The 56894-nt window shown below is 72.5% G+C and carries 50 protein-coding genes, 2 pseudogenes and 1 riboswitch (1 of these 53 only partly in view); of the genes and pseudogenes, 28 read left to right on the top strand and 24 right to left on the bottom strand.

Annotated features, from left to right (window positions below):
• Positions 1 to 714, bottom strand: the 5' portion of a protein-coding gene (locus ABD126_RS16895) for a MerR family transcriptional regulator (RefSeq protein WP_343934802.1). Its footprint begins 63 nt before the window's first position; the window shows 714 of its 777 coding nt (coding positions 1-714); the start codon lies at positions 712 to 714; its stop codon lies beyond the left edge, outside the window.
• Positions 707 to 1111 (bottom strand): VOC family protein, encoded by a 405-nt coding sequence (locus tag ABD126_RS16890; RefSeq protein WP_343934801.1) that lies wholly within the window; start codon positions 1109 to 1111, stop codon positions 707 to 709. Before ABD126_RS16890 ends, ABD126_RS16895 begins: the two co-directional genes overlap by 8 nt.
• A gap of 78 nt (positions 1112 to 1189) precedes the next feature.
• On the opposite strand from ABD126_RS16890, the gene ABD126_RS16885 reads away from it, so the two are divergent.
• Positions 1190 to 1714, top strand: a complete 525-nt coding sequence (locus ABD126_RS16885; protein WP_343934800.1) for a hypothetical protein — start codon at positions 1190 to 1192, stop codon at positions 1712 to 1714.
• On the opposite strand, the gene ABD126_RS16880 is transcribed toward ABD126_RS16885, so the two are convergent.
• Complete coding sequence (locus ABD126_RS16880) at positions 1706 to 2161, bottom strand: Lrp/AsnC family transcriptional regulator (protein WP_343934799.1); 456 nt, start codon at positions 2159 to 2161, stop codon at positions 1706 to 1708. The two genes, ABD126_RS16885 and ABD126_RS16880, sit on opposite strands and share 9 nt — an antisense overlap.
• A 120-nt stretch (positions 2162 to 2281) precedes the next feature.
• On the opposite strand from ABD126_RS16880, the gene pdhA reads away from it, so the two are divergent.
• From pdhA to ABD126_RS16860, 4 genes are read left to right on the top strand one after another with little or no spacing between them, the layout of a single operon-like run.
• Positions 2282 to 3343, top strand: a complete 1062-nt coding sequence (gene pdhA, locus ABD126_RS16875) for a pyruvate dehydrogenase (acetyl-transferring) E1 component subunit alpha (protein WP_343934798.1) — start codon at positions 2282 to 2284, stop codon at positions 3341 to 3343.
• Positions 3340 to 4338 carry an alpha-ketoacid dehydrogenase subunit beta gene (locus ABD126_RS16870; RefSeq protein WP_343934797.1) on the top strand — a complete coding sequence of 333 codons (999 nt, stop codon included), beginning with the start codon at positions 3340 to 3342 and terminating at the stop codon, positions 4336 to 4338. Before pdhA ends, ABD126_RS16870 begins: the two co-directional genes overlap by 4 nt.
• Positions 4331 to 5692, top strand: a complete 1362-nt coding sequence (locus ABD126_RS16865; RefSeq protein ID WP_343934796.1) for a dihydrolipoamide acetyltransferase family protein — start codon at positions 4331 to 4333, stop codon at positions 5690 to 5692. Before ABD126_RS16870 ends, ABD126_RS16865 begins: the two co-directional genes overlap by 8 nt.
• 56 nt (positions 5693 to 5748) lie before the next feature.
• Positions 5749 to 6309 carry a GNAT family N-acetyltransferase gene (locus tag ABD126_RS16860; protein WP_343934795.1) on the top strand — a complete coding sequence of 187 codons (561 nt, stop codon included), beginning with the start codon at positions 5749 to 5751 and terminating at the stop codon, positions 6307 to 6309.
• Positions 6310 to 6387: 78 nt separating this feature from the next.
• Here ABD126_RS16860 and ABD126_RS16855 read toward each other — a convergent pair whose 3' ends face one another.
• Genes ABD126_RS16855 through ABD126_RS16840 form a run of 4 tightly spaced genes read right to left on the bottom strand, consistent with a single transcriptional unit; the run spans position 6388 to position 11313 of the window.
• Entirely contained in the window at positions 6388 to 7434 is a 1047-nt protein-coding gene (locus ABD126_RS16855; RefSeq protein WP_343934794.1) for a GDSL-type esterase/lipase family protein, read from the bottom strand.
• Between the two features lie 6 nt (positions 7435 to 7440).
• Positions 7441 to 8100 carry an ABC transporter ATP-binding protein gene (locus ABD126_RS16850; protein WP_343934793.1) on the bottom strand — a complete coding sequence of 220 codons (660 nt, stop codon included), beginning with the start codon at positions 8098 to 8100 and terminating at the stop codon, positions 7441 to 7443.
• Positions 8097 to 8867 (bottom strand): ABC transporter ATP-binding protein, encoded by a 771-nt coding sequence (locus tag ABD126_RS16845; RefSeq protein ID WP_343934792.1) that lies wholly within the window; start codon positions 8865 to 8867, stop codon positions 8097 to 8099. Before ABD126_RS16845 ends, ABD126_RS16850 begins: the two co-directional genes overlap by 4 nt.
• The gene (locus ABD126_RS16840) at positions 8860 to 11313 is read right to left on the bottom strand and encodes an ABC transporter permease (RefSeq protein ID WP_343934791.1); all 2454 of its coding nucleotides are present in this window, start codon (positions 11311 to 11313) and stop codon (positions 8860 to 8862) included. Before ABD126_RS16840 ends, ABD126_RS16845 begins: the two co-directional genes overlap by 8 nt.
• A 140-nt stretch (positions 11314 to 11453) precedes the next feature.
• Between ABD126_RS16840 and ABD126_RS16835 the strand changes: the two genes are divergently transcribed.
• From ABD126_RS16835 to ABD126_RS16825, 3 genes are all read left to right on the top strand, one after another.
• Positions 11454 to 13004: a chitinase gene (locus ABD126_RS16835; protein ID WP_343934790.1), complete on the top strand. Its 1551-nt coding sequence runs from the start codon at positions 11454 to 11456 to the stop codon at positions 13002 to 13004.
• Positions 13005 to 13361: 357 nt separating this feature from the next.
• Entirely contained in the window at positions 13362 to 14330 is a 969-nt protein-coding gene (locus ABD126_RS16830; protein ID WP_343934789.1) for a permease, read from the top strand.
• Positions 14327 to 14974: a TIGR03943 family putative permease subunit gene (locus tag ABD126_RS16825; protein WP_343934788.1), complete on the top strand. Its 648-nt coding sequence runs from the start codon at positions 14327 to 14329 to the stop codon at positions 14972 to 14974. Before ABD126_RS16830 ends, ABD126_RS16825 begins: the two co-directional genes overlap by 4 nt.
• Position 14975: 1 nt before the next feature.
• Here the strand turns inward: ABD126_RS16825 and ABD126_RS16820 are convergent, their stop codons facing one another.
• Positions 14976 to 15884 carry a helix-turn-helix domain-containing protein gene (locus ABD126_RS16820; RefSeq protein ID WP_343934787.1) on the bottom strand — a complete coding sequence of 303 codons (909 nt, stop codon included), beginning with the start codon at positions 15882 to 15884 and terminating at the stop codon, positions 14976 to 14978.
• 235 nt (positions 15885 to 16119) lie between these two features.
• Here ABD126_RS16820 and ABD126_RS16815 point away from each other — a divergent pair, with 235 nt between their 5' ends.
• From ABD126_RS16815 to ABD126_RS16795, 5 genes are all read left to right on the top strand, one after another.
• Positions 16120 to 17817, top strand: a complete 1698-nt coding sequence (locus ABD126_RS16815; protein ID WP_343934786.1) for a S8 family serine peptidase — start codon at positions 16120 to 16122, stop codon at positions 17815 to 17817.
• Positions 17818 to 18188: 371 nt separating this feature from the next.
• On the top strand, positions 18189 to 20327 hold the full coding sequence (locus ABD126_RS16810; protein ID WP_343934785.1) for a metallophosphoesterase: 2139 nt from the start codon (positions 18189 to 18191) through the stop codon (positions 20325 to 20327).
• A 68-nt stretch (positions 20328 to 20395) separates the two neighbouring features.
• Entirely contained in the window at positions 20396 to 21613 is a 1218-nt protein-coding gene (locus ABD126_RS16805; RefSeq protein ID WP_343934784.1) for an MFS transporter, read from the top strand.
• Positions 21610 to 22515, top strand: a complete 906-nt coding sequence (locus ABD126_RS16800; protein ID WP_343934783.1) for a TolB-like translocation protein — start codon at positions 21610 to 21612, stop codon at positions 22513 to 22515. The genes ABD126_RS16805 and ABD126_RS16800 overlap by 4 nt, the downstream gene beginning before the upstream one ends.
• On the top strand, positions 22512 to 23666 hold the full coding sequence (locus tag ABD126_RS16795; protein WP_343934782.1) for a hypothetical protein: 1155 nt from the start codon (positions 22512 to 22514) through the stop codon (positions 23664 to 23666). Before ABD126_RS16800 ends, ABD126_RS16795 begins: the two co-directional genes overlap by 4 nt.
• Positions 23667 to 23716: 50 nt before the next feature.
• On the opposite strand, the gene ABD126_RS16790 is transcribed toward ABD126_RS16795, so the two are convergent.
• Together ABD126_RS16790 and ABD126_RS16785 are read right to left on the bottom strand one after the other, a co-directional pair.
• Positions 23717 to 23917, bottom strand: coding sequence for a hypothetical protein (locus ABD126_RS16790; RefSeq protein ID WP_343934781.1), 201 nt, complete (start codon positions 23915 to 23917; stop codon positions 23717 to 23719).
• A 522-nt stretch (positions 23918 to 24439) separates the two neighbouring features.
• Positions 24440 to 25315 carry an SIS domain-containing protein gene (locus tag ABD126_RS16785; protein ID WP_343934780.1) on the bottom strand — a complete coding sequence of 292 codons (876 nt, stop codon included), beginning with the start codon at positions 25313 to 25315 and terminating at the stop codon, positions 24440 to 24442.
• A 211-nt stretch (positions 25316 to 25526) separates the two neighbouring features.
• On the opposite strand from ABD126_RS16785, the gene ABD126_RS16780 reads away from it, so the two are divergent.
• The 4 genes and pseudogenes from ABD126_RS16780 to ABD126_RS16765 all read left to right on the top strand — a co-directional run.
• Positions 25527 to 26798, top strand: coding sequence for an ABC transporter substrate-binding protein (locus ABD126_RS16780; RefSeq protein ID WP_343934779.1), 1272 nt, complete (start codon positions 25527 to 25529; stop codon positions 26796 to 26798).
• The gene (locus ABD126_RS16775; RefSeq protein WP_343934778.1) at positions 26798 to 27757 is read left to right on the top strand and encodes a carbohydrate ABC transporter permease; all 960 of its coding nucleotides are present in this window, start codon (positions 26798 to 26800) and stop codon (positions 27755 to 27757) included. The genes ABD126_RS16780 and ABD126_RS16775 overlap by 1 nt, the downstream gene beginning before the upstream one ends.
• On the top strand, positions 27738 to 28589 hold the full coding sequence (locus ABD126_RS16770; protein WP_343934777.1) for a carbohydrate ABC transporter permease: 852 nt from the start codon (positions 27738 to 27740) through the stop codon (positions 28587 to 28589). Before ABD126_RS16775 ends, ABD126_RS16770 begins: the two co-directional genes overlap by 20 nt.
• 24 nt (positions 28590 to 28613) lie before the next feature.
• Positions 28614 to 29978 (top strand): annotated as a pseudogene (locus ABD126_RS16765) (Gfo/Idh/MocA family protein); the annotation flags it as partial.
• 666 nt (positions 29979 to 30644) lie between these two features.
• On the opposite strand, the gene ABD126_RS16760 reads toward ABD126_RS16765, so the two are convergent.
• Positions 30645 to 31265 (bottom strand): L-threonylcarbamoyladenylate synthase, encoded by a 621-nt coding sequence (locus ABD126_RS16760; RefSeq protein WP_343934776.1) that lies wholly within the window; start codon positions 31263 to 31265, stop codon positions 30645 to 30647.
• A 288-nt stretch (positions 31266 to 31553) separates the two neighbouring features.
• Here ABD126_RS16760 and ABD126_RS16755 point away from each other — a divergent pair, with 288 nt between their 5' ends.
• Positions 31554 to 33386, top strand: a complete 1833-nt coding sequence (locus tag ABD126_RS16755) for a S8 family peptidase (RefSeq protein ID WP_343934775.1) — start codon at positions 31554 to 31556, stop codon at positions 33384 to 33386.
• Between the two features lie 374 nt (positions 33387 to 33760).
• Here the strand turns inward: ABD126_RS16755 and ABD126_RS16750 are convergent, their stop codons facing one another.
• Together ABD126_RS16750 and ABD126_RS16745 are read right to left on the bottom strand one after the other, a co-directional pair.
• On the bottom strand, positions 33761 to 36034 hold the full coding sequence (locus ABD126_RS16750; protein WP_343934773.1) for a PQQ-dependent sugar dehydrogenase: 2274 nt from the start codon (positions 36032 to 36034) through the stop codon (positions 33761 to 33763).
• A gap of 157 nt (positions 36035 to 36191) precedes the next feature.
• A complete protein-coding gene (locus ABD126_RS16745) occupies positions 36192 to 37322 on the bottom strand; it encodes a glycosyltransferase (RefSeq protein ID WP_343934772.1) in 1131 nt (376 codons plus the stop codon).
• A gap of 89 nt (positions 37323 to 37411) precedes the next feature.
• Here ABD126_RS16745 and ABD126_RS16740 point away from each other — a divergent pair.
• Positions 37412 to 37762, top strand: a pseudogene (locus ABD126_RS16740) (gluconokinase); the annotation flags it as partial.
• A gap of 76 nt (positions 37763 to 37838) precedes the next feature.
• Complete coding sequence (locus ABD126_RS16735; RefSeq protein ID WP_343934962.1) at positions 37839 to 38096, top strand: GntT/GntP/DsdX family permease; 258 nt, start codon at positions 37839 to 37841, stop codon at positions 38094 to 38096.
• A 193-nt stretch (positions 38097 to 38289) separates the two neighbouring features.
• Here the strand turns inward: ABD126_RS16735 and ABD126_RS16730 are convergent, their stop codons facing one another.
• The 3 genes from ABD126_RS16730 to ABD126_RS16720 all read right to left on the bottom strand — a co-directional run bounded on the left by ABD126_RS16730 (position 38290) and on the right by ABD126_RS16720 (position 41100).
• Complete coding sequence (locus tag ABD126_RS16730; RefSeq protein WP_343934771.1) at positions 38290 to 39201, bottom strand: S1C family serine protease; 912 nt, start codon at positions 39199 to 39201, stop codon at positions 38290 to 38292.
• A 200-nt stretch (positions 39202 to 39401) separates the two neighbouring features.
• Positions 39402 to 40550, bottom strand: coding sequence for a glycosyltransferase (locus tag ABD126_RS16725; protein WP_343934770.1), 1149 nt, complete (start codon positions 40548 to 40550; stop codon positions 39402 to 39404).
• A 79-nt stretch (positions 40551 to 40629) separates the two neighbouring features.
• Positions 40630 to 41100 carry a MarR family winged helix-turn-helix transcriptional regulator gene (locus ABD126_RS16720; RefSeq protein WP_343934769.1) on the bottom strand — a complete coding sequence of 157 codons (471 nt, stop codon included), beginning with the start codon at positions 41098 to 41100 and terminating at the stop codon, positions 40630 to 40632.
• 76 nt (positions 41101 to 41176) lie between these two features.
• Between ABD126_RS16720 and ABD126_RS16715 the strand changes: the two genes are divergently transcribed.
• Entirely contained in the window at positions 41177 to 43177 is a 2001-nt protein-coding gene (locus ABD126_RS16715) for an MMPL family transporter (protein ID WP_343934768.1), read from the top strand.
• 273 nt (positions 43178 to 43450) lie between these two features.
• Complete coding sequence (locus tag ABD126_RS16710; protein ID WP_343934767.1) at positions 43451 to 44101, top strand: LysM peptidoglycan-binding domain-containing protein; 651 nt, start codon at positions 43451 to 43453, stop codon at positions 44099 to 44101.
• Between the two features lie 43 nt (positions 44102 to 44144).
• Here the strand turns inward: ABD126_RS16710 and ABD126_RS16705 are convergent, their stop codons facing one another.
• Positions 44145 to 44927, bottom strand: coding sequence for an AraC family transcriptional regulator (locus tag ABD126_RS16705; RefSeq protein WP_343934766.1), 783 nt, complete (start codon positions 44925 to 44927; stop codon positions 44145 to 44147).
• Positions 44928 to 44994: 67 nt separating this feature from the next.
• Here ABD126_RS16705 and ABD126_RS16700 point away from each other — a divergent pair, with 67 nt between their 5' ends.
• On the top strand, positions 44995 to 45414 hold the full coding sequence (locus tag ABD126_RS16700; protein ID WP_343934765.1) for a DUF2000 family protein: 420 nt from the start codon (positions 44995 to 44997) through the stop codon (positions 45412 to 45414).
• On the opposite strand, the gene ABD126_RS16695 is transcribed toward ABD126_RS16700, so the two are convergent.
• Positions 45411 to 46052: a hypothetical protein gene (locus tag ABD126_RS16695; protein ID WP_343934764.1), complete on the bottom strand. Its 642-nt coding sequence runs from the start codon at positions 46050 to 46052 to the stop codon at positions 45411 to 45413. The genes ABD126_RS16700 and ABD126_RS16695 overlap by 4 nt on opposite strands.
• A gap of 171 nt (positions 46053 to 46223) precedes the next feature.
• Here ABD126_RS16695 and ABD126_RS16690 point away from each other — a divergent pair, with 171 nt between their 5' ends.
• Positions 46224 to 47264 carry a VanZ family protein gene (locus ABD126_RS16690; RefSeq protein ID WP_343934763.1) on the top strand — a complete coding sequence of 347 codons (1041 nt, stop codon included), beginning with the start codon at positions 46224 to 46226 and terminating at the stop codon, positions 47262 to 47264.
• A 57-nt stretch (positions 47265 to 47321) separates the two neighbouring features.
• Here ABD126_RS16690 and ABD126_RS16685 read toward each other — a convergent pair whose 3' ends face one another.
• Together ABD126_RS16685 and ABD126_RS16680 are read right to left on the bottom strand one after the other, a co-directional pair.
• On the bottom strand, positions 47322 to 48497 hold the full coding sequence (locus ABD126_RS16685; protein WP_343934762.1) for an FAD-dependent oxidoreductase: 1176 nt from the start codon (positions 48495 to 48497) through the stop codon (positions 47322 to 47324).
• The gene (locus tag ABD126_RS16680) at positions 48494 to 49096 is read right to left on the bottom strand and encodes a PadR family transcriptional regulator (protein ID WP_343934761.1); all 603 of its coding nucleotides are present in this window, start codon (positions 49094 to 49096) and stop codon (positions 48494 to 48496) included. Before ABD126_RS16680 ends, ABD126_RS16685 begins: the two co-directional genes overlap by 4 nt.
• Before the next feature lie 178 nt (positions 49097 to 49274).
• Here ABD126_RS16680 and ABD126_RS16675 point away from each other — a divergent pair, with 178 nt between their 5' ends.
• Both ABD126_RS16675 and ABD126_RS16670 read left to right on the top strand, forming a co-directional pair.
• Positions 49275 to 49898, top strand: coding sequence for an O-methyltransferase (locus ABD126_RS16675; RefSeq protein WP_343934760.1), 624 nt, complete (start codon positions 49275 to 49277; stop codon positions 49896 to 49898).
• Between the two features lie 110 nt (positions 49899 to 50008).
• Entirely contained in the window at positions 50009 to 51583 is a 1575-nt protein-coding gene (locus tag ABD126_RS16670; RefSeq protein ID WP_425542834.1) for an acyl-CoA carboxylase subunit beta, read from the top strand.
• A gap of 10 nt (positions 51584 to 51593) precedes the next feature.
• Here ABD126_RS16670 and ABD126_RS16665 read toward each other — a convergent pair whose 3' ends face one another.
• Positions 51594 to 52730 carry an MFS transporter gene (locus tag ABD126_RS16665; RefSeq protein WP_343934759.1) on the bottom strand — a complete coding sequence of 379 codons (1137 nt, stop codon included), beginning with the start codon at positions 52728 to 52730 and terminating at the stop codon, positions 51594 to 51596.
• Here ABD126_RS16665 and ABD126_RS16660 point away from each other — a divergent pair.
• Positions 52729 to 52881 (top strand): hypothetical protein, encoded by a 153-nt coding sequence (locus ABD126_RS16660; RefSeq protein WP_343934758.1) that lies wholly within the window; start codon positions 52729 to 52731, stop codon positions 52879 to 52881. The genes ABD126_RS16665 and ABD126_RS16660 overlap by 2 nt on opposite strands.
• On the opposite strand, the gene ABD126_RS16655 is transcribed toward ABD126_RS16660, so the two are convergent.
• Together ABD126_RS16655 and ABD126_RS16650 are read right to left on the bottom strand one after the other, a co-directional pair.
• Complete coding sequence (locus tag ABD126_RS16655; RefSeq protein WP_343934757.1) at positions 52878 to 53537, bottom strand: hypothetical protein; 660 nt, start codon at positions 53535 to 53537, stop codon at positions 52878 to 52880. The genes ABD126_RS16660 and ABD126_RS16655 overlap by 4 nt on opposite strands.
• A gap of 12 nt (positions 53538 to 53549) precedes the next feature.
• Entirely contained in the window at positions 53550 to 54362 is an 813-nt protein-coding gene (locus tag ABD126_RS16650) for a hypothetical protein (RefSeq protein WP_343934756.1), read from the bottom strand.
• 126 nt (positions 54363 to 54488) lie between these two features.
• Positions 54489 to 54576, top strand: a riboswitch (ZMP/ZTP riboswitch).
• 17 nt (positions 54577 to 54593) lie between these two features.
• On the opposite strand from ABD126_RS16650, the gene ABD126_RS16645 reads away from it, so the two are divergent.
• Entirely contained in the window at positions 54594 to 55859 is a 1266-nt protein-coding gene (locus ABD126_RS16645) for a serine hydroxymethyltransferase (protein ID WP_343934755.1), read from the top strand.
• Positions 55860 to 55969: 110 nt separating this feature from the next.
• Here ABD126_RS16645 and pip read toward each other — a convergent pair whose 3' ends face one another.
• Positions 55970 to 56887 carry a prolyl aminopeptidase gene (gene pip / locus ABD126_RS16640; RefSeq protein ID WP_343934754.1) on the bottom strand — a complete coding sequence of 306 codons (918 nt, stop codon included), beginning with the start codon at positions 56885 to 56887 and terminating at the stop codon, positions 55970 to 55972.
• Positions 56888 to 56894 lie beyond the last annotated feature (7 nt).

The raw sequence follows: 56894 nt of genomic DNA, 5'->3' as shown, positions 1-56894 counted from the left end.
CAAGTAGCGCTCGAAGACGGGGCCGGCCGGGCGGTGGCGGTGTTCGTGCAGCCAGCGGACCAGGCCGTGGTAGGCGATGGGCAGCGCGTCGAGCGGCCCGACGTGGACGACCCGGGCGAACCGGCCGCCCGGCCACGGCTCGACGCGCAGCCCGTCCACCGGCCCCGCCACCTCCAGCCGGACCCGGATGGTGAAGCTGTGCGCGAGCTTCAACGGGTACTCGCCGATCACCGGCGCGCCGGCGTCCACGCCCGGGGTCGCGAGGAGCCTGCCGATCAGCTCCGCCGCGTCCTGCCCGATCGTGTCGGCGTGCGCGGGCCCGGTGAGCGCGATCGTGTCCCGGTCGGGCAGCTCGACCACGTCGGGCCGCACCTCCGGCAGGCGCGGGGCGTCCCGCAGGGCGTCCACCAGGGCCAGGGCGCGCTCGGCCCGCGCCACCTGCCGGCGCAGGCGGACGCGTTCGGCGGCCAGCACGTCGTGCAGCGGGCTGCCGCCGACGAGGTGCTCCTTGATGCGGTCCAACGGTGTGCCCAGGTCGCGCAGGGTCGTCACGCACAGCACGTCGCCGAGCTGGTCCCACCGGTAGTAGCGGTAGTTCGTGGCGGGATCGACCCGGGCGGGCACCACCACGCCGAGGGCGTGGTAGTGCCGCAGCGCCTTGACCGTGACCCGCGCGGCCTCGGCGAACACCCCGATCGGGACGAGGTCAGACATAGGACGGGGCGTGCTCGGCGTCCGGCGGGATGGGCTTGATCACGTCCACCATCGTGCCGCTCGGGTCGCGCGTGATGAAGTGCCGCTGGCCCCAGGGTTCGTCCCGCAGGTCGAGCAGCATGGTCAGGCCCGCGTCGAGGGCCTTCGCGTGCACGCCGTCCACGTCGTCGACTTCGATGGCCACCAGGGTGCCGGCGGGCAGCTCGCGGTGCCCCTCGGGCACGCTGCCGTGGTCGCGCCGCACGACGCCGATCTGGAGGTGCGTCGAGCCGGCCTGCAACTGCACGTACCAGTCGTTCTCGAACACGGGGGACATGCCGAACAGCGACGCGTAGAAGTCGCGGGTGGCCGCGATGTCGTCGCTGCAGATCGTGGGGAAGATGCCGGTGATCGTCATGCGGCGGAGCGTGGGGTCTCCCGTCGGGGGAGGGTCAACCCCGGCGCGCGTTCTCCGGCAGCCGGCAGGATGTCCCGCGTGACCCGGGGCCTCCAGTACCTCGCGGCGTGGACGGCGTCCACGGCCGTGGCGGTCGCCCTGTCGTGGCTGGGCATCCGGTTCGTGCTGGACGCGGGCGTCCCCGAACGCCCCCGCCTGGTGGCGGGCCCGACGCAGCAGTCCAGCGCGGTCCCCACGACCACCACCACGACCACGCCCGTGCCCACCACCACGGTCGTCGTCACCACCACACCGCCGACGACGACCACCACGACCACCACGACGACGGTCCCGCCCCTGCCGCCGGAGAACGGCACGTGGAGCGAGCAGAACGGCGAACCGGTCTACCTGCGCAGCTTCCGCCTCCAGGGCGGCGTCACGGCGATCCGCTTCTCGGCGAGCGAGATCGAACCCATCTCCGCCACCCCGCGCCAGGGCTTCGCCGCCAGCGTCGAACAACCCGCCGACGCCGTCGTGGTGGAGTTCGTCGGCGCGGGCCACCGCTCCCGACTGGAAGCCACCTGGGTCAACGGCCCGCAGTGGCGCATCGTCGAGTCAGGTTGACAGCTCGTCGAGGATGAGCACGGTGTGGCTGGACGTCACGTCCGGCATCGTCTGGAGCCGGGACAGCACCAGGTCGCGCAGGCTGTGCGCGTCCGGGGCCCGGACCAGCAGCACCAGGTCGTAGTCCCCGGACACCAGCGCCCCGTGCCAGACCTCCGGGATCTCCAGGACCCGCTGCCGCACCGCCTTCCACGAGTGCTGGCTGATCTTCAGGTACACGTACGCCGAGATCCCGAACCCGTACCGCTCCGGGTCCACCACCGCCGCGTACCCGGTGATCACCCCGTCCCGGTGCAGCCGCTCCACCCGCGAGTACGCGCTCGCGCGCGAGATGTGCAGCTTCTCCGCCAGCGCCCGCATCGACAGCCGGCCGTCCTCGCGCAGCGCCTCCACGATGCGGCGGTCGGTCGCGTCGAGCGGTGCCGAATGTCCAGGTCTGGGCGTCATGTGGCGCACTGTAACCCGCTTGCGCGGCCATTCGTCCAGATTTCGGGTTCGGATCTGGAACTTTGGTCGGTGTGACGCGGACCATGCCCCCACTCGCCACATGAGGGGTCGGAGGAGCTGATGGTCCCCACAAGGGAACTGCTGCCCACAGCGGAACCGCTGTCGCTGCTGCGCAAGGACGGCTCGCCGGTCGAGGACTCGCCGCTGGCGATGCCCGACGACGACGTGCTGCTGGAGCTGCACCGCCGCATGGTCGTCGGCCGCCGCTTCGACACGCAGGCCACCGCGCTGACCAAGCAGGGCCGGCTGGCCGTGTACCCGTCGTCGCGCGGGCAGGAGGCGTGCGAGGTCGGGTCGGTGCTGGCGCTGCGCGAGCAGGACTGGCTGTTCCCCACCTACCGCGACTGCGTCGCCCTGGTGACCCGGGGGGTGGACCCGGCCGAGACCCTGACGCTGCTCCAGGGCGGCTGGCACCTGGGCTACGACCCGTACGAGCACCGCGTCGGCCCGCAGTGCACCCCGCTGGCCACCAACACCCTGCACGCCGTCGGCTTCGCGCACGCCGCCCGCGTCAAGGGCGAGGACACCGCCGCGCTGGTGCTCGTCGGCGACGGCGCGACCAGCGAGGGCGACACGCACGAGGCGCTGAACTTCGCCGGCGTGTGGAAGGCCCCGGTCGTCTTCCTGGTGCAGAACAACGGCTACGCCATCAGCGTGCCCATGTCCAAGCAGAACGCCGCGCCGTCGTTGGCGCACAAGGGCATCGGCTACGGCGTGCCGTCCGTGCTGGTCGACGGCAACGACGCCGCCGCCGTGTACGCCGTGGTCAGGGAAGCCATCGAGGCCGGCGGCCCCACCCTGATCGAGGCGATCACCTACCGCATCGAGGCCCACACCAACGCCGACGACGCCACCCGCTACCGCACCTCCGACGAGGTCGCCGCGTGGCTGGACCGCGACCCGGTGGACCGCCTGGAGACCTACCTGACCGCGCGCGGCCTGCTGACCCCCGAGCGGCGCGCCGCCGTCGCGGCCGAGGCCGAGGAGTTCGCCGCCGGCGTCCGCGCCGCGCTCAACACCGACCACGAGCACGACCCCATGTCGTTGTTCGAGCACGTCTACGCGACCCCCACCCGACACCTGCGCGAGCAGGCCGCGATGCTGGCGGAGGAACTGGCATGACCGCCCTCTCGATGGCCGGCGCGCTCAACCGGGCGATGGCCGACGCCCTGGCCGAGGACCCGACCGTGCTGGTGTTCGGCGAGGACGTCGGCGCGCTGGGCGGGGTGTTCCGGGTGACCGACGGCCTGGAGGCCCGCTTCGGTTCCACCCGCGTGTTCGACACGCCGCTGGCCGAGTCGGGCATCGTCGGCACCGCGATCGGCATGGCCATGAACGGCCTGCGCCCGGTGGTGGAGATGCAGTTCGACGCCTTCGCCTACCCCGCGTTCGAGCAGATCACCAGCCACCTGGCCAAGCTGCGCAACCGGACGCGCGGACGCGTCTCGTTGCCGGTCGTGATCCGGGTGCCCTACGGCGGCGGCATCGGCGGCGTGGAGCACCACTGCGACTCGTCCGAGGCGTACTACACCCACACGCCGGGCCTGACGGTCGTCACGCCGGGCACCCCCGACGACGCGTACCGCCTGCTGCGCGACGCCATCGCGTCACCCGACCCGGTGATCTTCATGGAGCCGAAGCGCCGCTACTGGTCCAAGGGCGAGGTGTCGTTCGACCAGTCGGTGGCCATGGACCGGGCGCTGGTCCGCCGCCCCGGCAAGGACGTCACCCTCATCGCGTACGGCCCGATGGTCGCCACCGCGCTGGAGGCGGCCGAGGCCGCGACGGAGGAGGGCTGGGACGTCGAGGTGGTCGACCTGCGGTCGCTGGCCCCGTTCGACGACGAGACGGTGTGCGCGTCGGTGCGGCGCACCGGTCGCGCGGTGGTCGTCCACGAGGCCTCCGGGTTCGGCGGCTACGGCGCGGAGGTCGCGGCCCGCGTGACCGAGCGCTGCTTCCACCACCTGCACGCGCCGGTCCTGCGCGTGACCGGCTGGGACATCCCGTACCCGCCGCCGAAGCTGGAGGAGCACCACCTGCCGAACGTGGACCGCATCCTGGACGCGATCGCCCGCCTGCAGTGGGACGACGAGGTCGTGGAGGTGCGCGGTGCCTGACTTCCGCCTGCCCGACCTGGGCGAGGGGCTGACCGAGGGCGAGATCGTGAACTGGCTGGTGGCGGTGGGCGACACCGTGACCATCGACCAGCCGGTGGTGGAGGTCGAGACGGCCAAGGCGGTCGTCGAGGTCCCGTGCCCGTACGCCGGCGTCGTGACCGCGCGGCACGGCGAGGAGGGCGAGAAGCTGGCGGTCGGGTCGGTGCTGCTGACGGTGGGGGACGTGTCCTCGGAGTACAGCGGCAACGTCCTGATCGGCTACGGCACCTCGGAACCCACCCGCCGCTCCCGGCGTTCTCGCCGAACCGCCGCCGCCACTCCCGCCGCGCCGACCGCTCCCGCCGCCGCCACTCCCGCCGCCGCCGCGCCGCACAATGTCGTACCCCTGCGGGACAATGGTGACCGGGGGCCGGAGGCCGGCACCGCGACTGCCCTTGCGCCCGCCGTCATCTCGCCGATCGTCCGGCAGTTGGCCCGCGAGCACGGCCTGTCCCTGAGCGCGATCCGAGGCACCGGCCCCGGCGGGGTGATCCGCCGAGCCGACGTCGAGCGCGAACTCGCCGCTCAACCCACCGCCGCCCAAGCCGCTCAACCCACCGCCGCCCAAGCCGCTCAACCCACCGCCGCCCAAGCCGCTCAACCCACCGCCGCCCAAGCCGCGCGAGCCACCGCCGCCCAACCCGTCGTCGCCCGTCGCATCCCGTTGCGCGGCCTGCGCGGGGCCGTGGCCGAGAAGCTCGCCACCTCCCGGCGCGAGATCCCCGAAGCCACCGTCTGGGTGGACGTCGACGCCACCGGCCTGCTCGACGCCCGAGCCGCCCTCCCCGGCGTCTCCCTCCTCGCCCTCCTGGCCCGCTTCACCGTCCTGGGCCTCCGCAAGTTCCCCGAGCTCAACTCCCGCGTCGAACAGGACGAGATCGCGGTCCTCGACGAGATCAACCTCGGCTTCGCCGCCCAGACCGACCGCGGCCTGGTCGTCCCCGTCGTCAAGGACGCCCACACACTCACCACGTCCACCCTCGCCCAGCGCATCACCGAACTCGCCACCCAGGCCCGCGAAGGACGCATCCCCCCGACCGCCCTCACCGGCGGCACCTTCACGGTCAACAACTACGGCGTCTTCGGCGTCGACGGCTCGGCCGCGATCATCAACCACCCCGAAGCCGCGATCCTCGGCATCGGCCGCATCATCGACCGACCGTGGGCCGTGGACGGGCAGCTGGCCGTCCGCAAGGTCGCCCAGCTGACCCTCGCCTTCGACCACCGCGTGTGCGACGGCGGCACGGCCGGCGGGTTCCTGCGGTTCGTCGCCGACTGCGTCGAGAACCCGATCACGGCCCTCGCTGAGCTGTGAGCGAAACCCGTGGAACCCGGCCCACCCCGGGCCGGGTTCCCCATAGATTGATCCACGTGACCAAGCCCGACTACCCGATCCGCACCGAGCGCCTGACCCTGCGCCCCTTCACCCCCGACGACCACGCCGACCTGCACGCCTACCAGTCCCGCCCGGACGTGGTGCGCTTCCTCTACGGCGAAGCCCGCACCCCCGAGGAGACGACGGACAACCTCAAGCTCAAGGTGTCCGTCACCTGGCCCGAGAAGGAGGGCGAGCACGTCGCCCTCGCGGTCGTCCACGAAGGACGGGTCATCGGCGAGACGGTCCTCAAGTACCTCAGCGAGGCCCACCGCCAGGGCGAGATCGGCTACATCTTCCACCCCGACCACCACGGCCGCGGCTTCGCCACCGAGGCGTCGCGGGCCATGCTGGAACTGGGTTTCGTCAACCTCGGCCTGCACCGCATCGTCGCCTCCTGCGACGCGAACAACGACCGCTCGTGGCAGGTCATGGAACGCCTCGGCATGCGCCGCGAAGCCCACTTCCGGCACAACGAGATCTTCAAGGGCGCGTGGGGCGAAGAGCTGGTCTACGCGATCCTCGAAGACGAGTGGCGCGCCGCCAACCACCGCTGAAGCGCATGGCACGGGTTCGGTACGTCAGCTAGGGCTCGAACACCGACCTGCGTGCCTGACCGATCCCGCCGGTCCGCGCTACCGCTGGTCCTGGTCCGCCACGGGGGACAGGTTGCCGTCGCCGTCGACCACGCACGACGCGGACCGGTCGGTCGTGTCGAGGAACTCGCCCAGGCACCGGCCGAACTGCTCGTGCCCCCGGGCGTTGGGGTGGAAGGACTCCTGCAACGCGTGCCGCGCCCGCGCCTCGTCGCGCAGCCCGTCGAAGTCCACGGTCAGCCGCGTGAACCACTCCGTGTCGGGGTTCTTCCCGCCCGCGCACGCCTCGTGCTTCAACCCCGCCTTGGACAGGTCCAGGAACCGCGCCCCCGCGCCGGACGCCGCCCGGCGCAACGCCGCCGACAGCTCACCCACCGCCGTGTCGCGCACCCACCGCAGGTCGGCGGTCCTCAGTGGACACCCGGCGAGGTTCTGCAGCTCGAACGGCAGGTCCGGCGTGACCGGCGCGGCGTAGGACTGGAGGACCAGGGTGTAGGAGCGGGGCGTGTAACCGGCCTCCCGCAGCACCCGGCGGACGTCCAGAAGCGCCTTCCGCACCTTGGGCACCATGCGCTCCACGCGCCCGCGCCAGTCCTCGGTCAACGCCTTGGAGCAGTCGGCGCGCCGCTGGAACCACGCCTGCAGGCAGGTGTTGAGCACCTCGGCGAACCGGGGGTCGTCGTTCGCGCCCACGGCCACCACGACCGTGGTCACGCGGTACTCGCGGGCGAGCTGCCCCAACCGGCGCGCCTGCGACCCCTCGGTGTTGCGGACCTGGTCGGTCAGCCCGACCTGCTCGGCGTTCGCGCCCGAGCACGCCAGGTTGAACACCTTGTCCACGGGCAGCTTCACCCGGTGGATGGACGCCTTCAACGACCGGTGGCACCAGTTGCCGCCCTCGCCGTCGGTGCCGGGCTCGTAGGTGCCCGCGCCCTCGCCGGACATCGTGCTGTCGCCCAGCGCCACGGCGGCGGTCGGCGCGTCGGGACCCGGCCCGACCAGCGGCGGCTGCGCCGTGTCGGACACGATGACCAGCAGGGCCACCAGCGGCAGCACCATGAGCAGAGCGGCGAGTCGGCGGACCATCGCGACCTATCCTACGGACACCCGGCCGCCCGAGAGGACCACCGTGCGGTCGGCGGCGCGGTGGACCTCGTCGTGGTGGGTCGCGATGAGCACGGCCGCCCCGGCGTCGGCGGCGCGGCGCAGCACCCCGACCGCGCGGGGCGCGCTCGCGTCGTCCAGGTGCGCGGTGGGTTCGTCGGCCAGCAGGACCCGCGGCGAGGCGATGACGGCCCGCGCGAGCGCCGCCCGCTGTTGCTGCCCGAACGACACCTCGCCGGGGTAGCGGTCACCCAGTTCAGCGATACCCAGTTCGGTGAGCAGGGCCTCGACGCGGGACACGTCCCCGCCGGACCCGAGCCGCACCGGCAGCGCCACGTTCTCCGCCAGCGTCAGCTCGGTCGCCAGGCCCAGGGCCTGGGGGAGCAGCGCGCACACCGACCAGGCCGGGGGCGCGGTCAGCACCTGCCCGCACAGCTCCACCGTGCCCTCGTCGGGCCGGTCGAACCCGGCCAGCACGGTCAGCAGCGCGCTCTTGCCCGACCCGGACGGGCCCGACAGGGTGACCAGCTCGCCGGCCTCCACGGCCAGGTCCACGCCGCGCAGCACGTGCACCGGTCCGCCGGCGTGCTCGAAGGACCGCTTGACGCCGACCGCCCGCAGCGCGGTCCCGGTTCGCAGGGCCGTCATGCCGCCAACGCTCCGTTCCGCAGGTCGAACCTCGTGTCGGCCAGCGCGATCAGCCGCGGGTCGTGGGAGGCCACGACCACCGGGACGCCGCGGGCGGCCAGGTCGCGCAGGGTGTCCAGGACGAGGTCCGCGGACGCCGCGTCGAGCTGGGAGGTCGGTTCGTCGGCCAGCACCACCGACGCGCCGCGGGCCAGGGCGCAGCCGAACGCCAGCCGTTGCTGTTGACCGCCGGAGAGGGCGGACACCTTCCAGTCGGCCGTGCCGGGGAGGCCGAGCTGGTCGAGCAGCTCGTCGACGCCGGCGATCCGGTCGGTGGCCTGGGGTGGGGGTGGAGTGGTTCGGGGTGGGGTTGTGGTGGCTTGGGGCGTGGTTCGGGTGGCTTGAGGTGGAAGCGGGGTGGTTCGGGGCGTTCGCCGGGCGGCCTGGGTGGCGGCGCGGAGGTTGTCGCCGACGGTCAGGTGGCCGATGAGGTTGTCGCCGGGGTTCTGGAACACCAGGGCGACCTCGGTGCGCCGCAGCGCCCGCCGGGCCCGCGCGGACAGGCCGGTGGTGCCGCGCCCGCGCAGCTCGACCGCGCCCAGCGTGGGCCGCTCGACCAGGCTCAGCACCCGCAGCAGCGTGGACTTGCCCGACCCCGACGGCCCGGCCAGCACCGTGATGCCGGTCGCGGGCACGTCCAGGGACACCTCCGACACGGCCGTCACCGACCCGGCGGGCGTCCGGTACCGCACCCCCACCTCGCGCAGCCGCAACACCGTCTCAGCCACGAATCAGCTCCCCGATCCTCGCCGACCGGACCGCGCGCACCGCGATCCACGCCGCCACCAGCACCACCAGCGCGCTCCCGGCGACCGTGGTCACCAGCAGCGGCACCACGTCGGGCACCTCCGGCGCGGGTGTCATCCGCGGCGCCGGGTCCAGCCTGGGCACGGCGAACCCGCTGCTCACCGCGCTCGCGGTCAACCCGACCGCCACCGCGACCAGGGCCAGCGCGCCCAGCTCCAGCAGGTGGCTGCCCAGCAGCGCCGAGGGCCGCAGCCCCATCCGCGTGCTGAACGCCCCCGAGACCGCGTTCTGCCGCCGCCGCACCTCGATCGCCAGCAGCAGCGCGATGGCCGCCACCACCGCCAGCACCGCGCCGATGGCCGTGACGAACCCGAACGTCCACTGGATGGTCAGGAACGCCAGCCCCGCGACCGCCTTGGACTTCTCGCCCACGTTGCGGTACTTGATCCCGCTGTCCGCCAGCGCGGCGGTCAGCTCGCCCAGCGGCAGCGACGACCACACGTGCCACGAGTTGACGTCGTCGGGGTCTTCGATGCTCGACCGCGGCACCACCCAGCCGGACGTGCCCAGCTTCGGGAACGCCGGCACGTGCGCGGTCGGGTTGATCGTCGGCAGGCCGGGCAGCGTGATCTCGCGGCGCGGCGCGGTGCCGACGCGCAGCGGCCGGGTCAGCAGGGCCGGGTCCACGCCGCTGGGGTACGCGCCGCGCGCGAACGTCTCCGGGTCCACCACCAGGGCGGTGTAGTCGTTGAGGACGCTCACGCCCACGATCGTGGAGTTGGACTTGAGCGCCTCGGGCAGTTGGACGTCCGACGGGACCTGCGCGTGGCTCTCCGCCCCGGCGTACATGCCGGACTTCACGTCGAGCGCCGTCTTCTGCGACCCGGCGATGCTCGTGCCGACCGCGATCGTGCCGATGGCCAGGACGCCCACCAGCAGCACCCCGGTCACCGGTCCCGCGGCGGCGGCCAGGCGGCGGATCGCCAGCTGCGCGGCCGGCTTGGACCACAGCGACGCCCGGTGCGAGGCGCGCAGCGCCCACCGCGCCACCCGGGCCGCCAGCAGCGCCGTCGTCAGGACCACCAGCAGCGGGAACGCCAGCGCCGCCGCGTCGATGCGCGGCAGGCCGCCGATCTTGAGCGGGGTGGCCAGGCCGCTGTGCTGCACCCGGTTCCACGCCCACACGGCCAGCGCGCCGGTCGCCAGTTCCCACGGCAGCGCGGTCAGCACCCGCCGCAGCCGCGTGCCGGAGGAGGTGGCCTGGAACGCCCGGTGCGTCCGGAACGCCGCCGCGGCCCACGTGGCGGCGAGGCTCAGCGCGATCACGGCGACGACCGCGACGACCGCTTGCGGCACGGTGCCGGCGGGGAGGGCGGTCGAGGGCGCGTAGACCGGGAGCAGCAGCCACGCGACGCCCAGGCCCAGCGCCCCGCCGACGACCAGGGGCAGGCCCAGTTCGAGCACGGCCCGCCCGCCCAGCGCCGCCGGGCCCGACCCGCGCACCCACAGCAGGCGCAGTTCGGCGTGCCGGCGCTGGGCCCACTGCGCGGTCACCGTCGCCACCCCGGCCAGGCCGATGAGCAGGCTGATCAGCGTCAGCGGCAGGATGGCCGAGCGGACGTTGCGCGCCGTCTCACGGGCGTTCTCGATCGGGTGGACGAGCGGTGAGAAGACGCGGAAGCCCTCGTGGTCGTAGGGCTTGATGAGAGCGGTGCCCGCGGCCAGGAGCCGGTCGGCCTCGTCCACGGTCGTGGGGACCTCGGCCGGGTAGCGGACCGTCACGTCGACCTGCCGGGTCAACTGGGGCGGCAGCGCCGCGAAGGACTCCTCGCTGGGCATCCAGACCACGGAGGTCAGCAGGTCGTTGCGGCTGTGGATGTTCGGGACGACGAAGGCGCGCTCGGAACACCAGTAGGGCTCCAGCGGGTCGCGGAGATCGGCGTAGATCGCGGTGACCGGGGGCAGGGCGCCGTTCATGCCGCGCTTGCCCAGTTGCAGGTCCGTGGTGCGGGCGATGCTCTGGGGGACCCACAGGCCGTCCTTCGAGCCGCCCTCCAGGACTTGCAGGTGGTCGGTGGCGCCGGGGCGGTAGCCGAACTTGGCGTAGGTCTGGTTGCCGCCGAAGTCCGTGCGGGCCTCGCGGGTGTAGGTCGCGGGGAGGGGCGAGCGGCCCTGGGCGTTGGCGCGCACGTCGGCGAGCAGCGGGGTGACCAGCTCGGCGCGGACGGTGGTCTCCAGCGACGGGTGCAGCGATTCGGCGCACAGCCGGTCCTGCTGGTAGTCCAGCGCGGCGCTGCCCGAAGCGGAGTGGTGCATGACCGCGGCGGCCACCACGAAGCTCAGGAGCAGCGCGGTGATCACGCTGACCAGGAGCGTCAGCGGGCTCGACAACGCGGCGCGCGGGGCGGCCCTCCACGGTAGCTGCACGTTGTGAAAGTAACTTGCCGAAGCGGGTCGGTGTGGCGGATTTCGCATCGTCGCGGACGGTGGCCGCGTGGGTATTGACAGTGATCGCGTGGTCTAGTCCAATTTTCACCACCTCAGGCCGCCACCGAGGAGATGACGAGATGTCCCGCAGAGTGTTGTTCGCCCGGGTGGCGGCGGTGTGCGCGCTGGTCCTGGGTGCGGTCGTGGTGAGCTTCGCGCCCGCCTACGCCGCGTCGGTGACGGCGACGTTCACCAAGACGTCGGCGTGGGAGTCCGGGTACACCGGCCAGTTCACGATCAAGAACGAGACCAGCACGGCGATCACGGGCTGGAAGGTCGAGTTCGACCTGCCGGCGGGGACGGCGGTGGGCGCGTACTGGGACGCGCTCCAGACCAACGCGTCCGGGCACTACACCTTCACCAACCGCGAGTACAACGGGAACGTCGCCCCCGGGGCGACGGTGACGTTCGGCTTCAACGCGTCCGGGACCGCCGCGCCGGCCAACTGCAAGATCAACGGTGCTTCGTGCGCGGGGGCGCCTACTTCCACTACCACCACTACGACTTCCGCCACGACTACGACGACTTCCGCCACTTCTACTACGACGACTTCCACTACGAGTGCGACTACGAGTACGACTTCCACTACGACGACGACCACCACTCCGCCGCAGACCGGGTTGCCGCGGCGGGTGCTGGTGGGGTACCTGCACGCCAGCTTCGCGAACGGGTCCGGCTACATCCGCATGAAGGACGTGTCCCCGGACTGGGACATCATCAACCTGTCCTTCGCCGAGCCCACCTCCGCGACCTCGGGTGACCTCCGGTTCCAGCAGTGCCCGGTGGCCGAGTGCCCGAACGTCGAGAGCGAGGCGGAGTTCATCGCGGCCATCCGCGAGAAGCAGGCGCAGGGGCGGAAGGTCCTGATCTCCATCGGCGGCGCGAACGGCCAGGTCCAGCTGACCACGACGGCGGCGCGGGACGCGTTCGTGCGCAGCGCGAGCGCGATCATCGACAAGTACGGCCTGGACGGCCTGGACATCGACTTCGAGGGCCACTCGCTGTCGTTGAACACGGGCGACACGGACTTCCGCAACCCGACGACCCCGGTGATCGTCAACCTGATCTCCGCCCTGAAGACCCTGAAGGCGAAGTACGGAGCCAGGTTCGTCCTGACGATGGCCCCGGAGACATTCTTCGTCCAGGTCGGCTACCAGCACTACGGCGGCGGCAGCGGCGCCGACCCGCGGGCGGGCGCGTACCTGCCGGTCATCCACGCCATGCGCGACGACCTGACGTTGCTGCACGTCCAGCACTACAACTCGGGCCCGATCATGGGCCTGGACAACCAGTACCACTTCATGGGCGGCCACGACTTCCACGTGTCGATGGCGGACATGGTGCTGGCGGGCTTCCCGGTGCGCGGCGACGCGACGAAGTTCTTCACCGGCCTGCGCCAGGACCAGGTGGCGATCGGCCTGCCGGCGAGCGTCAACGCGGGCAACGGCTTCACGTCGGTGGCCGAGACCCACAAGGCGCTGGACTGCCTGATGAAGGGCACGAACTGCGGCACCTACAAGCCGAAGGCCACGTACCCGAACCTGCGGGGCCTGATGACGTGGTCGGTCAACTGGGACCGCCACAACAACTACGAGTTCTCCAAGCTCCACCGGGCTTATCTGCCTCGCTGACGCCTTCCGGCTGATCGCGCCGGTGCGGGTTCAGGATCAAGAGCAAAAGATCAAAAGCGGCGCTCGCCGCGCGGCAGGCCCCCGGGGGGTGGAAGGGCGTCGGTTCGTTCCCCGCACGGCCTGCCGGAGGCAACCACCCTTCGCTCCTTCTCGCAACCGGAAAAGCTGGTTGCGAGAAGGAGCGAAGCGCGGTTGGGCTGCGCCCAGGCCGTACGGGGAACGAACCGAGGCCCTTCCTGTGGCTTGGCAGCCCTTCGGGGGTGGGCCTGCGGTGTGTTGAGAGTTTCTCCAGATCGGGGTGTTCCGGGTGGCGGTTGGGCGGGCTTAGGGTTCGGGGGACCGAGGGGAGGCCCCGTCATGACCGCCACCGTGCCGGATGTTCGTCGGACGATCGGGTCGGTGGAGGTGCTGGCGGGGCTTCTGCTGCTGGTCCTGGTTGTTCGTGGGGTGTTCGGGGAGGTTTTCCTGACGCCCGTCGTGCAGACCTGGGCCACCGTGTTCGTGTCCATCGTGTTGCAGGCCTTGCCGTTCCTGGCGTTCGGGGTCGCGTTGTCCGCTGCCATCGCGGTCTTCGTGCCCCGGTCGTTCTTCGTCAAGGCGTTGCCGCGCAAACCCGTGTTGGCGGTGCCTGCCGCCGCCGCCACGGGACTGGTGCTCCCGGGCTGCGAATGCGGCTCGGTGCCGGTGGCCGGCGCGTTGGTGCGCAAAGGGATCACGCCTGCTGCGGCGCTGGCGTTCCTGCTCTCCGCGCCGGCCGTCAACCCGGTCGTCCTGGCCGCCACCGCCATCGCCTTCCCGGGGGAACCCGGGATGGTGGCGGCCAGGGCGATCGCTAGCTTCGTCGCGTCCGTGGCGATGGGGTGGCTCTGGTTGCGGTGGGGGCGCACCGATTGGATCCGGTTGCCCGAGCACGTGCACGGGGACACGAAGTGGCGCGCGTTCTTCGGGGCCGCCGGGCATGACCTCGTCCATGCCGGGGGCTTCCTCGTCGTCGGGGGTGTCGCGGCGGCGACCATCAACGTGCTGGTTCCCGGGCGGTGGTTGCAGGCGTTGGCGGACAACGCCTGGCTGAGCGTGTTGGCGTTGGCGCTGCTCGCCGTGCTGCTGTCCATCTGCTCGGAGGCGGACGCGTTCGTCGCCGCCTCCCTCACCCAGTTCTCCACCACGGCCCGGCTGGCGTTCCTGGTCGTCGGGCCGATGGTGGACCTCAAGTTGTTCGCCATGCAGGTCGGCACGTTCGGGCGGCGGTTCGCGCTGCGGTTCGCGCCGGTGACGTTCGTGGTGGCGGTGGCCAGCGCGGTGGCGGTGGGGGCGGTGTTCTGGTGAACCGGACGGCGTCGTGCGTGGTGTTGCTGCTGTTGGGGGCGGCGGTCGTCAAGGTGTGCCTGACGGGCCAGTACCTGCGGTACGTCAAGGCAGGCTTGTGGCCGTTCCTGTTGTTGTCCGGTGTGGTCGTCCTGGTGCTGGCGGTGGCGAACCGGCACCGCCAGCCCCGGGTGGCTTGGCTGCTCGTGGTGCCGGTGTTGGCGTTGGTGGTGGTCGCGCCGCAGCCCCTGGGCAGTTACGCGGCGGGGAACTCCGGGACCGCTCTGGTCGAGTCGGACGAGTACCCGCCGTTGCCGGGGGGTGATCCGGTGCGGGTGACCGTGTTGGACTACGCCTCTCGTGCGGTGTTCGACGAGGGGCGCTCGTTGGGTGGTCGTCGGGTCGTGCTGACCGGGTTCGTCGCCCGGGGCCCCGGTGGCGAGAACCTGTTGGTGCGCATGATCCTGACGTGTTGTGCGGCTGACGGGCGTCCGGTGAAGGTGGTGTTGGACGGGGTGGTGCCGGCCGAGCCCGACACGTGGGTCGAGGTGGTCGGCACCTACCGGGCCGGGTCCGTCGTGGACGGTGTCAACGGCGAGAGCATCCCCTTCCTGGCGGTCGAGTCGGTGAAGGTCGTGCCCGAGCCGCAGCGGCCCTACGAGTAGGTCAGCGCCAGCACCACTGGATGCCGTACTGGCCCGGCTCCGGGTCCAGCGTGATGAACTGGTAGGTGCTCGCCGCCCGGTTGAAGCTCACCTCGCCGCGCTTCTCCAGCGGCAGGCCGCTGCGGGGCTGGAAGTAGCCGCTGCACGTGCGCGGCAGGTGGTCGGGGTCGAAGGCGATCTGCAGGACCAGGTCCCGGGCCGGTCGGTAGATCGCGATCTGCGCGTGCTGGTCGGTCTGGCCGGGCGGGAACCGCAGGCCGAACTCCACGAAGGCCAGCTCGCCCGCCGCCAGCGGCCGGTCCAGGAGGAACTCGAACACGCAGGTCGAGGACGGCACGTCCGCGCGGAACCGGGACGGGCGGCAGCCCTCGGTGTGGATGATCGTCGGCGGGTGGGTCAGCGACGAGCAGCGGGTGACGAAGACGAACTTCGTCGTGCCGTCGCGGTCGGCGCGGATCAGCCGGCGCACCAGCATGGACTCCTCGTGCCCGCGCGCGTCCACCCGGTAGGACAGGTACTGCGACAGCCGGTGCGGCGACTTGAGGTCCTCCGGGGTCGCGTCGACCTTGGCCAGCGCGCGGGCCACCGACTCGGGCCGGTGCCACACCTGGTCGTAGGTGACCACGGGACCGCCGCGGTTGGTCCACCGGCCGCGGGGCCGGCGGGGGCCCAGCAGCGCGGTCAGGGTGCGCGGTGGCTGGCCGAGGATCTCCTCCAGGGCCGTCACCGCGGCCAGCGAACTGGCCCGCTCGGGCCGGTTCTCGCCGTTCTGCCAGTAGCTCAGCGCGCTGATGCTGACCGGCGTGTCCTGTTCCCGCAGCCGTCGGCTGATCTCGTTCAGGCTCAGCCCGCTGCGTTGGATCGCCGCTCTCAGCGCGGCGCTGAAATCCGCGGGCACCGTGGTCGTCATGATGGCTCCTCCGTCAACGCCGCAGGGGTGCGTCCAGGGAATTGCTGCCGCCGGGCAGCGTACCCCGCCGGCCCGTTCGCGCGGAATTTCCAGGATCGTTCTGGACGAATGCGTCCGGAACGTCGGATTCGATTTAGCATCGCGGCGAACCGGGTGGGGTTTCCGGTACCGAGGGGCGGCTCCCAGATCCCGCGCGCCCGCACGGGCCGCGGTTCCCCTTCCCCTGGAGCCACCGGTGAGATCAACCCACACCTGCGCGGCCGTCGTCGTCGCGGGCCTGCTCGCGGCGCTGACCGCCGTCCCCGCCGCCGCGTCCGGACCCGTCGAGGTGCCGGCCGGCGCGATCGCCGACAGCTACCTCGTCCAGGTGCGCGACGCCGACCACGCGCAACCGCTCGCCGCCCGCTACGGCGGGCAGGTCACCCAGGTCTACCGCTCGGCGCTGACCGGGTTCGCGGTTCGGCTGCCCGCGGCGGCGGCGGCCCGGCTGGCCGCCGACCCGCGGGTGGAACGGGTCGTGCAGGACTCGGTCGTGCACGCCACCACGACCCAGACCAACGCGCCCTGGAACCTCGACCGCATCGACCAGCGCACCCTGCCGCTGTCGGGCACCTACACCTACGACAGGACCGGCGCGGGCGTGCGCGTCTACGTGCTGGACACCGGAGTGCGGATCTCCCACCAGGACTTCGGCGGCCGGGCGGTCAACGGGTGGGACGCGGTCGACCGGGACTCCGTCGCCCAGGACTGCAACGGCCACGGCACGCACGTCGCGGGCACCATCGGCGGCCGGACCCACGGCGTGGCCAAGGCCGTGACCCTGCACGCCGTGCGCGTCCTGCCGTGCGGCGGGTCCGGGCCGAACTCGGTGGTCATCGCGGGCGTCGACTGGGTGACCGCCAACGCGGTCAAGCCCGCCGTGGTCAACATGAGCCTGGGCGACGGCGCGGGCGACACCATGCTGGACAACGCGGTCCGCCGGTCCATCGCCTCGGGCCTGACCTACGTGCTGGCCGCCGGCAACGACAACACCGACGCCTGCACCCACTCGCCGGCGCTGGTGCCCGAGGGCATCACGGTCGGCAACACCACCCGCTCCGACGCCCGGCGCGGCACCTCCAACTACGGCCGCTGCCTGGACCTGTTCGCGCCCGGCACGGACGTCGTCTCGGCTTCGCACAGCAGCGACACGGGCACCACGACCATGTCCGGCACGTCGATGGCCGCCCCGGCGGTCGCGGGCGCGGCGGCGCTGTACGTGGAGGCCAACCCCGCCGCCACCCCGAAGCAGGTGCACGACGCGATCGTGGCGTGCGCGGCGACCGGCCTGGTCACCGGCGCGGGCGCGTACTCGCCCAACCGCCTGCTCCAGGTCCCGTGCGGCCCGGTGACCCCGCCGGTGTGGTCGGACGACTTCGAGACCGACAAGGGCTGGCGGGCCAACCCCTCGGGCGCCGACACCGCCACCACCGGCCGCTTCGAGCGCGGCGACCCCGAGCAGACCACGTCGGCCTCCAGCGGCCAGGTCAAGCAGCTCGGCACCGCGGCGAGCGGCGTGAACTGCCTGGTCACCGGCCGCCTTTCGGGCGCGTCGGACGGCGCGAACGACGTGGACGGCGGCGTCACCTCGATGGTGTCGCCGGCGATCACCCTGCCGAGCGCGGCCAAGCTGCGCTTCGCCTTCACCTACGCCCACGGCGACAACTCCGGCACCGCCGACTACCTGCGGATCAAGGTCCTCGACGGCACGAGCGCCACGACCGTGTTCGAGCGGCTCGGCGCGGCCACCGAGGTCGCCGGGGCGTGGCGGACCGCGACCGTGGACCTGGCGGCGTTCGGCGGGCGCGAGGTGCGGCTGCTGGTGGAGACGGCCGACGCGGGCACCGCCTCGCTGTGGGAGGCGGCGGTGGACGACGTGGCGGTCACGACCTAGTCCACCTCCTGTTCAGAGTTATCCAACCTCCCGGACGGATCGTCGTTGACGGCCCTTCACCTGCGATTAGGGTCGAAAGCGTCCCCCTCCGCAGGAGGTGAAACCCCGCGGCGAAAGCCGTGACAACCGAATTGGCGCCAACGCCCGAAGCCTCTCCGCGGCACATCGGGCCGGTACCGCGCACCGTCTTGTGGAGGCCGCCCCTCGGCGAGCCGGCTGCGCGGTTCCGTGCGGCCTTTTCCCGGACAACCGGAAAAAGGTTCGCGAATTTTCGGGAGATCCTCCCTGCTGGTTCTCGAACCGAATGTCGGGGACGGCCGGAATTCCACTCCTGCACCCGGCCGTCCCCGTCCCTGCCCAGAGGAATCCGAATGCGATCAGTGATCCAACGACGCCGATGGCGCCGCTCCGCGGTGGCCGCGACGACGTCCACCCTGCTGGTCGGCGCCTTCCTGGTGGCCGCCCAACCGGCGGCCACCGGGCACGCGGCGCCGGCCGCGCCACCGGAGATCGCCGACCAGGTCCCGCAGCTGCCCGAACCGGGCGTCACCGCGGCCCGCGCCGAGGTCACCGCCTCCGGCGGGGCCACGCGGGTCGCGACCGACCAACACGTCTGCGCGCCGGAGGCCAAGTGGCTGCGGCTGCGCGTCACCCAGTTGTCGTTGCGCGGCAACGACTCGGTGACGCTCACCGGGTCCGCGGCGGGCAGCTTCACCCTCACTGCGGCCAACTGGCCGGGCAAGGCGTTCCACACCCGCGCCTTCGAGGGCGACTGCGTCCGCGTCTCGCCCAACCTGACCGACCCGGGCAGCCGGTTCGCGGTCGACTCCTACCAGGCCGGCACCCAGTCCCTGGCGATGGCCACGGCGACCGTCGCGGCCGTGGGCGACGTGTGCGGCTCGTCGTGCAACCAGACCGCGCCGCTGGTGAAGAACATGAACCCGCAGGCGCTGATCCTGGCCGGCGACAACGCCTACAACTCCGGCACCCTGTCCGAGTACAACAACGCCTACAACCCGTACTACGGCCAGTTCAAGTCGATCACGTACCCGACGCCGGGCAACCACGAGTACAACACCTCCGGCGCCGCGGGCTACTTCGACTACTTCGGCACGCGGGCCGGCGAGCGCGGCAAGGGCTACTACAGCTTCGACGTGGGCGACTGGCACTTCGTCGCGCTCAACTCCAACATCAGCCGCACCAGCACCTCCAGCCAGGTGACGTGGCTGAAGAACGACCTGGCGGCCAACACCAAGCCGTGCACCGCGGCGTTCTGGCACCACCCGCGGTTCAGCCGCGGCAGCCACGGCGACGACACGTCGGTCACGCCGTTCTTCCAGGCCCTCTACGACGCCAAGGCCGACCTGGTCGTCGTCGGCCACGACCACAACTACCAGCGGTTCGCGCCCTCGCGCCCGGACGGCACCAAGGACACCGTCAACGGCGTCCGGCAACTCTTGATCGGCACCGGCGGCCGGGGTTACTACAACTTCGACTCCTCCTCCGCCGCGACGCAGGAAGTGGGCAACACCAACACCTTCGGCGTCGGCAAGCTCACCCTCACCTCCACCGGCTACACCAGCGACTTCGTGCCGGTGTCCGGCCGGACGTTCACCGACACGGTGTCCGGCGCGTGCAAGAAGGCCAAGGGCTTCACCGTCGAGGCGACCCCGGCGTCGGTGAGCCTCAAGCCGGGCGGCACCGCGTCGGTGGCGGTGAAGGTGACCAGCACGGGCACCTTCTCGGAGCAGACCTCGCTGAGCGTGTCCGGCCTGCCTTCGGGCGTCACCGGGACGATCTCGCCGGCTGCGGTCACCCCGACCGCCGGCGGCTCGGCGTCGGCGACGCTGACCCTGACCGCCTCGGCGTCCGCGCCGAACGGCAGCGCCACGGCCACCGTCACGGGCACCGCGACGACGGCCTCGAACACCGCCCGGGTCACGGTGAGCGTGTCGTCCACGGTCGGTGACGCGTTCTTCGACGACTTCGAGACCGACAAGGGTTGGCAGGTCAACCCGCAGGCCAACGACACGGCCACGACCGGCAGGTGGGAGCGCGGCGACCCCGAGCAGACCGCCGAAGCGGGCAACGGCCAGATCAAGCAGCTGGGCGACGCCACCAGCGGCGTCAACTGCCTGGTCACCGGCCGGCTGGCCGGGGCGTCCGACGGGGCCAACGACGTGGACGGCGGCAAGACGTCCATCGCGTCGCCGACGTTCACCGTGCCGTCCGGCGCGAAGCTGAGCTTCAACTACAACTTCGCGCACGGCAACAACTCCTCGACCTCGGACTACCTGCGGGTGCGGGTCCTGGAGGGGTCCACGGCGACCACGGTGTTCGAGCGGCTCGGCCAGTCGTCGGTCGCGGTCCCCGGCCAGTGGCAGGCGGCGACCGTCGACCTGGCGGCCTTCGCGGGCCGCGGCGTGCGCCTGCTCGTCGAGACCGCCGACGCCTCGACCGCGTCCCTCGTGGAGGCCGCGGTGGACGACGTGCGGGTCAGCGTCGCGTAGTCCGGTGTTCGAACGGTGCGCACGGCCGGTCCTGCCCGGCCGTGCGCACCACCACGGAAGGCCTTGGCATGTACGTCTCCACCATCCGCTCCGCGGACACCGGGCGGCCGTCGGGCCGGTCGGGGCACGCCGTGCCGGCGACCGTCGTCGGGTTGGGCGTGGTCAGCCTGATCACCGACATGTCCGCCGAGATGGTCACCGCGGTCCTGCCGCTCTACCTCGTCTACGGCCTCGGCGTCGGGTACCTGCAACTCGGCGCGATCGACGGCCTCTACACCGGCGCGACGGCGTTGTTGCGCCTGGCCGGTGGCTACCTGGCCGATCGGCTGGGCCGGCCGAAGGCCGTGGCGCTGGCCGGCTATGGGCTTTCGGCCGTCACCAAGCTGGGTTTTCCCCTGGCGGGGTCCTCGCTGCCGCTGATCGGCGGCCTGATCGGCGTGGACCGGGCGGGCAAGGGCATCCGCACCGCGCCCCGGGACGCCATGATCACGCTCGCGGCTCCGGGGGACGGCCTGGGCCGGGCGTTCGGGGTGCACCGGGCGCTGGACACCGCCGGGGCGTTGATGGGTCCGCTGGTGGCGTTCGGGCTGCTGCACTTCCTGGTCGGCGACTACACGGCCGTGTTCGCCGTCAGCTTCTGTCTGGCGGTGGTGGCCGTGGTGGTGCTGGCGGTGTTCGTGCGGGCCCCGGTCGGGACCGTGGCGCGGACCCGGGTCCGGCTGCGGTCGGGGTTCGGGTTGCTGCGGGAGCGCGGGGTGCGGCGGACGTGCCTGGTCGCCGCGTTGCTCGGGCTGTGCACGGTGGGGGACATGTTCCTGTTCGTCGGGGTGCAGCAGAGTGCCGGGTTGCCGTCCGGGGTGTTGCCGTTGCTGCCGTTGGCGACGGCGTTGTCGTTCATGGCGTTGGCGACGCCGGTGGGGCGGTTGGCCGACCGGTTCGGGCGCTGGCGGGTGTTCCTGCTCGGGCACGTCGTGCTGGTCGGGGCCTATGTGCTGCTGGCGCTGGCGTTGCGGGGGTGGGCCGTGGCGGCGCTGGTGTTGGTGGCGCACGGGGTTTTCTACGCTTGCACCGATGGGGTTCTGATGGCTCATGCGGCACCGCTGGTGCCGGAGGCGTTGCGTGCCACCGGCTTGGCGATAGTCCAAACAGGACAGGCGTTGGCCCGCGCTTGCGGTGCGGTGGGTTTCGGGGTGGTCGCGACCGGGTTGGCGTTGCAGCCGGCGTTCGCGGTGCTGGCGGCGGCGTTGCTGGTTGCGGTCCTGGTCGGTGGGGCGGTGCGGTCGTGATCGCGCGGCGGACGTGGGTCGGGGTCGGGCTGGTGGCGGCGACGCTGGCGGGTGGGGTGGCGTTCGTCGGGATGCGGTCGGTGGGGGCCGTCGCGCCGCCCGAGTCGTTGGACCTGCGCGGCGGGCTGGTGTACGTGGACGGGTCCGGGCGGGTGCGGCAGGAGGGGCGGGTCGGGCCGGCGTGCCAGCGGGTGGACGTAGCGGCGGGGACGATGGTGTGCCTGCGGACGACCGCGTTGCCGGAGCAGTCGGAGGTCGTCGTGTCCGACGCCGCGGGGGAGAAGGTGCGGCTGACGGAGTGGGGGACGCCGTCGCGGGCGCGGGTGTCCCCGAGCGGGCGCCTGGTGACGTGGACGGTGTTCCGCGCGGGTGACTCGTACCTGGGCGGGGTGGGGACGTTCTCCACGACGGCCGGCATCTACGACCTGGCATCGCGGAGCCACTACGGGTCGCTGGAGGACTTCTCGCTGGTGCTGGAGGGTCAGCCGCACGACGCCGACGACGCCAACTACTGGGGGGTGACGTTCGCGCGCGACGACGTGACGTTCTACGCGACGCTGCGGACGGGCGAGTCGACGTGGCTGGTGAAGGGGGACCTGCGGACGCGGACGCTGGAGTCGTTGCGGCGCAACGTGGAGTGCCCCTCGTTGGCACCGGACGGGACGCGGATCGCGTACAAGCACCGGACCGGCGACCGGTGGCGGCTGCACGTGCTGGACCTGGCGTCGGGCGCGGACGTGCCGCTGGCCGACCCGGCGCACCTCGACGACCAGCCGCAGTGGCTGGACGACCGGACGGTGGCCTACGGGCGGGACAAGGCGGTGTACTCGGTGCCGGCGGACGGCAGCGGCGCGCCCGTCCTGGTGCGTGCGGACGCCTCCTCGCCGGCGGTGCCCCGGTGACGCGCGGGACCGCCGAACCCGCGGCCCACGCCCGCGCCACGGACGGTTCCCGCTCGGCCCGCGCCACGGATGGTTCCCGCTCGGGTGGTTCGGCCGGCTCGGCGCGCTCGGCCCGTGCCGCCGCTCTCCGCTCGCGGCTCCGGTCGCCGGCGGACTGCACGTGGTTCGGTCTCGCCCTGGTCGTTCTGGCAGCGGTCGTCCTGGTCGGCCTGCCGGAACCGGTCCGCGCACCCGCCTCGACCGCCCCGCTCACCCTGGGCGAGGCGTTCCCGGGTGCGCGGACCTCCTCCACCACCGGCGGCGCGCACACCCCGCTGGCCTACCTCGACCTGGACACGCCGGTCAGCGTCACCAACGCGGGCGACGTGGTCCGCCTGGTCGTCGGCGACCGGGTCGTCCGCGAGCTGCCGGCCGCCGGCTCGCCCCGGTTCGCCGTCGCGACCCCGCCGGACGCCCTGGTGTGGCTGGAGCTGTCCGACGTCACCGCCACCGGCTCGCTGTGGCGGTCGGGTCCCCGCGGCGAGGACCCGACGCCGGTCACCGCCGACACCGGCCGGGTGGTGCTGCTCGACTCCCAGTACGACCTGGTCGTCCACGACGGCCTGGCGAGCTGGGCGACGGTCGTCGGCGAGGACACCGAGGTCCGCACGGTCCCCGTGACCGGTGGTCCGGTCGACACCGTCCGGCTGTCCGGCCGGTACACGCTGTCCGCGTGGCCGTGGGCGACGGCGGCCGAGGTGGAGGCGGCGGGGTCGTCGCGGCTGGCGGACCTGCGGACCGGCGCGGTGACCACCGTGCGCGGCGAGGGGGTGGAGCTGGTGGACTGCACGCCCGAGTGGTGCCGCGTGCAGGTGCTGCGGCAGAGCGGGACGGCGAGGCTCGACCTCATGCGGCCCGACGGGTCGTCGCGGCGGCGGGTCGGCGGGCGGGAGGTGCGCCCGGCGGTCGTGGACGTCGTGCTGCTGGACCGGTTCGCGGTGGTCGTGGACGACGCCCGGGGCGCGCTGGCGCTGTACGACACGCGCGGCGACCGGACGGCGGACCTGGCGACCGGCTTCGGCACGGTGCTCGCGCGCGGCCCGTTCGTGTGGTGGTCGACGGGCGAGAACACGGCCCTGACCTGGCACGTGGTGGACCTGCGCACGTTGTAGGGGGGTCACCCGGACGCGGGACGTCGCGTGGCCGGTTTCGCCTGAACGGCCTAGCGTTCGTGGTGTGACTTCAGCGGAGTGCGTGCCATGGCCGGCTTAAGAGCGCGGGGTGCGCCGTCGGCGGTGCGGCGCACCCCGGAACTCTCCTCCAGCCGCCCCACGCCGGTGTCGGCCGCCGGGAAATCGGGCCGACCCCGGCGGTCCCGCGCGGGCAGGTCGCCGCCGTGCGCCTCCGCACCCTCATCCACCACGCCCGCCCGGGCGACCTGACCCCGCCCTGAGCGGCCGGCACTCGGGGAACCCGCGCGTGGTCGATCCCCGCCGCTCGGTCACCGGAATTGTCGGTGGGGCGTGGGATCATGGAAGCGGGGGCCGGAGGCCGGCCACGGCAAGGCTCGCCGCCAACCCGCCCCGCGCCGCCCGCCAGACCCGGCCCGCGCCAACCCGCGCCAACCCGCCAGACCCGGCCCGCGCCAACCCGCCCGGCCCGCGCCAACCCGCCCGGCCCGCGCCAACCCGCCCGGCCCGCCCGATCCGAGCCGGCCCGCCCGATCCGAGCCGACCCGCCCCGCGCCGCCCGCGCCGGCCCGCCCGACCTGCGCCGGCCCGCCCGACCTGCGCCGGCCCGCCCGACCTGCGCCGGCCCGCCCGACCTGCGCCGGCCCGCCCGACCTGCGCCGGCCCGCCCGACCTGCGCCGGCCCGCCCGACCCGCGCCGGCCCGCCCGACCCGCGCCGGCCCGCCCGACTCGAGCCGGCTCGCCGGTCAGCGGGTCAGGACAGGATCACCGAGCGGGTCAGGTGGCGGGGTTGGTCGGGGTTCAGGCCGGCGGCTTCCGCGATGTGCACCGCCAGCCGCTGCGCCACCACCAGCGCCGCCATCGGGTCCAGCGCGCTGGTCACGAACGTCCCCCCGGTCGCCGCCACGTCCTCCGCCAACCCCTCCGGCGCGGTGCCGAACACCCACGCCAGGCGGCCCGGGGCGGTGATGCTGATCGGGCCGTGGCGGTAGTCCATCGCCGGGTACGACTCCGTCCACGCGCCGGCCGCCTCGCGCATCTTCAGCGCCGCCTCGTGGGCCAGGCCCACCGTCCAGCCCCGGCCCAGGAAGGTGATCTGGGTGGCGGCGGTCCACTCCGGGCGCAGTTCCGCGCCCACGGCCACCGTCGCGTCGGCGATCGCGGACGACAGGTCCTCGCCCAGCGACGTCCGCAGCAACGCCAGCGCGCTGGTCGCGAAGCGCGTCTGCACGACCGACACCTCGTCGGCGAAGTCCAGCACGACGACCTCGTCCGACGCGTCGACCACGGGCGTGCCGCCGTCGGCGGTCAGCGCCAGGGTCGGCACGGCCACCGTCTCCAGCAGGTCCAGCACTTCCGACGTCGTGCCCGAGCGGGTGATCGCGACGACCCGGTCGTAGTCGCGCGCCCCCGGGAACTCCGACGCCGCGAACGCGTCGGTGAAGCCCTGGCCCCGCGCCTCGCGCAGCCACGCGTAGGACTGCGCCATGAACCACGACGTGCCGCAGCCGACCACGGCCACCCGCTCACCGGGTCGGGGCAGGACCGGCGCGACCTCCTTGGCCAGCGTGGACGCCCGGTGCCAACAGTCCGGTTGGGTGGCGATCTCGACAGCGACGTGGGTGCTCACGGGCTCTCCTCCAGACAGTGCGCATTTCTGCACTCAAGCCACGAACATACTGCATGATTTTGCATCCCGAACACCCTGTTCTGGCTAGAACCGTGCTCAAACGGTGACAACTGACTGTTGACCGGTGCGCGTTCGAGGGGAAGTATGTGCACAATTGCTCACCAGCCGCTCCGGTGTGCAGTGCACCACACAGCCCCTCAGGGAGTGCCCCGTGACCGCTGCTCCACTCCGCGCCGCCGCCGCCCTCACGGCCGCCGCGCTGGCCCTGACCGCCTGTAGCGGCGGGAACGCCGCAAGCGACGACGGCAAGTCGTTCACCTACTGGTCGATGTGGAAGGAGAACGAGCCGCAGGCGCAGGTCCTCGCGCAGGCGGTCGCCGACTTCGAGAAGGAGACCGGCATCGACGTCACCGTCCAGTGGCAGGGCCGGGACGTCCTGAAGAAGGTCGTGCCCGCGCTGCGCGGCGGCGACGTGCCGGACCTGGTGGACCAGGAGGAGGCGGGTGTGCGCGCGAACCTGGTCGCCTCCGACCAGTTCCGCGACCTGAGCGCGGTCTACGCGGCCGAGGTGCCCGGCTCGGGCAAGAAGGTCTCCGACGTCGTCGCCGACAAGTACACCGGGACCCTGAAGAAGGACGGCAAGTTCTTCCTCGTGCCCTACGAGATCATCGGCAACGGCCTGTGGTTCGACGGCTCCAAGCTGCCCGGCACGGCCCCGAAGTCGTGGGACGAGCTGGCCGCGCTGTTCGCCAAGGCCAAGGGCGAGGGCCGCGCGCCGATCGCGCTGGACGCCGACATCCCGTACTACAACGCCTACTGGACCGTCGGCGTGCTCCAGGGGGCGCTGGGCGCGGGCAAGGTCGACGAGCTGGCCAAGGACAAGACCGGCAAGGCGTGGGACACCCCCGAGGTCCGCGCCGCGCTGGGCAAGGTCAAGGCGCTGGTGGACGACAAGCACTTCATCGACGGCTACGACGGCTCCAAGTGGCCCGCCGTGCAGGAGAAGTGGGCGCAGCGCCAGGCGGACTTCCTGCTGATGGGCTCGTGGGCCCCGTCCGAGACCGGCCCGAAGGCCGCGCAGGGCTTCCAGTTCACCTTCACCCCGCTGCCCGGCGCGAAGACCACCGTCCCGGTGAGCAACCTCGGGTTCGCGATCCCCAAGCCCGCCAAGAAGGCCGCGGCGGCGGAGAAGTTCATCGCCTACTTCCTCAAGGACGCGCACCTGTCCAAGATCGCGACCACGGCGAAGAACCTCACCCCGAACCCGGCCCTGCCGGTGCCCGACGACCTCAAGGGCCTGGGCGCCGCCCTGGAGACCCTGCCGGTGTCGCGCCCGATCGACGGCATCGACGAGATCCCCGGCTACGCCGAGGAAGCGTTCTACCCGGTCAACGACCAGCTCATCAAGGGCAAGACCGACGTGGACGGCTTCCTGTCGCAGCTGGCGGAGAAGCAGGCGAACTACTGGAAGAAGAACGGCTGATGGCGGTTGCGTCCGCGACCGCGGTCGCCGGGCGTCGGGTGCGGCGGGCGCGGGCGTCCGCCGCACCGCTCACGCCGCTGGCCCGTCGTCGCCGCGCCCTGTTCTGGCCCTTCGTCGCGCCCGCCCTGGCGCTGTACCTGGTGTTCTTCGTGGGCCCGGTGCTGGCGTCGGTGTGGATCAGCTTCCACAAGTGGGACGGCGTCGGCGCGCTCGAACCGCGCGGCGTGCAGAACTACGAGATCCTGCTGGACGACTCGACGTTCCTCGACTCGTTCGTCAACACCATGCTGATCCTGGTCGTGGTGGGCGTGGCGACGTTCGCGGTGTCGTTCGCGTTGACGATGGTGTTGCGGGAGATGCGCGGGCGCAAGTTCGTGCGCGCGGTGCTGTTCTTCCCCTACATCGTCTCCCCGGTGGTGCTGTCGGTGCTGTGGGGCTTCCTGTTCCGCTCCCCGGAGGGCCTGCTCACCACCCTGTGGTCCGGTGTCACCGGCAGCACGCCGAACTGGTTGGGCGACAACCTGTTCACGGTCATCTGCATCGGCCTGATCTGGGTCAACACCGGGTTCTTCACCACGATCATCATGGCCGGCGTCGACCGCATCCCCGCCGACCTGTACGAGGACTCGGCGCTGGCCGGGGCGACGGCGTGGCAGCGGTTCCGGCACATCACCCTCCCGCTGACCTGGGACGTGGTGGCCACCGCCGCCGTGATCTGGACGATCTCGTCGTTGAAGATCTTCGAGTTCATCTACGCGTTCGGCGGCACGACCAACGACATGCCCACGGTCGAGGTGTGGAACAGCGCGTTGTTCATCTACGGCAGCACGTTCGGCGGGCGCAACCCCCAGTACCAGTTCGGGTACGCCTCCGCCTCCGCGGTCGTGATGCTGCTCGTGGTCGGTGTCCTGGTCGTCCTGCTGCGGAGGGTGATGCGCCGTGCGCAAATCCAGTTCTAGACACGGCCACGGCCCCCTCTACCGGGGCGGCGTCGGCCTGGTGTGGCTGCTGGCGGTCTTCAACGTCGGCGTGCTGGCCTGGATGGGCATCGCCGCGCTGCGGGACCACACGGCGATCTTCTCGCAGCCCTGGTCGCTGTCCACGTTCGGCGAGTTCGGCAACTTCGCCAAGGCCTGGTCGGACAGCGGGTTCGGCGCGGCGGCGCTGAACACCGTCCTGCTGGTCGCCGGGTCGGCGGTGGTGCTGGTCGCGATCTCCGCTCCCGCCGCCTACGCCCTGGCCCGCTCGGGAACCCGGATCTCCGGCGCGATGGCGTTGTTCTTCGCCCTGGGCATCGGCATCCCGGTGCAGGTCATCGTGATCCCGCTGTTCGTGATGCTGGAGAACATCGGCCTGGTCAACTCCCTGACCGGCCTGTTCGTCCTGTACGTGGCGCTGTCGTTGCCCTTCACCGTCTTCCTGCTCACCGCGTTCTTCGGATCGCTGCCCGAAGAGGTCGAGGAGGCGGCGGCGATCGACGGCGCCGGGCCGCTGCGGACGTTCCTCCAGATCAGCCTGCCGTTGGCGCGCGGCGGCCTGATCACGGCGTTGATCCTCAACGCGATCGGCCTGTGGAACGAGACGTTCATCGCGCTGGTGTTCGTCCAGGACACCGAACTCCAAACGCTTCCGTTGGCATTGCTGGGTTTCATGCAGACCCAGCAGTACTCCGGAGCGGACTACGGCGCCCTGTTCGCCGGCGTCTGCATCCTCGTCCTGCCCATGCTCGCGCTCTACGTCTGGCTCGGACGGCGCATCGTCGAAGGGATGACGCTCGGCGCCGTCAAATAACCCCTGCGACACAAGGAGCCTTTCATGGCCGACATCACGCGGCGGTCGTTGTTCGGTGGCGCCTTAGCGACCGGTGTGGTCGCGATGAGCGGTGCCACGACCGCCTCGGCCGCGGACGACCCGCCCCGTCCGCCCGGTCAGACCACCATGATCGACGTCCCGTTCCCCGCCCACAACACCGTCCGCATCGGCCTGATCGGCCTCGGCAACCGCGGTGGCGCGATGGCTTCCGGCTGGGCGTCGGTGCCCGGCGCGGTCGTCACGGCGGTGTGCGACATCCGCACCAGCCGGGCGCAGAGCACCGCCGACCGGCTGGTCGCCCAGGGCCACCCCCGGCCCGCCGTGATCGGCGGCTCGGTCGACTCCTACCGGCAGTTGCTGGCCCGCACCGACGTGGACCTGGTCTACATCGCCACGCCGTGGGAGTTCCACTACGCGCAGGGCCGGGACGCGATGCTCGCCGGCAAGCACGCGTCGGTGGAACTGCCCATCGCGACCGAGCTGTCCGAGCTGTGGAGCCTGGTCGACACCTCCGAACGCACCCGCAAGCACCTGATGCTCGCCGAGAACTGCTGCTACGGCAACAACGAGCTGGCCATGCTGCGCATGTCGCACGAGAAGGTCTTCGGCGAGGTCACCAACGGCCACGGCGGCTACCTGCACGACCTGCGGGCGCTGCTGTTCAGCGACACCTACTACACCGACTCGTGGCGCAGGCTGTGGCACACCCGCAGCAAGGCCAGCTTCTACCACATGCACGGCCTGGCCCCGGTTGCCGCCGCGATGGACATCAACCGCGGCGACCGGTTCACCACGGTCAGCGCGACGGCCACCCCGGCGCGCGGCCTGGCCGACTACCGCGAGCGGTTCGTGCCGCGCACCCACCCGTCGTGGAACGAGACCTACGTCAACGGCGACCTGGTCACGTGCCACATCAGGACGTCCAAGGGCTACGACATCCGCACCGCCCACGACGTCAGCACACCGCGCCCGTACAGCCGCATCAACAGCATCGCGGGCACGCGCGGCATCTTCGAGGACTACGCGGGCACCGCGTCCGGCGCGCGCGTGTACTTCGAACCGGGCCACACCGACCACTCGTGGCGTGACTTCGGGACGTTCCGCGAGCAGTACAAGCACTGGCTGTGGCGCAAGTTCCCCAACGGGGTCGGCGGGCACGGCGGCATGGACGGCATCATGCAGTGGCGCACGGTGCAGCTCATGCGGTCCGGCCTGGTGCCCGACATCGACGTCTACGACTCGGCGGCGTGGTGCGCGCCGATCCCGTTGAGCGTGCTGTCCCTGGACGCCGGCGGCGCGGCGGTGGCGGTGCCGGACTTCACCCGCGGCGACTGGTCGCGCCCGCGCCCCGGCCTGGACTCGCCCGAGACCGACATGCCCGGCGGGGGCGGCACGTCCCCGCTGGCCAACCTGGCGGCGGCGTTCGACAACGTCGGCACCACCCACGAGAACAACACCACCCCGGGCGACTTCGACGGCGACGGCAACAGCTTCTCCGCCGACAAGCTCACCGCCGCCGGCCTGGCGCCCGGTGCCACCGTCACGGCGTTGGGCGCGTCGATCACCTGGCCCACCGGCGTCGGCGTGCGCAACAACGCGCGCGGAGCCGGGCAGGTCATCCGCCTGTCGGGCAGGGGAAGCCGGGTGGTGGTGCTGGGTTCCGGCATCGGGACGCTGCCCGGCGGCGACCTGGTCGTCCGCTACACCGACGGCACGACCGCGCGTGGCACGATCGCGTTCCCGAACTGGACGCAACCGGCCGCCGGCGGCGCGACCGCCGTCGCCACGGTCGTGGGCCGCAACCGGCAGAGCGGCTACGGCGACACGGCCTACCGCTACACGGTCTTCGCCCACTCGGCCGCGATCGACCCGGCGAAGACCGTGGACACGGTGACCCTGCCCGCCAACGCCGACATGCACTTCTTCGGACTGGGCCTGGCCCCTTAGAAACCGCGGCGGACAGCGACCCCTCCGGCACCGATGGTCGTGGTGGCGGAGGGGTTCGCACTTCTGGCGGGGCGCCTGACCGGCGCGTTACTCGAACCGACCCGGGTCACCCGCGCCGCGCCGCACGATCTCCGGCTCACCGCTGGAGAAGTCCACGACGGTCGTGGGTTCGGTGCCGCAGTCGCCCGAGTCGAGGACTGCGTCGACCACGTTGTCCAGGCGGTCCTTGATCTCCCAGCCGTGCACCAGCGGTTCGTCCTGGTCGGGCAGCAGGAGGGTGGAGGACAGCATCGGCTCGCCGAGCTGCTCCAGCAGCGCCTGCGCCACCGGGTGGTCGGGGATGCGCGCGCCCACGGTCTTCTTCTTCGGGTGCAGCAGCCGGCGCGGCACCTCGCGGGTGGCCGGCAGGATGAACGTGTAGCTGCCCGGCGTCGCCGACTTGATCGCGCGGAACACCGCGTTGTCGACGTGCACGAACTGACCCAGTTGGGCGAAGTCACGGCACATCAGGGTGAAGTGGTGGCGGTCGTCGAGGTGGCGGATCTGGCGGATGCGGTCCAGGCCCTCCTTGTTGCCCAGCCGGCAGCCCAGCGCGTAGCAGGAGTCCGTGGGGTAGGCGATCAAGCCGTCGGACCGGATCAGCTCCACCGCCTGGTCGATGGACCTGCGCTGGGGGTTGACCGGGTGCACGTCGAAGTACCTCGCCATGCGCGGAGCCTAGTGGGCGCGGATCCGAGGCGCGCGACCGAGGCCTCGGGCACGCCCGATGACCTGGGCGAACCGCACGGCCGACCGGCGAGCCCCCCAACGCGCGCACCGCTCCCGACGGGCGGGCGACCGGGCACGGCGCGCCGGAACAGTACGAAAGTATCTTGTCCGGCGCGCCGACGGCCCCAAATACTCGGCACGTCCGACCAGGACACCTCACACCGCCCGGGACACGAAGGGCCATCGAGGGCTGGCCGCTCCCCGGGCGCCCTGCATCGAGGAGCAGTGATGCGAGACCGAACCCTGCCCGGACGAACACTCGGCCTGGGACTGGCGGTCACCACCGCCGTCGCCACCGCGTTCGTCCTGCCCGGCGCGGCCACCGCCGCGCCCGAAGGCCCGATCGTCGCCGAGAGCGCGCCGAACGCGGTCGCGGACAGCTACATCGTCGTGCTCAAGGACAACGGGCTCGCCCAGTCCGACGTCAGCGGCAAGGTCGCCGAGCTGACCGGCCGCTACGGCGGCAAGGTCGGCTTCACCTACCGCGCCGCCATGAAGGGCTTCTCGGTCACCCTGTCGGCCAAGCAGGCCAAGCGCCTGGCCGCCGACCCGGCCGTGTCCTACGTGGAGCAGGACCGCACCGTCCAGGTGCTGGCCGACCAGCTCAACCCGCCGTCGTGGGGCCTGGACCGCGTCGACCAGGCGGACCTGCCGCTGAACCAGAAGTACAGCTACGGCACCGAGGCGTCCAACGTCACCGCCTACATCATCGACACCGGCATCAACTACAACCACAGCGACTTCGGCGGGCGCGCGACGTTCGGCTTCGACGCGTTCAACGACGGCCAGAACGGCAAGGACTGCCAGGGCCACGGCACGCACGTCGCGGGCACCGTCGGCGGCGCGTCCTACGGCCTGGCCAAGAAGGTCAACCTCAAGGCCGTGCGCGTGCTCAACTGCCAGGGCGGCGGCTCGGTGTCCACCGAGGCGGCCGGCGTCGACTGGGTGACCGCGAACGCGGTGTTCCCGGCCGTGGCCAACATGAGCCTCTACACCGGCACCGCGAACGAACCCAGCCGCGTGCTCGACGACGCCGTGCGCGCCTCGATCGCCAAGGGCGTGTCCTACGTCGTCGCGGCGGGCAACTTCAACGACGACTCGTGCAAGTACTCGCCGCAGCGCGTCACCGAGACCATCAACGTCGGCTCGACCACCAACACCGACGCCCGGTCCTCGTTCTCCAGCTACGGCACCTGCACCGACATCTTCGCGCCGGGCTCCAACATCGTGTCGGCGTCGTACTCGAACAACACGGGCTCGGCGACGATGAGCGGCACGTCGATGGCCTCGCCGCACGTGGCCGGCGCGGTCGCGCTCTACCTGGCGGCCAACCCGACCAAGACCCCGGCCGAGGTGCACAGCGCGATCCTCGCCCAGGCGACCCCGAACAAGGTCACCAACCCGGGCGCGAGCACCCCGAACCGCCTGCTGCGCGTCAACGGCGGCACCACGGGCGTCTCGGTGGCCAACCCCGGCAACCAGACCACGGCCGTCGGCGGCACCGCGAACCTCCAGCTGACCGCGACCGGCGGCACCGCCCCGTACACGTGGTCGGCCACCGGCCTCCCGGCGGGCCTGACCATCGGCGCGTCCACCGGCCAGATCACCGGCACCGCGACCACGGCCGGCACCTACACCGTGACCGCGACCGCCACGGCCAGCGCCGGCGGCTCCGGCAGCACCACGTTCACCTGGACCGTCGGCACGGCCGGCTGCGCCACGCAGACCAACGGCACCGACGTCGCCATCCCGGACGCGGGCGCGGCCGTGACCAGCACCATCACGGTGTCGGGCTGCACGGGCAACGCCTCGGCCACCTCCAAGGTCGAGGTGCACATCAAGCACACGTGGCGCGGTGACGTGGTCATCGACCTGGTGGCCCCGGACGGCACGGCCTACCGCCTGAAGAACACCAGCGGCAGCGACAGCGCGGACAACGTGGACGCGACGTACACGACCAACCTGTCCTCCGAGGCCCGCAACGGCACGTGGTCCCTGCGAGTCCAGGACGTCGCCCGCTACGACACGGGCAACATCGACTCCTGGAGCCTGACGCTGTAATGATGGTTTCCGAGTAGTCGCACGTCCCAGTGGGGCCGGCCGCCAAGCGGTCGGCCCCACTGCTCTTCGAAGGGCTGCCAAGCCACAGGAAGGGCCTCGGTTCGTTCCCCGTACGGCCTGGGCGCAGCCCAACCACGCTTTGGTCTTCTGTGCAACCACGCTTCACCGGTTGCGCAGAAGACCAAAGGGTGGTTGCCTCCGGCAGGCCGTACGGGGAACGAACCGACGCCCTTCCACCCCCCCCGGGGGCCTGCCGCGCGGCGAGCGCCGCTTTTCGCTCTTCGCTCTTCGCTCTTCGCTTTCGCTCTTCGCTTTCGCTCTTCGCTTTCGCTCTTCGCTTTCAGCTCTTCGCTCTCGACAGCGCCCCAGCGCGTTCAGCGTTTCCGGTAGTAAGCGGTATAAGTAGTAGGAACAGAAGGAGCGATGATGGTGTGCTCCTTGGCCCCACCATCCGACCAGGACGAGAACGTGTAAGTCGACCGGTTCACCACCTGCGACTCAGGCGCGCTGACCGAGTTGGCCGACCCCACGATCACGGTCACCGAGAACGGCGTCGTCCGAGCCGACTCGTTGAACCCCAACCCCGACAACCGCAACCCGCCCGGGTTGGTCTTGAACGTCAACAGCACGGTCTGCGGCTCCAACCGGACCGTGGTCGACGCGCTCAACCCCTGCGAGTCCGTCGCCGTCAACCGCAACCGCAGCGAAGACGGGTACTGGTGGTCCGGCGCGGTGAACTGTCCACTCGCGACACCGTTGAACGTCTGCACCACGTGCTCGTGGCAGTCCGCCGCCGAGAAGCAGTGGTCCACCAGCAACGTCCAACTCAACCCGGCCGCCGGCACGGCCCCGTCCTGGGCGTCACCCGCCCGCCCGGAAAAAGCAACAACGTCTCCGACCTTCCACCGCACCGCACCCGACGGCGCGTCGATCACCGGCGACGGCGGCGTGTTGCCGACCGTGATGGTCACCGTCGCCGTCCCCGTCGCCCCTTGCGGATCGGTCACCCTCAACGCGGGCGTGTACGTCCCGGCCGTCGTGTACGTACGAGACGTCGTCGCACCCGTGGCGTCACCGAAAGTGCCGTTCCCGTCCAGGTCCCAGCTGTAGGTCAGCGCGCCGCCCTCCGGATCGGTGGACGCCGTCCCGCTGAAGTTCACCGTCAGGGGCGCGCTGCCGCTGGTCGGGTTGGCCGAGACGCGCGCGGTCGGGGACTGGTTCGCCGCCGTGTGGACGATGTGGTGGATGGTCCCGTTGTCCATGTTCACGTAGAACAGGTCGCCGCCCGGCCCGATCTCCAGGTCCACCGGGTGCCCGGCGCCGCCACCCGACGAGTCCACGCACACCAGGCACTGCCGCTGCGCGGGGTCGGGCAGGCCGTTCGCGCCCGGCATCATCGCCCAGATCTCGTTGCGGCTGTGGTCGCCGAAGAACAACGCCCCGTTGTACGCCGCCGGGTACGAGCCGCCGTTGTAGAACGCGATACCGGTGATGGACGAGCTGCCGGTGCGGCACCCGGTGTAGCTCACGACGCACGCGTTGTGGCTGTAGGCGTAATAAGGCGCAGCAACCGATCCCGGCGTGTTGTAGAGCTGCGCGCACATCGTCAGCCCTGCGCCCTCATAACCGCTCTGCCGCGCCGCACCTTCGTAGCACGGCCACCCGAAGTTCCGCCCGCCACCGGGGACGAGCCGGTTGATCTCCTCCCAGCCGCCCCAGCCGACGTCGCCGATCCACAGCTCGTCGCTGCCCGGCCGCTGGGTCATGCGGAACGGGTTGCGCAGGCCGTAGCCGACGACCCGGCGCAGGTTCGGGTCGGCGGAGGACGCGAACGGGTTGTCCGGCAGGCCCTGCCCGGTCGCGGGGTCCAGCCGCAGGACCGCGCCGTCCAGCGTCACGGGCGTGCGCCGCGGGCTCTGGCTGCGCAGCGCGCCACCCTGCGCGCTCGGCGAGGTCAGCGCGGTGCCGACGCTGCCGGGCGGGTCGCCGCACGGGTTGGCCTGGTTGCCCGCGTAGAAGTTGCCGTACTGGCCGTAGTCGACGTTGTTGAAGCTCGCGCCGTCGCCGCCGGTGACGTACAGCGCGCCGTCGCGGCCGAACAGGAGCGCGCCGACGGAGTGGCTCGGGTACTGCTGGCACCAGTCGTTGATCAGCACCTGCTCGTTCACGGCCGTGTTGCCGCTCGCGGTGAGCCGGGACAGCCGCCCCGACACCAGGCAGCCGTCCGTCGTCGGACCCGGCGGCGTCGGGCACGCGTCGCCCCAGGTCGGGGCGGTGCCGCCGATGCGGGCGTCGTAGGCGTACAGGACGTAGACGTACGGGTTCGCCGGGAACCCGGGGTGCAGTTCGAGGCCGAGCAGGCCGCGGTCCCAGAAGTCGTGGACGCTCGCGGACAGGTCGGCGAACGTGGTCGGCGTCGGGTCGCTCAGGTTGTCGAAGACCTTGACGACACCGTTCTTCTGCGCGACGAACACCCGACCGTCGTCGGCGAACCGCACGGCGGTGGGGTTGGTGAGCCCGCTGAACACCACCCGGTCGCTGAAGTTCGGCGGCAGCACCGCCGCGTGCGCGGCCGGCACCGCGACCACGGCGGGCGCCAGCAGGGCGAGGGTGAGCAGAGCTGTCTTCAGCCTGGGGCGCAGTCTCATCGCGGCCCCCTTCCCGGTCCGCTTTGGTTTGTCCATCGGCTCGTGCGGGGGAAACCGTTACGCGGCAACAAGATGTGGTCAAGCCGCTACGATGCGGACAGCCCCGGACCGACGAGCACGGCAGCGCCCGCCCGCGAACGGAACCCGCCGGACCTCGTCACCGAGCCGCCCGCGTGAGCACCTCCACGCTTTCCGACACCGGCGGCAGGGCGGCCATCTCGTCGGCCAGCCGGCGCGCCGCGGTCGCGTAGGACGGGTCGGCCAGCACGCGGTCCAGCGCCTCGCCCACCTCCGCAGGCGACGGCACCGCCACGCCCGCGCCCGACCGGGTCACGGCGTCGGCGTTGAGGAACTGGTCCAGCGAGAACAGCGGTGCGACGACGGTCGGGACCCCGGCCGCCAGGGCGGTCATGGTGGTGCCGAAACCGCCGTGGCCGATGGCGGCGGAGGCGTGCGGCATCACGTCCGCCTGCGGCACGAACCGCTCCACCCGCACATGATCCACTGTGGACAGTGAGGTGTCGCCCGCTTCGCCGACGGTGACCAGCGCCCGCACCCGGCGCGCGGCCAGCGCGTCGACCAGGGACCGGTAGGCCCCCGCGAACGGGGGCAGGGCGGCGGCGACCGTGCCGAAGCTCGCGTACACCAGCGGGCCGGTGCCGGGGACGTTCGGCGGCGGGGCCGTCGCGGACGGGACCGGGTGGCTGAACCGGTGCACGGGCCGGTCGGGCGGCCCGCCCTCCATCGACTGCGGCCCGGCCTCCATCGACTGCGGCACGACCGTCATCAGCGGCGCGGTGAGCAGGCCGTCGCCGGTGCAGCCGAGCTGGTCCAGGGTGGCGTCGTCGAGCATCCCGAACGCCACGGCGCTGGCTTCCGCCAACCCGATCGCGACCTCGACGTGCGGCACGCCCGCCCCGGTCGCGACCGCGAACGACGCGAACTCGGCGAACTCCCGCACGACCAGGTCCGGCCGGAACTCCTCGACCAGGGCCCGCATGGCGGGCAGGGCGGCGCGGGCGTCGATGCCCGCGAAGACCTCGTTGACGACGACCCGGTCGGCCTCCAGGCGCGGCAGGCCGGGCAGCCGCGCGAAGATCGGCCCGTGCTCGCCGGGAGCGGGCTCGGCGAGCGGCGCGTGCGGCAGGCCCGCGCGGGAGACCGTCGACGCGAACGACGCGGGCGCGGCGACCCGGACCTCGTGCCCGGCGGCGGCGCAGGCTCGGGCGAACGGCGTCATCGGTCCGAAGTGGCCGATGTTCGCCGTGGTGGCGAACAGGATCCGCATACCTCGGGGTCGTGCCGATCTAGCCGACCGTTACGCGACCCCTCCGAGACACGCCGCCCCCGCCAACACGCCGCCCCCGCAAGACGACCCTGGGCACCGCGCTCGCTCGCCGCCTGGGCGTGCCGTTCGCCGACGCCGACGACTTCCACCCACCCGCCAACATCGCCAAGATGGCCGCCGGCACGCCCCTGGACGACGCCGACCGCGCCCCGTGGCTGGCCGCGATCGCCGCGTGGCTGGCCGACCACGCCGACGGGGGCGTGGTCACCTGCTCGGCGTTGAAACGGGCGTTCCGCGACCGGTTGCGCGCCGCCGCGCCCGCGGTGTTCGTGCACCTCGCGGGCGACCCGGACGTGGTGCGCGCCCGCGTCGCCGCCCGGCCCGGCCACTTCATGCCGGTGAGCCTGGTCACCTCCTGCCTCGCCGTCGCGGAAGGACTGCCGACATGACCCTCGCCGTTGTCCCGCCGCACCCCGGTCCGCTGGTCGCGGTGAACGCGCTGAAGGCCGACTCGGCATCACCCTGGGCCTGGGCGTCCTGATCGCGCTGCCCACGGGCGCCATCGCCGGCCCGCTGTTCGCCCGCTACGCCGCCCGCTGGGTGGACGTGCCGGCGCCGGAGCTGTTCGAGGCGGACGAGCGTCCGGACCGGCCCAAGCCGGGCTTCGGCGCCACGCCGGCGACCGTCCTGCTGCCGGTCGTGCTGATGATCGGCAAGGCGCTGGCCGACATCGTCCTGGCGAAGGGCAGCGTGGTCCGGTGGGGCAGAACGTGAAGACGTGGTCGCTGATGGAGACGGTGATCTCCGTGACCGGCCTGGTGTTCGTGCTGCTGACCGACCTGGTGGTCTGACACCCGAGCCGGAACCGGCTTCGCGCGCCGCACGGGCTTCGCGCGCCGCACCGGCTCCCACCGCCGCACGGGCTTCGCGCGCCGCACCGGCGGCCCGCGGAGTCGGCTGGTCGACCTCAGGCCGTGAGTTCGGTGGGGGTGGCGATCACGTCCACCATCGCGCCGTTGCGCAGGACGGTCACCGGCAGCGGCAGGCCGATGGCCTCCGCGAACAGCTGCCGCTGGATGCCCTGCGCGTCGTGGACCCGCGTGCGGGCCACGCTCAGGACCAGGTCGCCGTCGTGCAGGCCCGCGCGGTCGGCCGGGCCGCCGGGGACGACCTGCACCAGGCGCACGCCCGCCTTCTGCCCGGTCCGTTCGGCCACCGGGTCGGGCAGGGGCGCGGGCACGCCCACCACGCCCAGGTACGCCCGGCGCACCCGGCCCTCGACCATCAGCGTCGACAGGATGCGTCGCGTGGTGCTGTTCATGGGGATCGCCAGGCCCAACCCGATGCCCGCCAACGCCGTGTTGATGCCGACCACCTCGCCGCGCGAGTTCGCCAGCGCGCCGCCGGAGTTGCCCGGGTTCAGGGCCGCGTCGGTCTGGATCACGTCCTCGATCACCCGCCCGACCCGGCCGCTGCTCACCGGCACCGCCCGGCCCAGCGCGCTCACCACGCCCGCCGTCACCGAACCCGCCAGGCCCAACGGGTTGCCCACGGCGATCACCAACTGGCCCACCCGCAACGCGTCCGCGTCGCCGAACACCGCCGCCGCCGGCGCGTCCGGCGCCTTCAGCACCGCCAGGTCCGACAACGGGTCCGCCCCCACCACGTCGAACCGCGCCTCGCTGCCGTCCGCGAACACCGCCGTCCCGTCCCGCCCGGACCCCACGACGTGCGCGTTGGTCAACAGGAACCCGTCGTCGGTGAACACCACGGCCGACCCCGCGCCGCGGCGCATCCGCACACTGGCCACGTGCGGCGTCACGTCCCGCGCGACCGCCACCACGATCCGCGAGTAGGCGTCCAACGGGCTCTCGTCCACGCGGCCCTCCCGGGATCACTTGAACCCATCGTGCGCTCGGGAGAGGCGTGCTGTCAGGCGCGTTCGCCGTCAGCGCAGCGAGCCCAGCCGGCGGTCAAGCGGTCGGGTGTGGGAGAACGCGGGCCGGAGGAATCCGTGCCCGCGTCCACTCGATCAACACGCGGCGAAGACCAAGCACCCCAAGAGCCGCGTGGTCAGGCTCAACGCACGTGGTCGGAAAGCGAGGCCGCCACCTCGGCCGGCGACGGCATCGCCGCGACCTCGGCGGCGATCGCCCGCCCGGCCTCCCGGACCGCCGGGTCGGACAGCAGCGCGCGGGCGTGCTCGGTCACCGCCTCGGCGGTCACGGCGTCGCCGAGCAGTCGCGCGCCCAGGCCGTGCTCCGCCACGACCTCGGCGTTGCTGAACTGGTCCGCGCCCTGCGGCAGGAGCAACTGCGGCACGCCGGAGGCGAAGGAGCCCAACGTCGTGCCGCTGCCGCCGTGGTGCACCACGAGGTCCGTGTGCGGCAACAGCTCCGCCTGCGGCACCCACGGCAGCACGGTCACGTGGTCCGGCACGTCGCCCAGCGCCGACACCTCGACCGTCGGCCCGGCCGCGACGAGCACGCGCGTGCCCTCCAGCGCCGCCAGGCCGGCGATCGCGGCCCGCAGGACGTCCGCGTGGCCGAACGCCGTGCCCAGCGTCAGGTACACCAACGGCCGCTCGTGCGCCACGACCCAGTCCGGCAGCTCACCGGGTTCCGCGAACGGCACCGGCCGCAGCGGGATCGTGTCGTGCGCCGCGAGGAACGCCTTGACCTGCACCGACGGCGGGCAGATGTCGAGGTACGGGTTGCCCAGCGGCATGGGGTTGTCGGCCGGGACCTCGACGCCCAGCTCGCCGGCGAACCCGTGCAGCGAGTCGAGCACGAACGGGAGTTCGTCCGAGTCCCACATCCGCCCGAAGCCGTGGCAGACCGCCGGGACGCCCGCGGTCCGGGCCGCCAGCCCCGCGCCGGGGTTGCCCAGCTCGTGGACGACCAGGTCGGGCCGCCACCGCTCGATGAACGGCGCGAGGTCGGCGTGGAACCGGCGCGGCAGGGTGGAGCCGAACACCTCGGCGATGAGCTGGGGTTCGGCCTGGCCTGCTTGCTGCGGCGACCCGTGCCGCGCCACCACCTCGCCGAACGCCTCCCGCATGTCCATGCCGGCGGCGAAGTGCTCCAGGCCCAGCCGCGTGATCGTGTCGGCGAAGGCCGCGGTGGTGGCGAAGGTGACGTCGTGGCCGTGCTCGCGGGCCGCGACCGCCAGCGGTAGCAAGGGATAGGTGTGACCGTGCGAGCCGAGGCTCGAAAAGAGGATCTTCACCGGTTCGATCGTAACCACTTTTTCGCCGCCCGGTGAATTCGCTGGGTGAGGCCACCGCCACACCGGGTGGGACGGCAGCTCAGCCGTCGGTGGGGGAGCCGGCGATCTCCCCGCGCACGGCCACCGTCGCGTCGATGCTCGCGGTCAGGAAGCGGGCGATGGTGGCCTTCTCCTCGTCGCTGAACGACTCCCACGCCGCCGTGTACGCGCCGCTGAGCGGGGCGAAGAAGCGGCGGCCCAGGTCCAGGGCCTTGTCGTTGACCCGCAGTTCGACCTTGCGCCGGTCGGTGGTGCTGCGGGCGCGCTGGACGTGGCCGGAGGACTCCAGGCGGTCCAGGACGGAGGTGGTCGCGGACGCGCTCAGGTGCATGGCCCCGGCCAGCCTGCTCGGCGACAGCGGGGTGCCGCGCCGGTCGGCGTCCATGATCAGCACCAGCGCGTTCATGTCCGTGCGGTGCAGGCCGTGCCACTCGCCGAACAGCCCGACGAAGTGGTCCGACTCGACGACGAGCTGCCTGAGGAGCCGCACCAGGGTCGTGTTGTCGGCCATCCGCCCTCCGGTTACTATTTCGACCATCGAACTATCCGACGATCGAATCACAAGTACTGCCGGAGGTCATTCTCCCGTGCGCGCCCGTTGGGTCGTCCCCGCCCTGATCGCCGTCGCCTGGCTCGCCCTGGGCGGCTTCTCCGGCCCGTTCACCGGCAAGTTGAGCGAGGTCGCGGTCAACGACAGCACCGCGTTCCTGCCCGCCTCCGCGGAGGCCACCGAAGTCGCCGAGCAGGTCAAGCGGTTCGGCGACCAGACCAGCCTGCCCGCCATTGTGGTGGCCGAACGCCCATCCGGCATGACGGAGGCCGACCGCGCCTACCTGGGCGGCATCGCCTACCCGGGCCAGGCGTCACCGGTCCTCCCGTCCCGCCAGGACGACCAGGCCGCCCAGGTCGTGGTCGCGATCGACGCCGCCGACCCGGCCGAGGCCGTCGAGGACCTGCGGGCCGCGCTGGCCGACCCGCCCGACGGGCTGACCGTCCTGGTCACCGGCCCGGCCGCGCAGATCGCCGACCTCAAGGAGGCCTTCGGCGGCATCGACGGGTTGCTGCTCCTGGTCGCCGGGGCCGTCGTCGCGGCGATCCTCGTGCTGGTCTACCGGAGCCCGCTGCTGCCGCTGGTGGTGCTGGTGTCCGGGGTGATGGCGCTGGGCGTCGCGAGCCTGGCCGTGTACCTGTTGGCCGACAACGACGTCCTCGACCTCAACGGCCAGAGCCAGGGCATCCTGTTCATCCTGGTGTTCGGCGCGGCCACGGACTACGCGTTGCTGCTGGTCTCCCGCTACCGCGAGGAGCTGCGCGACACCGAGGACCGGTTCGCGGCCATGCGGACGGCGTGGCGGGCGACGATCGAGCCGATCGCGGCGTCCGCGGGCACCGTCGTGCTCGGCGTGCTGTGCCTGCTGTTCAGCGACCTGAACTCCAACAAGGGGTTGGGGCCGGTCGCGGCCATCGGCATCGGCGCGGCGCTGCTGGCGTCGGTGACGTTCCTGCCCGCGGTGCTGGTGCTGCTGGGCCGGGCGGCGTTCTGGCCGCGCCGCCCGGTGCTGGGCTCGCCGCACCCCGAGGCGGGCGGGGTCTGGGCGCGGGTGGCGCGCCTGGTCGGCGCCCGGCCGCGGCTGACGTGGGTGGTCACCACGCTGGTCCTGCTGGCCGGGGTGGCGTTCGTGCCGCAGCTCAAGGCGTCCGGGACGGCGCAGTCGGACGTGTTCCTCACCGACGTGGAGTCCGTGGCGGGCCAGGAGGTGCTGTCGCGGCACTTCCCCGGCGGCAGCGGGTCGCCCGCGATCGTGTTGGCCAAGGCCGGGTCCGCCGCCGAGGTCGCCGCCGCGGCGAAGGTGGCCGGGGTGTCCACTGTGGAGCAGCGCGGCGAGGTCGACGGGCTGGTGCGGCTGGACGTGGTGTTGAAGGACCCCGCCGACTCCGAGGCGGCGCTGGAAACCGTGCAACGGCTGCGCACGGCCGTGCGGGAAGTGCCGTCCGCGGAGGCGAAGGTCGGTGGGCCGACCGCGACCCAGCTCGACACGCGGGACACGTCCGAGCGGGACCGGCTGGTCATCATCCCGATCGTGCTGCTGGTGATCTTCCTGGTGTTGGCGTTGCTGCTGCGGTCGTTGTTGGCGCCGTTGCTGCTCATCGCCACCGTGGTGCTGTCCTTCGGCGCGACGATGGGCGTGTCGGCGTTGGTGTTCAACGGTTTGTTCGACTTCCCGGGCGCGGACCCGGTGGTGCCGTTGTTCGGGTTCGTCTTCCTGGTGGCGCTGGGCATCGACTACAACATCTTCCTGATGACCCGGGTGCGCGAGGAGACGCGGGCGCTGGGGTCCGCGCGGGAGGGCGTGTTGCGCGGGCTGACCATCACCGGTGGGGTGATCACCTCCGCGGGTGTCGTGCTGGCGGCGACGTTCGCGGCGCTGGCCGTGCTGCCGATCCTGTTCCTGGCCCAGATCGCGTTCATCGTGGCGTTCGGGGTGTTGCTGGACACGATCATCGTGCGGTCGCTGCTGGTGCCGGCGCTCGCGGTGGACCTCGGCGCGCGGATCTGGTGGCCGTCACGCATTTCCCGACCGGATTAACGCGTTACCGCTGGAGATCACCGTTTCGAGTGGACTTGACGCGTGGCGAGGCTTGTGACGCCGGTCTCGCCGCGCCGTTCCGGCCGCCTGTTCCTATGGTCCGCTCGTGACCGGTCCGAGACCGGGCACGGGTACGACCGGGCGGCCGGGCGCCACGCTCCGTCCACCGCGCCACCCGGAGGCGAATTCCCTCACGGAAGGTCGAGCCGTGGGACGGAGGGTCGGGCGTCCTGTGTGGACGCGCCGGTGCGGCGCAGCGGTGCGGCGACGTTCATGTCTGATCACGCGAGCACTTACGGGAGCGGCACGACCCACCACCTCGGCCGGGCAGCGCTGCTGACCGCCGCCACCGCCTGCCTGATCGGGCTGGGCGGCGGCGTCGCGGCGGCGAACCCCGGTCTGGACTGGGACGCCGTGGCGCGCTGCGAGTCCGGCGGCGACTGGTCGATCAACACCGGCAACGGGTACTACGGCGGTCTCCAGTTCACCCCGGGCACGTGGGCGGCCAACGGCGGCACCGGCATGCCGCACAACGCCACTCGTGAAGAGCAGATCCGCGTCGCGGAGAACGTCCTCCGCACCCAGGGACCGGGCGCGTGGCCCACCTGCGCCGGCCGCCGGTCCGCCCCGGTCCGCACGACGCCACCGCGCACCGGCAACCGCCAGGGCGCCGTCCGCACCGTGCCCGCCGCACCCGTGGCGCCGGCCCGACCACCGTCCACGGACAACCCCGCGGGCGACTACACGATCCAGGCGGGCGACACGCTCGCGGCGATCGCCGAGCGCAAGGACGTCAAGGGGGGTTGGGAGGCCCTGGTGGCGCTCAACCCGAGCCACCTGACCAACCCGGACCTCATCATGCCGGGCCACCGCATCAAGACCCGGCAGGCGGAACCCGCGACCCGCAACCTGCGCGTCCGCTGACCTGAGCGCGGGCCGCTCGGGACTCCTCCCGGGCGGCCCGCGCTCAGCGGGCGAACCGACCCGGCGGGACGCCGACCAGGCGCTTGAAGTGGCGGGTCAGGTGCGATTGGTCGTAGAAGCCCGCCGCCGTCGCCGCCTCCGCCGCGGGCACGCCCGCCAGCAGCAGGCGTCGGGCGAGGTCCACCCGGCGGCCGGTCAGGTACTGGTGCGGCGCGATCCCGTACTCGCGGCTGAACGTCCGCACCAGGTGGGCCGGGTTCGCGCCGAGCACCGCGGCGGCGGAGGCCAACGTCAGTCCTGATCGGACGTTCGCGTCGAGGAGCCCCCGCAGGCGCTTGGCCAGCGGGCGGTCGCGGCGGGTGACGGGCTCGGTCCGGCTCAGGTGGTGGGCCAGGCGGGTCGTGATCAGGGACAGGCGGGACTCGGCTTCCAGCGGCTCGGTCCGGCGGGTGAGGGTCTCGTGCAGTTGGTGGACGCGGCGGCGCAGGAGGGGGTCGGGCAGGGCCGGGTGGTCCGCGGCCCGGCCGGCCAGGGCCGCGTCCAGGACGGTGGTGTCGAGGTAGAGCACCCGCTTGCGGAAGCCGTGCGGGGTCGCCGACCGGCCGTCGTGGGGGACGTGCGGCGGGAGCAGGGTCACCAGCGGGCGGATCGCGCCGTGCTCCTGGCGGTCCAGGGCGAAGCGGACCGCGCCGTCGTCGATCAGGAGCAGCGTCCACGCGTCGTGGGTGTGCATCGGGTAGGCGTGGTCGGGGAAGTGGGCGTGGAAGACCTCGGCCAGGCCCGCCACGGGTGGCCGCCACGCCGTGACCTCCGGGTTCGCCGACACGCCCTCAACGTACCCGCGTCAAGAACGTACAAGACCGGGCGGCGGGCCACCGGCGAGGCTCGGCGGCGTGGAAGCTCCCCGGTTCGACACCAAGATCGCCGTCCTGCTGCGCGACGACCTCCGGCCGTGGCAGGCCCTGAACGTCTGCGCCTTCCTGTCCGGCGCGCTCGCCGCCGCCCGGCCCGACCTGGTCGGCGAGCCCTACGCCGACGCCAACGGCACCCCCTACCTGGCGATGTTCGGCCAGCCGGTGCTGGTCTTCGCGGGTGGCAAGGAAGTCCTGACCGCCGCCCACGCGCGGGCGGTGGCGCGGGAGCTGCCGATCGCCGTGTTCACCTCGGACCTGTTCGGCACCGGCAACGACCGGGACAACCGGGCGGCGGTGCGGGCCGTGCCGCGCGACCAACTGGACCTGGTCGGGTTGGCCGTGCACGCGGGGCGCAACGTGGTCGACAAGGTGCTCAAGGGCGCGCGGATGCACCCCTAGCCGGCGGCGGGCAGGCGGCTGAGGACCAGTTCGGCGAGGGACTGGGCGCTCGCACACGCGTTGGCGGTCGGGTTCCCGGGTCGGAGCACGAGGGTCAACACGGCGCGCTTGTCGGTGTCGTCCACGGGCTTGCGCAGCGCGGCGCGCAGCAGGCACAGCCCGTCCCAGCCGCGGCGGCGGGCGGGGTGGCCTGCGATCGCGCCCTGTTCCTCGCCGAGCCACGAGTCGGCGCCGCCGACCTGCACGATCACCGTGTCGACGGGTCGGCCCCGCTCGTCCAGGGTGTCGCCGACCTGCCAGACGCACCGCTGCCCCGGCTGCGACTCGACGGTCCGCGCGTAGGGAGTGCTTGCAGCGGTGACGATCTCCGGCTCGGTGAGCAGGGCGCACACGTCGCCGTCGGTGAAGTGGCGGGGCGTCTCGGGGGCGAGGTCGGCGAGGTTGACCTGTGTGCGCTGGGGCAGCGGCAGTTCCGTCCACCCGGCTCGCACGGTGGGGGAGGGCGGTGGCGGTGCGGGCGGGGCGGTGGTGCAGGCGGTGAGGGCGAGGGCCGCCAGCGTCACCGCCCTCCGCCGGGTTCGCGTGCCCACGGCGGGTCGCGAGCGGGTGGGTAAGTCGGTGTCGCTGCGGCGCATCACGCGCGGATGGTAGGGCAGCGCCCGGCTCGCGGGAGGCGGTTCGCCCGGTCGCGGCGGGCGGTTGTTTCCGGTTGCGGGGGGCGTGGGGGTGTGGTGACGTTCGGGCGCGTGCCGGGCGGCGGGAAGGCGTGGTGGCGTTCGGGCGCGTGCCGGGCGGCGGGAGGGTGTGGCTTGTCGGTCAGGGTCAGCGAGTCGATCATCGCGGTTCTGCTGTTCGCCCTGGTCGTGCCCCTGGTCGCGTTGCCCTGGGTCGCCTGGCAGTACCGGCGCGTCGGCCGCCTGCGCGGGTGGTCGGCATTCGTGGCCGCCGCCGGGGTCCTCTACGGCTGCGGCCTGGTCGCGTTCACGCTGTTCCCGCTGCCCACCATCACGCCGGACTTCTGCGGCGACCGCGCCCTCCACGACTACTGGCAGACCACGCCGTTCGAATCCCTGAACGACATCGCCCGCGACGGCCGCGCCGCCCTCGCCCAGGTCCTGCTCAACGTCGTCCTCTTCGTCCCCCTGGGCTTCCTGCTGCGCTACCGCTTCGCCAAGGGCCTCGCCGCCGCCACCCTGATCGGCCTGGCCACCTCGCTGGCCGTCGAGACCATCCAGGGCACGGCGGTCCTGGGCCTCTACCCGTGCCCCTACCGCCTGGCCGACGTGGACGACCTCCTGACCAACACCGCCGGCACCGTCGTCGGCTGGCTGGTCGCCCAGGCGGTCCACCGGGCCCTGCCGAGAGCGGTCCCCGACCCCGTGGCCGACCTCGACCCGCCCGGCCTGGCCCGGCGCGGGTTCGCGTTCGCCGGCGACCTGCTGGTCATCTGGCTGGTGCAAAGCGCGATCCGGGTCACGGTCGGCCTGGCGGGCTCGCTGGACGTCGCCACGAGCCGCTGGTTCGGCGTGGTGGTGGTCGTGCTCGTGGTGGGCGTGTGCGCGTTGGTCGTGCCGCTCACCCGCGCCGACCGGGCAACCCCGGGACAGATCGCCTTCCACCTCGCCGTCGAAGGCGACCGCGCCGCGGTCCTCCGGCGGTTCGCGGTGTGGTGGCTGCCGGTGCTGGTGCTCCTGGCGTTCGACCGCGCGGACCTCGTCCTGCTCCTGGCCGCAGTCGTCGGGCTCGCCGCCCGGCTGCGGCACGACCGGCGCAGCCTCGTGGGCCTCGCCTCACGCACCCGCACGACCACGCGCAGCGCTCGCACCAGCACCGACAGGGTGACCGTGTAACCGGACGCCACGCCACCGTCGCACGACCCCGGTACCCGTGCGTCGACTGTGCGCTTCCTATGCGGTCGTCAGTGGCTCGTCCCACTCGATCCGGTGCTCAAACTGCCAGGTGAACTTGGACGGCTTCGCGAACTTCACCGCCACCGGCATGATCAGGTCGCGCAGCACGCGCGCCACCGGCCCGGCCGCCTTGTCCTGGTTGGTCCGCGCGGCCAGGGCGATGATGCGTTCCACGCGGTCCCGCCGCAGCCGCTCGTAGGCCGCGAACGCCTCCGGGTGGGGCAGGTCGCGCAGGCACCGCGCCAGTTCCACGGCGCTCTCGAACGCCAGCGACGCCCCCTGCCCGGAACTGGGGGACGTGGCGTGCGCCGCGTCGCCGATCAGCACCATCCGGCCCCGGCTCCACCTCGGCACGGACCGGATGTCCTCCAACGGCCCGGTGATCACCAGGTCCTCCGGCGCGGTCCGCGCCAGCATCGGCAGCACCGGCACCCGGTCGTCGGCGAAGACCTCCCGGAACCGCCGCAGCCACTCGGCGGCGCCCACCGCGCGGGCCTCGGCGACCGTCATGGGGATCTTGCTCGGCAGGTTCACGAACCACCCGCCGGAGGAGTCGTCCATGACCTGGTAGCCGAAGAACGCCCGCTTCCCGAACGCCAGGTACATCCGCCCGCCGGTGGACGGCAGCCCCGTGTCCGCCACCCGACCGCCGAACCCGAGCAGCCCGACGTAGCGGGGGCGCGGCGCGGCCGGGTCGATCACCCCGCGCACGGTGGACCGGATGCCGTCCGCGCCGACCAGCAGGTCGCCGCGCGCCGTCGACCCGTCCGCGAACCGCGCCACCACCCCGTCGTCGGTGGAGGACGCGTCCACCAGCCGCTTGCCCAGCACGAACTCCACGCCGCGCGCCAGCGCCTCCTCGCGCAGCACCCGGTACAGCTCGTCGCGCCACACCATGAGCTGCGGCGGGTCGCTGGCGAACGCGCCCAGCGTCTTGCCCGTCCAGCTCTGCATGGCCATGGACGTGATGGGCGTGCCGATCGCCCGCACCGCGTCGTCCAGCCCGACCACGCTCAACGCCTGCAACCCGTTGGGCGCGATGCCCAGGCCGCCGCCGACCCCCTCCGCCGTGCGCGGGTACGCCTCGTAGACGGTCGCGTCGATCCCCGCCCGCCGCAGCGCCAACGCGGCCACCGGGCCGCCGATGCCGCCGCCCACCACCAGCACGTTCATGTCCCCTCCAGGTTCTGGTGGAAACCGGCCCACACGGGTCCCCAGCCGGTCTCCGGGTCCTCGATCCGGTCGATGAAGCCCTCGACGAACGCCACCTCGGCGTCCAGCAGGGCGATCCGGTACTCCTCCTCGACCAGGAAGAGCGGGTGCACGCCGGCGGCCCCGTCGACCAGCGCGCGGATCTCCGCCCGCTGCTCGGCCAGCCGCGCGAGCCGGTCGCGCAGCAGCGGCACGACCTCGTCCGGCGGCAGCGCCCCGATCAGCGACAGGGCGGCGACGAAGTGCGGGTACTCGTGCCGCGGCTCGGCCACCAGGTCCCGCAGCCAGTCGCGCAGCTCGGCCCGCCCCTCGGGGGTCAGCGCGTAGACGGTGCGCTCGGGGCGCTGGCCGTCCCGGACGGTCTCCCGCGGGGCGATGAACCCGGCCTTCTCCAGCTGCCCGACGACCATGTAGAGCGAGCCGTGGGTGAACTTGATGCTGCGGTCGTCCCCGTGCTCGCGCAGCATGCGGCTCAGCTCGTAGGGGTGCGCGGGCTGCCTGACCAGGTAGCTCAGCACCGCCAGGGCCAGCAGGTTGCCGACCTTGCGCTTGCTCGCCATCCGTCCTCCTATAGTCAGGATCAACTATCCAGCTTCGACTAGTCAGTGTCAACTATTCATCGCGGCGCGAGGTTCGGCGGGCGCGTTTCGCGTGTCGGACGGAAATCCGCGCACGCCCTTGCCGCCGCTCCGGCCGGTCGCCCAAGCTGCGGTCCCCGGCGACGAAAGCGAGACGCCCGTGCAGCGGACCAGCGCGCTCGAACAGCTCCTGTGGGACGTCTACGGCCACGTGCGCGACGGCGGCGCGCCGATCACCGAGGGGTTCGCGAGCCTGGCCGAGGTCGAGTACCTGGCCGACCTCGCCCGCACCGCCGGCGCGCGGACCGTCGCCGAGATCGGGTTCAACATCGGGTTCTCCGCGATCGCGTTCCTGGAGAGCTCGCCGGAGGCCCGGGTGGTGTCCTTCGAGCTGGACCAGCGGCGGTCGGTCGCGCTGGCCAAGGAGTTCGTGGACGTCCGCTACCCCGGGCGGCACGAGCTGGTCGTCGGCGACTCGACCGCCACCGTGCCCGCGTACGGCGGGGCGCGGCCGGACCTGGTGTTCGTCGACGGCGGGCACACCTTCGAGATCGCCTACGCCGACGTCGTCAACGCCCGCCGCCTGGCCCGGCCCGGCGCGCTGGTCGTGGTGGACGACGTGATCCCCTGGTACCCGTGGGGCGTCGGCCCGCACCGCGCGTGGACGGCGGCGGTCGAGGAGGGCCTGGTCGAACCGGTCGAGCTGCACGTGGACGGACGCCGCGTCGAGGTCGTGGCCGAACCGGGGGACCGGGCGTGGGCGACCGGGCGGTTCACCCGGTAGGCCGGGGTCGGCACGGGTTCCCCGGCCACCCGGAGTGGGGGTGGGTAGGGGTTTTCCCGCTCCGCGGACCCGATGCAGGGTGGAGTGGCCCGCGGAGCGAAAGGCGTCGAATGAGCATCTCCGAAATGGACTTCCGGCCCGCCGTCCGGCCGACCCCGCCGCCGCGGTCCATGCGGTCGCTGCGGGACCGGCGCGACGAGCTGACCACCCGCGTGGCGCTGGGCAACCAGGACTCCGTGCGGCGCCAGCGCAAGCTCGGCAAGCGGACCGCGCGCGAGCGGCTGGAGCTGCTGCTGGACGAGGGGTCGTTCGTCGAGGTCGAGATGTTCCGGCGGGGCACCACGGGCGCGCACACCGACGGTGTCGTGGCGGGGTCCGGCACGGTCGACGGGCGGCGGATCTTCGTCTACGCGCAGGACTTCACCATCTCGGGCGGTTCGCTGGGCGCGGCGCACGCGGAGAAGATCCACAAGGTTGTGGACCTGGCGCTGGCCACCGGCTCGCCGATCGTCTCGGTCAACGACAGCGGCGGCGCCCGCATCCAGGAAGGGGTCATGGCGCTGCACGGCTACGGCGGGATCTTCCGCCGGCAGGTCGAGGCGTCCGGGATCGTGCCGCAGATCGCCGTCGTGCTGGGGCCGTGCGCGGGCGGTGCGGCGTACTCGCCGGCGTTGGCGGACTTCACGTTCATGGTGCGCGACACCGCGCAGATGTACCTGACCGGGCCGGACGTGGTCGCGGCCGTGAGCGGCGAGCGGGTGACGCACAACCAGCTCGGCGGCGCGGACGTGCACGGGTCGTTGTCCGGGGTGGCGTCGTTCGTGCACGACGACGAGGAGAGCTGCCTGGCCGACGTCCGCTACCTGCTGTCCCTGTTGCCCTCCAACAACATGGAGCCGCCGCCCGCGTTCGGTCGTTCGTCCGGTGACGACCTGCGGCCCGCGTTGCCGGACCTGGTCCCGGTCGAGCCGAACCAGCCCTACGACATCCGGGGCGTGGTCGCGGAGGTCGTGGACGACGGGGATTTCCTGGAGGTCCACGAGGGGTGGGCGGGCAACGTCGTGTGCGCGTTGGCGCGGATGGGCGGCGAGGTCGTCGGGGTGGTCGGCAACCAGCCGCTGGTGCTGGCCGGGGTGCTGGACACGGCGGCGTCGCAGAAGGCGGCGCGGTTCGTGCGGTTCTGCGACGCGTTCAACATCCCGCTGGTGACGCTGGTGGACGTGCCGGGGTTCCTGCCGGGCACCGACCAGGAGTACGGCGGGGCGATCCGGCACGGCGCGAAGCTGTTGTACGCCTACTGCGAGGCGTCCGTGCCGCGCGTGCAGGTGATCCTGCGCAAGGCCTACGGCGGCGCGTACATCGTGATGGACTCGCGGTCGATCGGCTGCGACCTGTCGCTGGCCTGGCCCACCAACGAGATCGCCGTGATGGGGGCGGAGGCGGCGGTGAACGTCGTCCACCGCAAGGAGTTGGCCGCTTCCGCCGACCCGGACGCGTTGCGGGCGGCCCTGATGGTGGAGTACGCGGAGGAGCTGGTGCACCCGTACTACGCGGCCGAACGAGGCTTGGTGGACGACGTGATCGACCCGGCCCAAACGCGGGCCGCCGTGCTGCGCGGCCTGGCCATGCTGCGCGACAAACGCCGCCGCACACCCGCGCGCAAGCACGGCAACGTGCCCCTGTGAACCGCGCTGCTCAGCGAGGAGCCGTCTTCTTGATCGCCACCACGGCCAGCGCCGCGACGCCACCACCGAGCAGCATCACGGCGGACGGCGAGGCGTGGTCGAGCACTGCTCCGCCGGCCAGCGCGCCGACCCCGATGGTGGCTTGGAAGGACGCGGTGAACAGGACGGAAGCGGCTTCGGGCGCGTCCGGGACCGCCTTCGTGAACAGCACCTGCGAGCACACGGGCACCGCTCCGTAGGCCAGGCCCCAGACGACGAGCAGCGCCACCGCGCCCGCGTCCCACCGACCCAGGAAGGGCAGCAGCGCGGTGGAGGCGGCGAGCAGGGTGGCGGCCGGGCCGAACCCGTGCCTACCGACGAGGAAGTTGCCGACGACGCCGGCCGTGCCGTAGAGCAGCAGCACCGCGGTGACCGCCGTCCCGCTCAGACCGGTGACCTGCTCCAGGAACGGCCTCACGTAGGTGTAGGCGCCGAAGTGCGCCAGCACCACCAGGAAGGTCACCAGCAGCGCCGCTCGGGTGCCGTGGCCGCGCAGGGACGTCCGCAGCACACGCAGGTCCGTGGCTCGAACCGGCGGCAGCGGCGGCAGCACCACGGGCAACGCGACCAGGACGACGGCCGACAACACCGCCACGACCGCGAACGCGACCCGCCACCCGGCCAACTCGCCGAGCAGCGTGCCCGCCGGCACCCCGAGCACCGAACCCAGCGGCACGGCGGAGAAGATGACCGCGGTGGCCCGAGGACCCGATCCGGGCACCAGCCGAGCCCCCAGCCCGGCCCCGATGGACCAGAACCCGCCGATGACCACCCCGACGACCACCCGCGCGACCAGCAGCACCCGGTAGTCGGGGGCCAACGCCGTGACGACGTTGGCCAGGGTGAGCAGGGCCATCAAGGCGCACAACATGATCCGCCGGTCGACGCGCGCGGTGACGACGGTGACCACGGGCGCGGCCACGGCGGCGAGGAAGCCGGGCATGGTCATCAGCAGCCCCGCGGTGCCGTCCGAGACCGCGAAACTGCCCCCGATCGAGGTCAGCAGACCGATCGGCAGGATCTCGGTGGTGACGATGGCGAAGATCCCCGTGGCGACGGAAACGACCGCGCACCAACGTTTCCACTGACCGACTGGGGTTGTGCTCATGACCGGCATGGCCCCGAGTCCACCAGCCGGGCGGGCCGGGTGCCGGCAGGAAGCCGACAAGGCGGACCACCGTCCCCGGCGGACCGGCGGCACGTGCCCGCCGCGGGTGGACGAGCCGGGGGTGGCCCGGCTCGTCCACGCCGTCACCTAGAACGGCTGGTTCGCGAAGCCCTTGCGGGCGGCGGCGGAGAGGAAGGCCTGCCAGACCGACGTGGTCGTGTGCGGGTCGCCCGTGATGCCCAGGCGGGACTTGGCGGTGTTGAAGGCGTTCTGGGTGTTGGTGCCCCAGATGCCGTCCACCACCAGGCCGGAGCTCATGAAGTTGTTGCACAGCGCCTGCACGAACTTCGTGTCCGACTCCGAGCTCTTCACGCACCGCACCGGCAGGCCGCCGAAGTCGGAGTGGATGTGGTCGGCGTGGTCGGCGTTGTACCAGCCGTCCAGGGCGTAGCGGAACCGCCTGCGGCACACCGCGTCCACCGCCAGGTAACGCCGGCGGGTGGCCAGCGTGGTGGACGCGTGGTGGCGGTCCAGCGGGGACGAGACCTGGCCGCCCGACCACCGCACGTAGTCCAGGTCCATGGCCGTGCCCGCGCCGTGCTGGCCCGGCTTGTTCACGTAGAACCCGGCCGACACCAGGTAGGTGATGCTGCCGTAGGCCGAGGACAGCGACCGCAGGTCGCGGATCCACAGCACCAGGCTGTCGTAGAACCCCTGCGTGGCCTGCCAGTTGCGCAACGTCGTGTTGCCGCGGTCGGAGCGCCAGTAGTAGACCGGGGTGCCGTCGATCCGGCTGAACGTGATCACCAGTGGGCTCCCTCAGATCGCGGTGGTCAGGAGTCGGCCGCCGGACAGCCACGCGGAACGCGCGCCGGTCACGCCGAGGGCCTTGGCGTCGGCGGGCACCGCCGCCGGGGACGGGGACCCGCCGACCACGCCGGTCAGCGGCGCGGAGCCGGCGATCTCGTTGCCGAACCACCGCACGGCGCCGGACGTGGCCACCAGGCCGCGCACGGCGACGCCCTCGACCCGCGGCAGCTCGCTCCACGCCACCCCGTCGGCCGAGGTGTGCACGCGGGTGCCGGCGGAGTCCACCGACGCGCACACGAACCCGCCGGGCGTCGTGGCGAGCGCGGAGGCGAGCAGGCCGTCGGCCAGGCCGCGCACCGGCGTGGTGGTCCAGCCCGAAGCCGTGCGCCGGACGGCCACCCGGACCTCGGCGGCGCGCTCGTGGCGCACCACCGACCCCAGCGCCAGGGTCCCGGTCACGGCGGTGAACTCCGACCGCGTCCCGTGCAGGCGGCGGGCCTCGTGCCAGGTCACGCCGTCGGTGGAGGTCCACAGCGCGGCGACCGGGTCGCCGGCCAGCGACCCGGCGGCGACCAGCCGCGTGCCGTCGTCGGCCAGGTCCACCAGGTCGGCGTTGTCCAGGCCGGTGGTGATGCGCACCGAACCGTTGTCGCCGAGCAGCGCCCAGCGGCCGTCGATGCGTGCGAGAGTCACGGGCGTTCCGCCCAGCGAGGCGGCCCCGGTGGCGTGCGCCGGCGGGGCGGCGGCGTGGGCGGTCCCGACGGACGTGGCGGCCACGGCCGTCACGGCGGCGCCGAGCACGAACGTGCGTCGATCGAGCACGTCAGCTCCTTTCGGAGGGGCAGGGAAAAACTCTGACGTGGTACGTTTTCTGTTAGAACTTTTCCGACGCAGTATGTAATCACGCCTACACGTCCGGCAATACCCCTAACAGGCGGCGCTAGGATGAACAGCGTTCGCGACTGGCGTGCCGAGGGTGGGATCGACCACCGGGGAGCGAAGAGCCGAGAGAGCACCGCGCGCCTGGGTGCCCGGCAGTCGCTGGAGGCTGTCGTGCACGAACCCGCCATCCCCGCGCTGACCCAGGCCGACCCCGAGGTCGCCCGCCTGGTGCAGGCCGAGGCGCGTCGCCAGTTCGAGAAGATCCGGCTGATCGCGTCGGAGAACTACGTGTCCCGGGCGGTCCTGGAGGCCACCGGGACGGTGCTGACCAACAAGTACTCCGAGGGCTACGCCGGCCGGCGCTACTACGAGGGCCAGCAGGTCGTGGACCCGGTGGAGACGCTGGCCGTCGAGCGCGCCAAGGCGGTCTTCGGCGTCGAGCACGCCAACGTCCAGCCCTACTCCGGCTCGCCCGCGAACCTGGCCGTCTACCTGGCGTTCATGGAGCCCGGCGACACCGTGATGGGCCTGGCGCTGCCCTCCGGCGGGCACCTGACCCACGGCTGGGGCGTGTCCGCGACCGGCAAGTGGTTCCGCAGCGTGCAGTACGGCGTGCGCAAGGAGACCGGCCGGGTGGACCTGGACGAGGCCCGCGACCTGGCGCGCCGGGAGCGCCCGAAGGTGATCTTCTGCGGCGGCACGGCCATCCCGCGCACCATCGACTTCCCGGCGTTCGCGGAGATCGCCCGCGAGGTGGGCGCGGTGCTGGTCGCCGACATCGCGCACATCGCGGGCCTGATCGCGGGCGGCGCCCACCCGTCGCCGGTCGGCCACGCCCAGGTGATCACGACGACCACCCACAAGACCCTGCGCGGTCCGCGCGGCGCGATGATCCTGTCCGACGCCGAGCACGCCAAGGCCGTGGACAAGGCCGTGTTCCCCGGCCTGCAGGGCGGTCCGCACAACCACACGACCGCGGCGATCGCGGTGGCGCTGGGGGAGGCGGCGACGCCCGAGTTCGGCACCTACGCGCACAACGTGGTCGCCAACGCCAAGGCGCTGGCGGCGGCCCTGCTCCAGCGCGGGTTCGACCTGGTGTCCGGCGGCACGGACAACCACCTGATCCTGCTGGACCTGACCAACAAGGCCATCGGCGGCAAGCCCGCGGCCAAGGCGTTGGACCGGGCGGGCATCGAGGCCAACTACAACACCGTGCCGTTCGACCCGCGCAAGCCGTTCGACCCGTCGGGTGTGCGACTGGGCACCGCCGCGATCACCACCCGCGGGCTGGGGCCGGACCACATGCCGCAGGTGGCGGCGTGGATCGAGGCGGCCGTGCAGGCGGCGGGGGACGAGGCGACGCTGGACCGGATCGCGGCGGAGGTGGCCGAGCTGATGGCGGCCCACCCGATGCCGGGCTGGTCGCCGGCGGTCTAGAGCGCCGGCGACCAGGCGGTCTCGACCGCCGGCGACCAGACGGCCGACGCAGTTGCCCGGCTCGGGCGCGGGCCGGTTGTCAGCGGAACCGCTCGGGCGCGGGCCGGGTGTCAGCGGAACCGGTCGGTGGCGGCGACCCTGGCTTCCGCCATGCCGGCACTGCCGCCGTGCGCGGTGTCGCGGATCAGGACGAGTTCCGCGTCCGGCCAGGCCCGGGTGAGCAGCCACGGCGTGCCGACCAGGTTGCCCAGGTCCAGCTCGCCCTGCACGAGCACGCCCGGGATGCCGGCCAGGCGGTCGGCGTTGGCCAGCACGTACCCGTCGGGGATGAACGAGCCGTTCGACCAGTAGTGCGTGACCAGGCGCGCGAACGCGAGGCGGTACTCCGGCGGGTCCATGCGCGGGTCGTTGGGCGTCAGCGGGAGCATCGCGTCCTCCCAAGCGCACCACTCGTCGGCCGCCCGTTGCCGTACCGCCGGGTCGTGCAGGAGCTTCGCGTAGGCCGCGCACAGGTCGTCCGGGTCGCCGGCGAAGGCGCGGAAGCGGGCGTGGGCCTGCGGGAACATCGCCCCCAGGCCGGTCACCAGCAGGTCCACCTCCTCCTGCCGGCCGGTCGCCACGCCCGCCATCACGATCTCGGACACCCGCTCCGGGTGGCGCACCGCGTAGGTCAGGCCGAGCACCGAACCCCACGACGCGCCGAACAGCAGCCACCGATCGATGCCGAGGAACTCGCGCAGCCGTTCCATGTCCGCGATCAGGTGGTCGGTGGTGTTGGTGGACAGGTCGACCACCGGCGCGCCCGCGTGCGGCGTGGACCGCCCGCAGCCGCGCTGGTCGAACAGGACCACCCGGTACGCGGCCGGGTCGAAGTAGCGCCGGGCGTTGGTCGTGCACCCGGACCCGGGGCCGCCGTGCAGCACGACGGCGGGTTTGCCGTCGGGGTTGCCGCACACCTCCCAGTACACGAGGTGTCCGTCGCCGACGTCCAGCACGCCGTGGTCGTAGGGCTCGATCTCCGGGTACACGCCAACC

The sequence above is a fragment of the Saccharothrix mutabilis subsp. mutabilis genome (genome assembly GCF_039521145.1).
Classification (GTDB): Bacteria; Actinomycetota; Actinomycetes; order Mycobacteriales; family Pseudonocardiaceae; genus Actinosynnema; species Actinosynnema mutabilis.
The sequence above is the reverse complement of the archived record's forward strand: the minus strand, read 5'-3'. Positions and strand labels throughout refer to the sequence as shown.

What these genes read in the sequence shown, in the direction of transcription:
- ABD126_RS16890 (WP_343934801.1), bottom strand. Translation starts at nt 1,111, where the DNA reads ATGACGATCACCGGCATCTTCCCCACGATCTGCAGCGACGACATCGCG.
- ABD126_RS16880 (WP_343934799.1), bottom strand. Translation starts at nt 2,161, where the DNA reads ATGACGCCCAGACCTGGACATTCGGCACCGCTCGACGCGACCGACCGC.
- pdhA (WP_343934798.1), top strand. Translation starts at nt 2,282, where the DNA reads ATGGTCCCCACAAGGGAACTGCTGCCCACAGCGGAACCGCTGTCGCTG.
- ABD126_RS16870 (WP_343934797.1), top strand. Translation starts at nt 3,340, where the DNA reads ATGACCGCCCTCTCGATGGCCGGCGCGCTCAACCGGGCGATGGCCGAC.
- ABD126_RS16855 (WP_343934794.1), bottom strand. Translation starts at nt 7,434, where the DNA reads ATGGTCCGCCGACTCGCCGCTCTGCTCATGGTGCTGCCGCTGGTGGCC.
- ABD126_RS16850 (WP_343934793.1), bottom strand. Translation starts at nt 8,100, where the DNA reads ATGACGGCCCTGCGAACCGGGACCGCGCTGCGGGCGGTCGGCGTCAAG.
- ABD126_RS16835 (WP_343934790.1), top strand. Translation starts at nt 11,454, where the DNA reads ATGTCCCGCAGAGTGTTGTTCGCCCGGGTGGCGGCGGTGTGCGCGCTG.
- ABD126_RS16830 (WP_343934789.1), top strand. Translation starts at nt 13,362, where the DNA reads ATGACCGCCACCGTGCCGGATGTTCGTCGGACGATCGGGTCGGTGGAG.
- ABD126_RS16820 (WP_343934787.1), bottom strand. Translation starts at nt 15,884, where the DNA reads ATGACGACCACGGTGCCCGCGGATTTCAGCGCCGCGCTGAGAGCGGCG.
- ABD126_RS16810 (WP_343934785.1), top strand. Translation starts at nt 18,189, where the DNA reads ATGCGATCAGTGATCCAACGACGCCGATGGCGCCGCTCCGCGGTGGCC.
- ABD126_RS16805 (WP_343934784.1), top strand. Translation starts at nt 20,396, where the DNA reads ATGTACGTCTCCACCATCCGCTCCGCGGACACCGGGCGGCCGTCGGGC.
- ABD126_RS16775 (WP_343934778.1), top strand. Translation starts at nt 26,798, where the DNA reads ATGGCGGTTGCGTCCGCGACCGCGGTCGCCGGGCGTCGGGTGCGGCGG.
- ABD126_RS16760 (WP_343934776.1), bottom strand. Translation starts at nt 31,265, where the DNA reads ATGGCGAGGTACTTCGACGTGCACCCGGTCAACCCCCAGCGCAGGTCC.
- ABD126_RS16755 (WP_343934775.1), top strand. Translation starts at nt 31,554, where the DNA reads ATGCGAGACCGAACCCTGCCCGGACGAACACTCGGCCTGGGACTGGCG.
- ABD126_RS16750 (WP_343934773.1), bottom strand. Translation starts at nt 36,034, where the DNA reads ATGAGACTGCGCCCCAGGCTGAAGACAGCTCTGCTCACCCTCGCCCTG.
- ABD126_RS16745 (WP_343934772.1), bottom strand. Translation starts at nt 37,322, where the DNA reads ATGCGGATCCTGTTCGCCACCACGGCGAACATCGGCCACTTCGGACCG.
- ABD126_RS16720 (WP_343934769.1), bottom strand. Translation starts at nt 41,100, where the DNA reads ATGGCCGACAACACGACCCTGGTGCGGCTCCTCAGGCAGCTCGTCGTC.
- ABD126_RS16710 (WP_343934767.1), top strand. Translation starts at nt 43,451, where the DNA reads ATGTCTGATCACGCGAGCACTTACGGGAGCGGCACGACCCACCACCTC.
- ABD126_RS16685 (WP_343934762.1), bottom strand. Translation starts at nt 48,497, where the DNA reads ATGAACGTGCTGGTGGTGGGCGGCGGCATCGGCGGCCCGGTGGCCGCG.
- ABD126_RS16680 (WP_343934761.1), bottom strand. Translation starts at nt 49,096, where the DNA reads ATGGCGAGCAAGCGCAAGGTCGGCAACCTGCTGGCCCTGGCGGTGCTG.
- ABD126_RS16670 (WP_425542834.1), top strand. Translation starts at nt 50,009, where the DNA reads ATGAGCATCTCCGAAATGGACTTCCGGCCCGCCGTCCGGCCGACCCCG.
- ABD126_RS16660 (WP_343934758.1), top strand. Translation starts at nt 52,729, where the DNA reads ATGACCGGCATGGCCCCGAGTCCACCAGCCGGGCGGGCCGGGTGCCGG.
- ABD126_RS16665 (WP_343934759.1), bottom strand. Translation starts at nt 52,730, where the DNA reads ATGAGCACAACCCCAGTCGGTCAGTGGAAACGTTGGTGCGCGGTCGTT.